55 protein-coding genes, 1 tRNA gene and 1 pseudogene (2 of these 57 cut by a window edge) are annotated in these 57,671 nt (G+C 32.3%); 16 read left to right on the top strand and 41 right to left on the bottom strand.

Features of this window, described 5'->3' with window-relative positions; genetic code table 11:
* The 4 genes from IU405_RS10790 to ade all read right to left on the bottom strand — a co-directional run.
* Window positions 1-998: the 5' portion of a M56 family metallopeptidase gene (locus IU405_RS10790; protein WP_197438618.1), read on the bottom strand. The gene continues 553 nt to the left of window position 1, outside the view; the window shows 998 of its 1,551 coding nt (coding positions 1-998); it begins with the start codon at window positions 996-998; its stop codon lies beyond the left edge, outside the window.
* The gene (locus tag IU405_RS10785) at window positions 991-1,362 is read right to left on the bottom strand and encodes a BlaI/MecI/CopY family transcriptional regulator (protein ID WP_197438617.1); all 372 of its coding nucleotides are present in this window, start codon (window positions 1,360-1,362) and stop codon (window positions 991-993) included. The genes IU405_RS10790 and IU405_RS10785 overlap by 8 nt, the downstream gene beginning before the upstream one ends.
* 150 nt (window positions 1,363-1,512) lie before the next feature.
* Window positions 1,513-2,103 (bottom strand): PhnA domain-containing protein, encoded by a 591-nt coding sequence (locus IU405_RS10780; protein WP_197438616.1) that lies wholly within the window; start codon window positions 2,101-2,103, stop codon window positions 1,513-1,515.
* 35 nt (window positions 2,104-2,138) lie between these two features.
* On the bottom strand, window positions 2,139-3,761 hold the full coding sequence (ade, locus tag IU405_RS10775; protein WP_197438615.1) for an adenine deaminase: 1,623 nt from the start codon (window positions 3,759-3,761) through the stop codon (window positions 2,139-2,141).
* Between the two features lie 80 nt (window positions 3,762-3,841).
* Between ade and IU405_RS10770 the strand changes: the two genes are divergently transcribed.
* Window positions 3,842-4,621 (top strand): peptidoglycan DD-metalloendopeptidase family protein, encoded by a 780-nt coding sequence (locus tag IU405_RS10770; RefSeq protein WP_197438614.1) that lies wholly within the window; start codon window positions 3,842-3,844, stop codon window positions 4,619-4,621.
* A 55-nt stretch (window positions 4,622-4,676) separates the two neighbouring features.
* Complete coding sequence (locus IU405_RS10765; RefSeq protein ID WP_197438613.1) at window positions 4,677-7,955, top strand: amidohydrolase family protein; 3,279 nt, start codon at window positions 4,677-4,679, stop codon at window positions 7,953-7,955.
* Window positions 7,956-8,362: 407 nt separating this feature from the next.
* On the opposite strand, the gene IU405_RS10760 is transcribed toward IU405_RS10765, so the two are convergent.
* The 6 genes from IU405_RS10760 to IU405_RS10735 all read right to left on the bottom strand — a co-directional run bounded on the left by IU405_RS10760 (window position 8,363) and on the right by IU405_RS10735 (window position 15,555).
* On the bottom strand, window positions 8,363-9,610 hold the full coding sequence (locus IU405_RS10760) for an NAD(P)/FAD-dependent oxidoreductase (RefSeq protein ID WP_197438612.1): 1,248 nt from the start codon (window positions 9,608-9,610) through the stop codon (window positions 8,363-8,365).
* Window positions 9,611-9,670: 60 nt separating this feature from the next.
* Window positions 9,671-10,681: a 4-hydroxyproline epimerase gene (locus tag IU405_RS10755; RefSeq protein WP_197438611.1), complete on the bottom strand. Its 1,011-nt coding sequence runs from the start codon at window positions 10,679-10,681 to the stop codon at window positions 9,671-9,673.
* Complete coding sequence (locus IU405_RS10750) at window positions 10,674-12,410, bottom strand: DUF885 domain-containing protein (protein WP_197438610.1); 1,737 nt, start codon at window positions 12,408-12,410, stop codon at window positions 10,674-10,676. The genes IU405_RS10755 and IU405_RS10750 overlap by 8 nt, the downstream gene beginning before the upstream one ends.
* Before the next feature lie 2 nt (window positions 12,411-12,412).
* Window positions 12,413-13,996: an aldehyde dehydrogenase (NADP(+)) gene (locus IU405_RS10745; RefSeq protein WP_197438609.1), complete on the bottom strand. Its 1,584-nt coding sequence runs from the start codon at window positions 13,994-13,996 to the stop codon at window positions 12,413-12,415.
* Between the two features lie 120 nt (window positions 13,997-14,116).
* On the bottom strand, window positions 14,117-15,073 hold the full coding sequence (locus IU405_RS10740) for a dihydrodipicolinate synthase family protein (protein ID WP_197438608.1): 957 nt from the start codon (window positions 15,071-15,073) through the stop codon (window positions 14,117-14,119).
* 113 nt (window positions 15,074-15,186) lie between these two features.
* Complete coding sequence (locus IU405_RS10735) at window positions 15,187-15,555, bottom strand: MmcQ/YjbR family DNA-binding protein (protein WP_197438607.1); 369 nt, start codon at window positions 15,553-15,555, stop codon at window positions 15,187-15,189.
* Window positions 15,556-15,634: 79 nt separating this feature from the next.
* Between IU405_RS10735 and IU405_RS10730 the strand changes: the two genes are divergently transcribed.
* Window positions 15,635-16,615, top strand: coding sequence for a magnesium and cobalt transport protein CorA (locus IU405_RS10730; RefSeq protein WP_197438606.1), 981 nt, complete (start codon window positions 15,635-15,637; stop codon window positions 16,613-16,615).
* Between the two features lie 19 nt (window positions 16,616-16,634).
* Here the strand turns inward: IU405_RS10730 and IU405_RS10725 are convergent, their stop codons facing one another.
* From IU405_RS10725 to IU405_RS10695, 8 genes are all read right to left on the bottom strand, one after another.
* A complete protein-coding gene (locus IU405_RS10725; RefSeq protein WP_197438605.1) occupies window positions 16,635-17,582 on the bottom strand; it encodes an alpha/beta fold hydrolase in 948 nt (315 codons plus the stop codon).
* 3 nt (window positions 17,583-17,585) lie between these two features.
* Window positions 17,586-18,338, bottom strand: a complete 753-nt coding sequence (locus tag IU405_RS10720) for a cyclase family protein (RefSeq protein ID WP_197438604.1) — start codon at window positions 18,336-18,338, stop codon at window positions 17,586-17,588.
* A gap of 75 nt (window positions 18,339-18,413) precedes the next feature.
* On the bottom strand, window positions 18,414-19,547 hold the full coding sequence (gene hemW / locus IU405_RS10715) for a radical SAM family heme chaperone HemW (RefSeq protein ID WP_197438603.1): 1,134 nt from the start codon (window positions 19,545-19,547) through the stop codon (window positions 18,414-18,416).
* Window positions 19,544-20,098 (bottom strand): crossover junction endodeoxyribonuclease RuvC, encoded by a 555-nt coding sequence (ruvC, locus tag IU405_RS10710; protein WP_197438602.1) that lies wholly within the window; start codon window positions 20,096-20,098, stop codon window positions 19,544-19,546. Before ruvC ends, hemW begins: the two co-directional genes overlap by 4 nt.
* 10 nt (window positions 20,099-20,108) lie before the next feature.
* Window positions 20,109-20,240, bottom strand: a complete 132-nt coding sequence (locus IU405_RS15785; RefSeq protein WP_262894641.1) for a hypothetical protein — start codon at window positions 20,238-20,240, stop codon at window positions 20,109-20,111.
* Window positions 20,241-20,329: 89 nt separating this feature from the next.
* On the bottom strand, window positions 20,330-20,989 hold the full coding sequence (gene mnmD, locus IU405_RS10705; protein ID WP_197438601.1) for a tRNA (5-methylaminomethyl-2-thiouridine)(34)-methyltransferase MnmD: 660 nt from the start codon (window positions 20,987-20,989) through the stop codon (window positions 20,330-20,332).
* Complete coding sequence (locus IU405_RS10700; RefSeq protein WP_197438600.1) at window positions 20,986-21,414, bottom strand: hypothetical protein; 429 nt, start codon at window positions 21,412-21,414, stop codon at window positions 20,986-20,988. Before IU405_RS10700 ends, mnmD begins: the two co-directional genes overlap by 4 nt.
* The gene (locus IU405_RS10695; RefSeq protein WP_197438599.1) at window positions 21,414-21,920 is read right to left on the bottom strand and encodes a DUF4920 domain-containing protein; all 507 of its coding nucleotides are present in this window, start codon (window positions 21,918-21,920) and stop codon (window positions 21,414-21,416) included. Before IU405_RS10695 ends, IU405_RS10700 begins: the two co-directional genes overlap by 1 nt.
* 125 nt (window positions 21,921-22,045) lie before the next feature.
* On the opposite strand from IU405_RS10695, the gene IU405_RS10690 reads away from it, so the two are divergent.
* From IU405_RS10690 to IU405_RS10675, 4 genes are all read left to right on the top strand, one after another.
* On the top strand, window positions 22,046-23,104 hold the full coding sequence (locus tag IU405_RS10690) for a branched-chain amino acid aminotransferase (RefSeq protein ID WP_197438598.1): 1,059 nt from the start codon (window positions 22,046-22,048) through the stop codon (window positions 23,102-23,104).
* Window positions 23,105-23,197: 93 nt separating this feature from the next.
* Window positions 23,198-23,398 (top strand): (4Fe-4S)-binding protein, encoded by a 201-nt coding sequence (locus IU405_RS10685; protein ID WP_197438597.1) that lies wholly within the window; start codon window positions 23,198-23,200, stop codon window positions 23,396-23,398.
* A gap of 117 nt (window positions 23,399-23,515) precedes the next feature.
* Window positions 23,516-25,960 carry a DUF4982 domain-containing protein gene (locus IU405_RS10680; protein ID WP_197438596.1) on the top strand — a complete coding sequence of 815 codons (2,445 nt, stop codon included), beginning with the start codon at window positions 23,516-23,518 and terminating at the stop codon, window positions 25,958-25,960.
* Window positions 25,961-25,976: 16 nt separating this feature from the next.
* Entirely contained in the window at window positions 25,977-26,429 is a 453-nt protein-coding gene (locus IU405_RS10675) for a nuclear transport factor 2 family protein (RefSeq protein ID WP_197438595.1), read from the top strand.
* A gap of 3 nt (window positions 26,430-26,432) precedes the next feature.
* Here the strand turns inward: IU405_RS10675 and IU405_RS10670 are convergent, their stop codons facing one another.
* Complete coding sequence (locus IU405_RS10670) at window positions 26,433-26,819, bottom strand: nucleoside triphosphate pyrophosphohydrolase family protein (RefSeq protein WP_197438594.1); 387 nt, start codon at window positions 26,817-26,819, stop codon at window positions 26,433-26,435.
* 143 nt (window positions 26,820-26,962) lie between these two features.
* Between IU405_RS10670 and IU405_RS10665 the strand changes: the two genes are divergently transcribed.
* A complete protein-coding gene (locus IU405_RS10665; RefSeq protein WP_197438593.1) occupies window positions 26,963-27,169 on the top strand; it encodes a hypothetical protein in 207 nt (68 codons plus the stop codon).
* Between the two features lie 30 nt (window positions 27,170-27,199).
* On the opposite strand, the gene IU405_RS10660 is transcribed toward IU405_RS10665, so the two are convergent.
* Entirely contained in the window at window positions 27,200-27,766 is a 567-nt protein-coding gene (locus tag IU405_RS10660; RefSeq protein ID WP_197438592.1) for a DNA-3-methyladenine glycosylase I, read from the bottom strand.
* Window position 27,767: 1 nt separating this feature from the next.
* Window positions 27,768-29,114 carry a M24 family metallopeptidase gene (locus tag IU405_RS10655; RefSeq protein ID WP_197438591.1) on the bottom strand — a complete coding sequence of 449 codons (1,347 nt, stop codon included), beginning with the start codon at window positions 29,112-29,114 and terminating at the stop codon, window positions 27,768-27,770.
* A gap of 102 nt (window positions 29,115-29,216) precedes the next feature.
* Here IU405_RS10655 and IU405_RS10650 point away from each other — a divergent pair, with 102 nt between their 5' ends.
* A complete protein-coding gene (locus IU405_RS10650; RefSeq protein ID WP_197438590.1) occupies window positions 29,217-29,651 on the top strand; it encodes a DUF6146 family protein in 435 nt (144 codons plus the stop codon).
* Here IU405_RS10650 and IU405_RS10645 read toward each other — a convergent pair.
* Both IU405_RS10645 and IU405_RS10640 read right to left on the bottom strand, forming a co-directional pair.
* Window positions 29,644-30,138, bottom strand: a complete 495-nt coding sequence (locus IU405_RS10645; RefSeq protein ID WP_197438589.1) for a dihydrofolate reductase — start codon at window positions 30,136-30,138, stop codon at window positions 29,644-29,646. The two genes, IU405_RS10650 and IU405_RS10645, sit on opposite strands and share 8 nt — an antisense overlap.
* Window positions 30,139-30,141: 3 nt before the next feature.
* Entirely contained in the window at window positions 30,142-30,579 is a 438-nt protein-coding gene (locus IU405_RS10640; RefSeq protein ID WP_197438588.1) for a hypothetical protein, read from the bottom strand.
* A gap of 287 nt (window positions 30,580-30,866) precedes the next feature.
* Here IU405_RS10640 and IU405_RS10635 point away from each other — a divergent pair, with 287 nt between their 5' ends.
* Window positions 30,867-31,163 (top strand): isoamylase early set domain-containing protein, encoded by a 297-nt coding sequence (locus tag IU405_RS10635; protein WP_197438587.1) that lies wholly within the window; start codon window positions 30,867-30,869, stop codon window positions 31,161-31,163.
* A gap of 52 nt (window positions 31,164-31,215) precedes the next feature.
* On the opposite strand, the gene IU405_RS10630 is transcribed toward IU405_RS10635, so the two are convergent.
* The 5 genes from IU405_RS10630 to IU405_RS10610 form a co-directional block, all read right to left on the bottom strand.
* On the bottom strand, window positions 31,216-32,040 hold the full coding sequence (locus IU405_RS10630; RefSeq protein ID WP_197438586.1) for a thymidylate synthase: 825 nt from the start codon (window positions 32,038-32,040) through the stop codon (window positions 31,216-31,218).
* A 79-nt stretch (window positions 32,041-32,119) separates the two neighbouring features.
* The gene (locus tag IU405_RS10625; protein WP_197438585.1) at window positions 32,120-33,844 is read right to left on the bottom strand and encodes a NupC/NupG family nucleoside CNT transporter; all 1,725 of its coding nucleotides are present in this window, start codon (window positions 33,842-33,844) and stop codon (window positions 32,120-32,122) included.
* Between the two features lie 11 nt (window positions 33,845-33,855).
* The gene (locus IU405_RS10620) at window positions 33,856-34,461 is read right to left on the bottom strand and encodes a bifunctional nuclease family protein (protein ID WP_197438584.1); all 606 of its coding nucleotides are present in this window, start codon (window positions 34,459-34,461) and stop codon (window positions 33,856-33,858) included.
* Window positions 34,462-34,646: 185 nt separating this feature from the next.
* A complete protein-coding gene (locus tag IU405_RS10615; RefSeq protein ID WP_197438583.1) occupies window positions 34,647-35,609 on the bottom strand; it encodes an electron transfer flavoprotein subunit alpha/FixB family protein in 963 nt (320 codons plus the stop codon).
* Window positions 35,610-35,669: 60 nt separating this feature from the next.
* Window positions 35,670-36,416 (bottom strand): electron transfer flavoprotein subunit beta/FixA family protein, encoded by a 747-nt coding sequence (locus IU405_RS10610; protein WP_197438582.1) that lies wholly within the window; start codon window positions 36,414-36,416, stop codon window positions 35,670-35,672.
* Window positions 36,417-36,636: 220 nt separating this feature from the next.
* Between IU405_RS10610 and IU405_RS10605 the strand changes: the two genes are divergently transcribed.
* The 3 genes from IU405_RS10605 to IU405_RS10595 all read left to right on the top strand — a co-directional run bounded on the left by IU405_RS10605 (window position 36,637) and on the right by IU405_RS10595 (window position 40,827).
* Window positions 36,637-37,620 carry a pyruvate dehydrogenase complex E1 component subunit beta gene (locus IU405_RS10605; RefSeq protein WP_197438581.1) on the top strand — a complete coding sequence of 328 codons (984 nt, stop codon included), beginning with the start codon at window positions 36,637-36,639 and terminating at the stop codon, window positions 37,618-37,620.
* A 142-nt stretch (window positions 37,621-37,762) separates the two neighbouring features.
* Window positions 37,763-38,278, top strand: coding sequence for an inorganic diphosphatase (locus tag IU405_RS10600; RefSeq protein WP_231749673.1), 516 nt, complete (start codon window positions 37,763-37,765; stop codon window positions 38,276-38,278).
* Between the two features lie 119 nt (window positions 38,279-38,397).
* Entirely contained in the window at window positions 38,398-40,827 is a 2,430-nt protein-coding gene (locus IU405_RS10595) for a sodium-translocating pyrophosphatase (protein WP_197438580.1), read from the top strand.
* A gap of 63 nt (window positions 40,828-40,890) precedes the next feature.
* On the opposite strand, the gene IU405_RS10590 is transcribed toward IU405_RS10595, so the two are convergent.
* The 6 genes from IU405_RS10590 to IU405_RS10565 form a co-directional block, all read right to left on the bottom strand.
* Window positions 40,891-41,742 (bottom strand): biotin-dependent carboxyltransferase family protein, encoded by an 852-nt coding sequence (locus tag IU405_RS10590; protein WP_197438579.1) that lies wholly within the window; start codon window positions 41,740-41,742, stop codon window positions 40,891-40,893.
* Window positions 41,735-42,463, bottom strand: a complete 729-nt coding sequence (gene pxpB / locus IU405_RS10585; RefSeq protein WP_197438578.1) for a 5-oxoprolinase subunit PxpB — start codon at window positions 42,461-42,463, stop codon at window positions 41,735-41,737. The genes IU405_RS10590 and pxpB overlap by 8 nt, the downstream gene beginning before the upstream one ends.
* A complete protein-coding gene (pxpA, locus tag IU405_RS10580) occupies window positions 42,463-43,185 on the bottom strand; it encodes a 5-oxoprolinase subunit PxpA (RefSeq protein WP_197438577.1) in 723 nt (240 codons plus the stop codon). Before pxpA ends, pxpB begins: the two co-directional genes overlap by 1 nt.
* A 3-nt stretch (window positions 43,186-43,188) precedes the next feature.
* Complete coding sequence (locus IU405_RS10575; protein ID WP_410896750.1) at window positions 43,189-44,412, bottom strand: Nramp family divalent metal transporter; 1,224 nt, start codon at window positions 44,410-44,412, stop codon at window positions 43,189-43,191.
* 100 nt (window positions 44,413-44,512) lie between these two features.
* Window positions 44,513-46,123, bottom strand: coding sequence for a phosphoenolpyruvate carboxykinase (ATP) (gene pckA, locus IU405_RS10570; protein ID WP_197438575.1), 1,611 nt, complete (start codon window positions 46,121-46,123; stop codon window positions 44,513-44,515).
* 82 nt (window positions 46,124-46,205) lie between these two features.
* Window positions 46,206-46,586, bottom strand: a complete 381-nt coding sequence (locus IU405_RS10565) for a DUF423 domain-containing protein (RefSeq protein WP_197438574.1) — start codon at window positions 46,584-46,586, stop codon at window positions 46,206-46,208.
* 71 nt (window positions 46,587-46,657) lie between these two features.
* Between IU405_RS10565 and IU405_RS10560 the strand changes: the two genes are divergently transcribed.
* Window positions 46,658-48,028 (top strand): saccharopine dehydrogenase family protein, encoded by a 1,371-nt coding sequence (locus IU405_RS10560; protein ID WP_197438573.1) that lies wholly within the window; start codon window positions 46,658-46,660, stop codon window positions 48,026-48,028.
* Here the strand turns inward: IU405_RS10560 and IU405_RS10555 are convergent, their stop codons facing one another.
* Entirely contained in the window at window positions 48,029-48,751 is a 723-nt protein-coding gene (locus IU405_RS10555) for a tRNA1(Val) (adenine(37)-N6)-methyltransferase (RefSeq protein ID WP_197438572.1), read from the bottom strand.
* 107 nt (window positions 48,752-48,858) lie between these two features.
* On the opposite strand from IU405_RS10555, the gene IU405_RS10550 reads away from it, so the two are divergent.
* Window positions 48,859-49,257 (top strand): hypothetical protein, encoded by a 399-nt coding sequence (locus IU405_RS10550; RefSeq protein WP_197438571.1) that lies wholly within the window; start codon window positions 48,859-48,861, stop codon window positions 49,255-49,257.
* A gap of 86 nt (window positions 49,258-49,343) precedes the next feature.
* Here IU405_RS10550 and IU405_RS10545 read toward each other — a convergent pair.
* The 3 genes from IU405_RS10545 to IU405_RS10535 form a co-directional block, all read right to left on the bottom strand.
* Window positions 49,344-49,430 (bottom strand) — tRNA-Ser (locus IU405_RS10545).
* A 20-nt stretch (window positions 49,431-49,450) separates the two neighbouring features.
* Window positions 49,451-49,978 (bottom strand): ribosome maturation factor RimM, encoded by a 528-nt coding sequence (rimM, locus tag IU405_RS10540; protein ID WP_197438570.1) that lies wholly within the window; start codon window positions 49,976-49,978, stop codon window positions 49,451-49,453.
* A 16-nt stretch (window positions 49,979-49,994) separates the two neighbouring features.
* The gene (locus tag IU405_RS10535; RefSeq protein WP_197438569.1) at window positions 49,995-50,519 is read right to left on the bottom strand and encodes a 30S ribosomal protein S16; all 525 of its coding nucleotides are present in this window, start codon (window positions 50,517-50,519) and stop codon (window positions 49,995-49,997) included.
* Window positions 50,520-50,750: 231 nt separating this feature from the next.
* On the opposite strand from IU405_RS10535, the gene dnaE reads away from it, so the two are divergent.
* A complete protein-coding gene (dnaE, locus tag IU405_RS10530; protein ID WP_197438568.1) occupies window positions 50,751-55,076 on the top strand; it encodes a DNA polymerase III subunit alpha in 4,326 nt (1,441 codons plus the stop codon).
* Window positions 55,077-55,112: 36 nt separating this feature from the next.
* Here the strand turns inward: dnaE and IU405_RS10525 are convergent.
* The 3 genes and pseudogenes from IU405_RS10525 to IU405_RS10515 all read right to left on the bottom strand — a co-directional run.
* Window positions 55,113-55,802, bottom strand: a pseudogene (locus IU405_RS10525) (ATP-binding cassette domain-containing protein); the annotation flags it as partial.
* A gap of 9 nt (window positions 55,803-55,811) precedes the next feature.
* A complete protein-coding gene (locus IU405_RS10520; RefSeq protein ID WP_197438566.1) occupies window positions 55,812-56,573 on the bottom strand; it encodes a hypothetical protein in 762 nt (253 codons plus the stop codon).
* Window positions 56,574-56,647: 74 nt separating this feature from the next.
* A protein-coding gene (locus IU405_RS10515) for a TonB-dependent receptor (RefSeq protein ID WP_197438565.1) crosses the window boundary here: on the bottom strand, window positions 56,648-57,671 show its 3' portion. The gene runs 1,727 nt beyond the window's last position; only the last 1,024 of its 2,751 coding nucleotides appear in the window; the start codon falls outside the window, past its right edge; it ends in the stop codon at window positions 56,648-56,650.

Below are 57,671 nucleotides of genomic sequence, written 5' to 3'. Positions count from 1 at the left end.
ACTTCTTTTGGAAGTGTATCTCCCATATAATCGTCTAAATAGGTTTCTTCATAACCTTCAAAACTTACTAATTTACCAAAGCTATTTCTATATTTGGTTTGTAATTGTTTTTTTGACGAAACTTCATTGTCAATTGATCTTTCATTACAAGCACTATAAAAAAGCATGCTCAATAATACAGGAACCAACACCAAATATTTCAGTTGATTTATTTTGTGGGATTGCTTTTTTGTCATCATAAGAATTCGTTTTTTTAAATAAGAAGGTTTGTGAAATTGATTGATAAATGAAATATTTTCAACCTGAAACAAGCAAGACAATAAATTATTGATATACAGTTCTTTGGTATCGGATTTTGCTACAATAGCATCAGAAATGTATTCATGAACCAATGAAATTCGTTTTTGATATACATAAATCATTGGATTAAACCACATGACAATTTTTAAAATTTCAAACAACAATAAATCCATAGAATGTTTTTGCTGGCTATGTACTTTTTCGTGTTGAATGATTTTTTCGTGTTGATCTTTTGGAATGTCTTTTCCTAAAAAAATGTAATTAAAAAACGAAAAAGCAGTTGCTTGATTTGGAATAAAAATCAGCGTAAACTCAGCATGTTGAATGGTTTCATGCTTTTTGATGAGCATAAAAATTCGAACTAATTTTATTAAAAATAATACTGAAAAAAGGACAACTCCCATCCAAAAAAACAGGCTGACATAATTTATAGAAACATCCAAGGTAGTTTCTGAAAAGTTTCGTTGAATTGTTTTTTCGGGCGATAAAACGATTTCTGGTAAAACCACCATAAATTCTTGTGAAACCGTTTTTTGAAAACTCGGAATTTTTATCAACGGAATTAAAAAAGAAAGTATGGGCGTGAATACTAAATACCACCTGTTTTTAGTGAAAAATGTCTCTTTACTTAGGTAAAAATCATAAATGGCTAAAAACAATACTTGGTATAAAACAACCTGTAAAATATAATTAATCATCGCTTTTATTTTTAGTTACTTCTTTCAAAATAGATTCTAATTCTTTCACATTCATGTTATTTTCTTTGACAAAAAAAGACACCAAACTTTTAAATGAGCCTTCAAAATAACCATTCATCAATTTGTGCAAACTTTGTTTTGTGTACGTTTCTTTATCGATAATTGGATAATATACAAAACCTCTTCCAATGGCTTTGTGGCTCAAAAATTCTTTGGTTTCTAGTATTCTAATAATTGTGGAAACAGTATTATATGCGGGTTTTGGATTTGGTAATTGTTCAATTACTTCTTTTACTGTGGCTTCCTCTAAAACCCATAAAACCTGCATAATTTGCTCTTCTGCTTTAGTCAATTGCTTGTCCATTTTTCAACTACTTATTTCATTTATAGTGACAAATATAACTAAAATATTAGTTTGAACTAATTTTTTAGTTAAAAATATCAAAAAAAAACACCAAGAGGAATTGTATAAAATTCTATTGGTGTTTTTCTAAGATTGAAAAAATGTTTTTATTTACTCCTTTTCACTCATTTTTTTCACATAATCTGTGATGATCACAATTTGAGTTCCGTTTACTTTTCCTTCAATATATTTGGCATTTTCATGGTCTAAAGAAATTCTACGAACGGCTGTTCCTTGTTTGGCAACCATACTTGAACCCTTGACTTTCAAATCTTTAATCAACACTACAGAATCTCCAGATTCTAAAATGACGCCATTGCAATCTCTATGAATGATTTTTTCTCCTTCTTCCAAATGTTCACCTGAAAGTTGTGCAAAAGCCAATTCTGATTCATCCAAGTACATCATTTCTAGCAAATCTTTAGACCAACCTTCTTTTTTCAAGCGATGCAACATTCTCCAAGCCACCACTTTTACTGGCGAAAATTCACTCCACATAGAATCGTTCAAACAACGCCAATGATTTGCGTCAGTTTCAATAACGTTATCAATTTGAGTCACACAAGTTTCACAAGCCAAAACACTTCCATCAAAACCTCCATTTGAAACGGGTTTCACTTCATAAATCTGTAAATTTTCTGTTGATGTGCAAAATTCACATTGATTGCCACTTCTTTTTTTTAGGTCTTCTAATAAACTCATTTTTGATTGATTTTTGGCAAATGTACTGCTTCTTTTTATTTAATTTCTAACGATGTAAATTGAAAAGAAGTTCCATCAAATAAGCCTTTGTCTGATAATTTTAAAGACGGAATTACCAACAACGCCATGAAAGACAAGGTCATAAAAGGCGCTCTCAAAGTGCTGCCCATTTCTTTAGCCATTTTGTCAATTTCTGCGTACGATTTTCCAGTTTCTTGAGCAGATTTTTCTGACATAATTCCTGCAATTGGTAATGGCAGTATTTTTTCTTCAGAGATATTTACCGCACAAACTCCCCCTTTTTGCTGAATAATGAGATTTACAGCCCTACAAATAGCCTCGTCTGAAACTCCAACTGCAATAATATTATGAGAATCATGCCCCACTGAACTTGCAATAGCACCTTCTTTTAATCCGAAATTTTTGATAAAAGCAATTGATGGTGTTGAATTTTGATAACGATTTACAACGGTCATTTTCAAAATATCTGCGTTAATATTTGAAACCAAATTGCCATCTACAATCAAAGAATCAGATTCAATTTCATTGGTAACCAATTCACCATCCAACGCTTCAATGACTCTGATTTTTTCAGAAGCTGAATGAAATTCAAAATCTGACACTTTTTTAAAATCAACATTGAAATTGTTTACAATCTCAATAGCAACCGATTCAATAAAAGAAGTTCCGTTTTTCGCCACCAATTTTCCGTCAATATACGTTTCTAAAACATTGAAATCAGTCAAATTATTGACCAAAATAAAATCAGCTGCAACTCCTTTTTGCAACAAACCAACGTCTAAATTATAGTGTTTTAAGGGATTTATACAAGCCGCTTGCAATACTTTATAAACGTCAATTCCTTTCTTAACAGCTCTTTGACACAACTGATTGATATGCCCTAACAACAAATCATCTGGATGTTTGTCATCGGAACAAAACATCATATTTTCGAAATGTTCAGGCAATAAATCAATCAAAGCATCAAAGTTTTTAGCAGCACTTCCCTCTCTAATCAACACTTTCATGCCTTTTTGCAATTTCTCAAAAGCTTCTTCAAACGTAAAACATTCATGATCTGTAGAAATTCCTGCTGCAATATATTTTGTGATTTTTTCACCTCTCAAACCTGGTGCGTGACCATCAATGGGTTTTTGATTCTTTTTGGCGTGATTAATTTTTGCCAAAACTTCTTCATCATCAAACAAAACTCCAGGATAATTCATCATTTCTGCCAAATATTTGATGTCCGGGTTTTCCATCATTTTTTTGATATCTTCTGAATCAATTACTGCTCCTGCACTTTCAAAAGTAGTGGCAGGCACACAACTTGGAGCGCCAAAATTGAATTTAAAAGGTACTTTTTTGCCATTTTCAATCATAAATTCTACACCTTTTACGCCCAAAACATTGGCAATTTCATGCGGGTCAGAAACTGTGGCAACTGTGCCATGTGTTACAGCGATTTTTGCAAATTCTGACGGAACCAACATCGAACTTTCTATGTGAATATGCGCATCCACAAAACCTGGTAGAATATAGTTTTCAATGGTATGATTTGATGGTCGAATGTCCCTAATTTTTCCATTTTCAACCTCAATTTCTCCTTTAAATTGTGTCCGATTTTGAATGTCAACAATAATTCCTTTGATAATCATTTGTACTGAATTTTCACAAATTTACAAATTATAAAAGAGGGTTGTTGTGCGAATTCTCAACTTTATCTTATTTTTACTTTATGGAACAACAGGAAAATTTCATCGCTATTAAAAACAACTACGGATTTTTAAAACATCCGAATGAAAATAAATTTGAAAAATGGGCAAAAACACAACATTTTTCTTTGATTGAATTATTTCCAACCATTCATAAAACAGCCATTTGCCCTTTGGATGTCAGCATCAATAGCACTTGGATTGGTGGTGAGGAAGAGTTTAACAACTTGCCTTTTTTTGAAGAAAAAATAGAAAAACTACAAGCTGAAAATCCTGATAAAATCATTGCAGGTGGTTATTTAGAAAAACGTGCATTATACACCTCTTCTTTGTTTGTCAGAAAAATAAACGATGAATTTGATAGAAGAAATACGCATTTAGGAATTGATTTTTGGCTTCCCAAAAACACGCCAATTCATGCCATTATAGAAGGCGAAGTTGTGTGTGCTTCTGTGGATTTGGAACACAAAGGGTATGGAGGTTTGGTGATTTTAAAACATACTCTCGAAAACTTTCATTTTTATTCGTTGTATGGACATCTTTCCGTAAAAAGTGCTTTGAAAAATGTCATTGGAGATGTGATTAAAAAAGGTGAAAAAATTGCGGAATTGGGAGATGCCAACGAAAATGGAGATTGGGTTCCTCATTTGCATTTTCAAATCATGTTGACTTTATTAGAGTATCAAAATGATTTTCCAGGTGTGGCTTTTGAAAGTGAAATTGAATTTTGGAAAAATGTTTGCCCAAATCCGAATTTGTTATTTAAATTGGAAGGATTGTCATCAAAAAATAGTGCTTTTTAGCACATCAGGAAAATAATTAGTACTTTTAAAACCATCAATTTCAATATCAAAACCCATGTATAAAAATCTAATCTCATTACTTTTTTTAAGTGTTACTTTTGTCATAAATGCTCAAAAAAAAGAGGAAAAATCAACTGAATGGAATGTAAATAATCCTTATAAGGATTGGAAATTCAACACTTTTAAGCTCAGTACTGATGAAGGAACTTGGATGAATTTAGATGTTTCTCCTGATGGGAAAACCATCGTTTTTGATTTGTTAGGAGACATTTATTCGATGCCAATTTCAGGAGGAAAAGCCACCGTTTTAAGAGCTGGTTTGGCGTATGAAATCCAACCAAAATTCAGTCCAGATGGAAAATACATCTCATTTACGAGTGATGCAGAAGGTGGAGATAATATTTGGGTAATGACTGCTGATGGTAAAAATGCGAAATCCATCACCAAAGAAAAATTCAGATTGCTCAACAATGCTGTTTGGACTCCAGATGGAAAATCGTTGGTTGCAAGAAAACATTTTACGTCTGAACGTTCTGTTGGTGCAGGCGAAATGTGGCAATATCCACTTTCTGGTGCAGCAGGTTTGCAATTGACAAAACGCAAAAACGACCAACAAGATGTGAATGATCCCTCCATTTCGTCAGACGGAAAATACTTGTATTTTGCAGAAGACATGTATCCAGGAGGTGCTTTTGAATATAACAAAGATCCAAACAAACAGATTTATGTCATCAAACAATTCAATTTTGAAACGGGAGAAATCACTCAAATTACAGGTGGTCCTGGAGGTGCAGCAAAACCTGTCATTTCAAAAGACGGAAAAATGTTGGCGTTTGTGAAACGTGTGAGAACAAAATCAGTATTGTATATTCATGAATTGGAAACTGGAAAAGAATTTCCGATTTATGAAAATCTGAGTAAAGATCAGCAAGAGGCTTGGGCTGTTTTTGGGGTATATCCAAACTTTGCATGGATGCCAAATAACCAAGATATTGTGATTTGGGCGCAAGGAAAAATCAATAAAATAACTATTGAAACCAAACAAATTGAAAATATTCCTTTTGAAGTGAACGCAGATTTGAAATTAGCGGAAACACATCAAGTGCAAAGAAAGGCGTTTGAAGAGGAATTTACTTCGAAAATGATCAAAGATGTGCAAACTTCTCCAGACGAAAAAACAATCGTTTTTACTGCTTTGGGGCACATTTATAAGAAAAATTTGCCTGATGGAATTCCAACAAAAATTACCAATTTGCCTGATTTTGAAGCTGAACCAAGTTTTTCTGTAGATGGAAAATCGGTATTGTTTGTGACTTGGAATGATGAAAATTTGGGAGCGATTTATACAATAAATTTAGATGGTACTGGTTTGGAGAAAATCACCCAAGAAAAAGGAATATACAGAACACCAGTTTATAACAATTCAGGAACAAAAATCGCTTATAGAAAAGAAGCTGGTAATGGTGATCAAGGTTTTGATTATACCAAAGAAACTGGCATTTACATTGCAAATTTGGATGGAACAGCCCCAAAATTAGTCTCAAAATCAGGAGAATTTCCTTCATTTTCTGCTGATGATTTTAGAATTTTCTTTCAAACAGGAGGTTCTTTTTTTGGTGGATTGACTAAAAAATTACTCAGTGTTGACTTGGAGGGAAAAGACGAAAGAAGTCATGTTTCTTCAAAATTAGCCAACAGATTAGTGCCAAGCAAAAACAATACATGGATTTCTTTTATTCACTTGCACAAATTGTATGTTGCACCTTTATTTTTAAACGGAACTGAAATCGATTTGGACGAAAATACCAAAGCTTTCAACGTAGAAAGTTTGTCTAAAAACGCTGGAATCAACTTGCATTGGAATGAAAAAAACAGCACCGTTTTTTGGACTTTAGGAGATAAATATTATTCAAAATCGATTGAAAATAACACCACAAATCCGTTTGCAAAAACAAACTTATCTGCCATTGAAAACGTTGCAATTGACATCAATTTAACCACAAAATCAGACATTCCTGAAGGAAGAATTGCTTTTAAAAATGCACGAATTATTACGATGGATGGTGATAAAATTATCGAAGATGGCACCATTATCATCCATAGAAATAAAATTGAAAAAGTGGGCAAAACCAGTGCAATTACCATTCCTTCAGATGCAAAAGTTTTTGATATGAATGGCAAAACAATCATGCCTGGAATCGTGGATGTTCATGCGCATGTAGGTGCTTTCAGAAACGGTTTGAGTACAAAAAAACATTGGCAATTTTATGCAAATTTGGCTTTTGGAGTGACCACTTCTCATGACCCTTCAGTGCACACAGCAGCTGCATTTACGCTAGAAGAATTGCAAAAAAGTGGACAAACTGTGGGTCCAAGATTGTTTTCAACAGGATTTATTTTATATGGTGCAGAAGGCGATTTCAAAGCTGTTATTAACAATCTTGAGGATGCCAGATTTGCCATTGCAAGAACGAAAGCTTTTGGCGCAAAATCGATCAAAAGTTACAATCAACCAAGAAGAGAACAACGTCAACAAATCATGCAAGCAGCCAAAGAATTGGGTGTGAATGTGGTGCCTGAAGGAGGTTCCAATTTCTTTTCAAACATGAATATGATTTTTGATGGTCACACAGGAATTGAGCATAATATTCCTGTAAATCCTGTGTATAAAGATGTTTTAACGCTTTGGAAAAACAGCAAAACTGGCTACACTCCTACTTTAATTGTCAATTATGGAGGTATGAATGGCGAATTTGAATGGTATCAAAAAATGAATGTTTGGGAAAACAGCACATTGCTAAAATACACTCCAAGATATGTGGTGGATTCGCGTTCAAGACACAGAACAATGGTGCCTGAAGAGGAATATGAAAACGGACACATTTTGACTTCCAAAACAGTGACTGATTTGGCAAAATTGGGCGTAAAAGTAAATTTAGGTGCCCATGGTCAATTGCAAGGTTTGGGTGCTCATTGGGAATTGTGGATGCTGCAACAAGGAGGTTTGTCCAATCATGAAGCCCTAAAAGCGGCCACCATCAATGGTGCAAATTATATTGGAGTTGGAAATGAATTGGGTTCTTTGGTTTCAGGAAAATTAGCAGATTTAATCATTTTGGACAAAAATCCTTTAGAAGATATCAAAAACTCCAATTCAGTGATATATACCATGATCAATGGACGTTTGTACGATGTAAATACAATGAATGAAATAGGAAATTACACCACAAAAAGGTCTCCATTTTACTTTGAAAAGGAAGGATACAACCAAGGAGTTCCATTGAATTTTGACACCAACTCATTTATTGCGCCAACGTGTAGTTGTCATGAGTAAGTTCTTGGCTGAAGGCTGAAGGCTTTAGGCAGTAGGCTTTAAGCAGTAAAATTTAAAGGAACTATAAAATATACTAATTGTGTTTTAAAATTTTATTTATGGAATTAATTGTAAGTATCTTTTTAATAATCCATGGATTATATTCTTATTATGCTGTATTTAAAAATAAGAAAACAATTCATTTTGAATTACCTGTTACTTCTTACCTTTCAGAAAAGATTTTAGGCAAATACTTTGATAAGTGGCATAATTTTTTTTGGGGTACAATTCAACTTATAATTGGAATTGTTTCATTTATCTATTTTCTTAAAAAGTATTAATTCTTCTTTTTTTATTATAAAAGTTTTAAACTTAAATAGCAAATTTAAAATCAATCCCCAAATCAACACTCAAAAATAACCTCACCTTCAAAACTTTCGATCCACATGAAAAGGACTTACATCTAAGGAAGTTTTTTTATCGGAGATAATTTCTGCCACCAATTTTCCTGTTGCAGGACCCAAACTCCAACCCATCATGGCATGACCAGTAGCAAAAGTGGCGTTTTTAAATTTGGTAGATTTTCCTACATAAGGCAATCCATCAGGAGAACAAGGTCGCAAACCACATTGTGCATTTTCAATTTCTTGCGAATTAATTTTCAAACCAGCATAGTAATTTTCAGCAGCGTTTGCAATTGCTTTGACACGCACAGGATTGATGTGGTGATTGATGCCGCCAATTTCCATAGTTCCTGCAAAACGCGTAAATCCGTTCATGGGCGTTACTGCCACTTTTGCTTCCATCAAAATTCCTGGAATGCTAATATTGGTGGGTCTTTCCACATTAATTCGATAGCCTTTTCCTGCCTGAATTGAAATATTCAAGCCTAGCTTTTTGACAAAATTCTGTGTCCAAGAACCTGTGGCAAAGACGAATTCATCCGCAGTAAAATACTCTTGATTCACACGAATTGAAGTGATTTTATCACCTGAAAAAACAACATCCTCCACTATTTTGTTGGAATGAATCACTACTCCATTTTTCTCTAAGTATTTTTTCAATTGCGGCATGAATTCATTGGGGGTCATGTGCGCATCAGAATGATAATACACAGCACCTTTGACGTTTACATCAATATTTTTCTCGATTTTCTGAACGCCTTCTTTTGATAAATTTTCTACTTTCAATCCCAATTCTATGGCTTTTTTGCCAACGTTCCATTCTTCTTCTCCTGCTTTTTCGGTTTTGTAATACATCATCAACCCTTTGTGTTCATAAAAAAAATCAAACTCTTTGGAAGCATACATTTCCTCAAACAATTGTCTGCTGAACACAGTAATATCTTTGATAATAGGCATTGATTTTTCAACTTTTGAAGCAGTTGCCGATTTTTTAAAAGCCAACGCCCAATTTAAAAAATCAGTCTCCAATCTCGGTTTCACATAAAAAGGACTTGCAGGATTGAACATCCATTTGATCCCTTTTGAAATCATTCCTGGAGCAGCCAAAGAAACAATATGACTTGGCGAAATATATCCTGCATTGACATAAGAAGCACCACTTGAAAAATCAGATTGGTCAATTACAGTAACTTGATGTCCTTCTTTTTGAAGATAATATGCTGAGGACAAACCTATGATTCCACCTCCTATAATGATGATTTCTTTACTCATCTTTAATTTTAATTAATTGATTGCTGAATTGTTACATTTTCTCATTGCTACATTAATTCATTAAATAACGCTAAATCCAAAGGCATATGGATCATCTTCTGGGTCAATTGTGATGGTATTGTGACCATAAATTTTCGCCCAACCTTGAATACTTGGAATGATTGCCAACTTTCCACCAATCATAGTTTCTTGTTCAACGCAACCTATAAAAGTGCTTCCTATAAAACTTTCATGGATGAATTTTTCGCCAATTTTCAATTTCCCTTTGGCATATAATTGCGCCAATCTTGCTGAAGTTCCTGTTCCACAAGGACTTCTATCAATGGCTTTGTCGCCATAAAAAACGGCATTTCTTCCGTGTGAATTTTCAGCAATTGGGGTTCCTGTCCACAATAAATGAGTCACATTTTTGATGCTTTCGTTTTCAGGATGCACAAACCAATTTGGATATTTTTGGTTGATGCGTTCTCTAACAATTTGCGAATATTGAACAATTTTTGAAGCCGTAAAATCTTGAATTCCTGAAAAGTTTTTCTGAGGATCTACAATTGCATAAAAATTTCCTCCATAAGAAACATCAAAGGTAATTTCGCCCAATTCAGGGCAATCTATGGTTAAATTTTCGGCAGCTAAATAACTTTTGACATTGGTTAATTTTACCCATTCCACTTTATCTTTTTTCATGGCATACTCTATTTCAACCAAACCTGCAGGTGCTTCCATTTTTATTTTGCCCGGGATTTTGGGAGTAATTAATCCTTCTTCAATAGCAATTGTTATGGTGCCAATTGTTCCATGCCCACACATAGGCAAACAGCCAGAAGTTTCAATAAATAAAATAGCAAAATCATTCTCTGGATTGTGTGGAGGATACAAAATACTGCCACTCATCATATCATGACCTCTAGGTTCGAACATCAAACCTCTACGAATCCAATCGAATTCTTTTAAAAAATGAAGCCTTTTTTCATTCATGGTTTTCCCCACCAAATCAGGTCCTCCACTTTTAATCACTCTTACAGGATTTCCGCAAGTATGGGCATCTATACAAACAAAGATATGTTTACTCATTGTTAACTTTCTGTATGTAATTATTGATTCTTTCTTCTAAAATAGCCAAAGAAACAGTGCCTTGCTCTAAAATAACTTCATGAAAATCTCTAATATTGAACTTGTTTCCTAATTCTTTTTCAGCTTTTGTGCGCAATTCTCTGATTTTAATTTCTCCCATTTTATAGGATAACGCTTGTCCTGGCCAAGAAATATACCTGTCTGTTTCTGTATTGATTTCGTGCAATGAAAGCGCCGTATTTTCGGACATGTATTTGACAACTTGTTCTCTTGTCCAATTTTTTGCATGAATTCCTGTGTCCACCACCAATCTGCAAGCACGCCACATTTCGTAGGTTAATTTTCCAAATTGCTCATAAGGTGTTGTATAAATTCCCATTTCATCTGCTAAAAATTCGGAATACAATCCCCAACCTTCACCATACGCTGAAAGGTATAAATTTCGACGAAATTGCGGAATGGAATCCCCTAATTCATTGTTCAAACTCCCCTGTAAATGATGTCCAGGAACTGCTTCATGCACCGTTAATGCTGGTAATGTGTACAAAGTTCTACTTGGCAAATCATAGGTATTTACCCAATAATATCCTGGCTCTGTACTATTTTTTGAGGTTCCAATATATCGTCCACTTGTATATTTTGGCGCAATTGCGTCAGGCACAGGTGCAACCCCATAGGGTTTTCTTGGCAAAGTTTTGAAAAAACGGGGCAACTCAGCATCTACTCTTTTGGCAATATCTCTTGCAATCATTAAAATTTCTTTTGGAGTTTTTGCAAAAAACTGTGGATCAGTTCTTAAAAATTGAAAAAAATCAGCAAAACTTCCTTTAAATTTCAATTCTTCAATGATTTTTTCCATTTCAGCCTTGATTCTTGCAACTTCTTTCAATCCAATTTGATGAATATCTTCTGCTGAATATTGAGTACTTGTGGTGTAAAAATTGATTCTGTTTTGATAATATGCAACTCCATTTGGTGTTTGTGAAACACCTAAAGAAGTTCTTGTTTTAGGCAAATATTCAGTTTCAAAAAAAGCTTTAATCCGTTTAAATTGTGGCACAACTTTTTTCTCAATCGCCTCTTTTGCGGCTAATAAAATTGAATCTTTTTGTTTTACAGAAATACTTTCAGGCAATTTTTGAAAGGGTTGATAAAAAGGACTTTTTTGATAATCATCCACAATATGATCATTATAGGTAGATTCATAACCTATAAAAATCACTTTGGGTTGCGAAACTCCTTTTCGCAATCCTTCTTTTAAATTCACAAAATGTTGATCCACAAATGTTGGCAAAGCATTCAATTTATCCAAATATGATTTTGCTTGCCATAAATTATTGATGGGTCTGATTTGATAATTTAAACTGCTGTGAAAACCAGCATCAGATAAAAGTGGATTTAAATACCTTTCAAACTTGTAAAAATCAATGTCATCTTGCAATACAAATTGCAATAATTTGGTAGAAATTTGTTCAGTTTCCGATAATTCGGCTAATTGAATGCACTCAAATTCTTTTAAAAGTGAAGCTGCAAAATCGGCTTCAGCTTTATAATATTCTTTGGTATAAAGACCTAAAGGAAATTTTTGACGATCAAACCCTTCATGTTTTTCATACGATTTGATGATTTTTTCAAGCTGTTTTTTTGATGATTCGCATTTTCCAGTTGCATTCACATTGGAAATGAAAATAATAAAAACGAATAAAAAATAAGTTGTAAGGTTTTTCATAATTATATTTTTTCAGTGGTGCTAATTCCATCAACTTTTCTATTAATTCCTAACGGATTTTCATTCTGCAACTCTTTGGGCAACAATTCATTTGGCCAATCTTGATAACAAAATGGTCTTACCCAACGTTTGATAGAATTTACGCCAACAGCTGTAAATCTTGAATCAGTAGAAGCAGGATAAGGTCCTCCATGAACCATGGATTCACATACTTCAACTCCTGTTGGAACACCATTAAAAATAATTCGTCCAACTCTATTTTGCAAGGCTAAAATGATGTTTTCATAATTCTCAATTTCTTGGTCATCCGCAAGTATTGTTCCTGTCAATTGACCTTCTAAATGAGTAATTACGGTTTCCAATTCAGCTTTATTTTCACATTGAACAACCATAGAAAAAGGACCAAAAACCTCTAAGTGCAATGTTGGATTTTCTAAAAAAGTAGTTCCATCAACAGTTACAATTGCTTGTTGTGCAAAATTGTTTGAAACTTCCAGATCAAAATTTGCAACTACTGAAACATTTTTTTGAGAGATAATTTTGGTTTTATTGATTTCATACCCATTTTTAATAGTGGGATGCAACATGCAAGAAGGATGAATTTTTAGGATTTCGTCTGATAAATTCTTGATAAAACTTGTGAAAGCATCACTTTGAATTCCCAATATCAATCCTGGATTGGTGCAAAACTGACCTGTTCCTACCGTAATGGAATTTGCATAGGTTTTTGCGATTTCTTGATGTCTATTTTTTAATGCTTTTGGCAAAATTACTACAGGATTGATACTGCCCATTTCTGCAAAAACAGGAATTGGTTCCTCTCTTTTAGCAGCCAAATCGTACAAAGCTCTACCTCCTTTGAAGCTGCCTGTAAATCCAACTGCTTTCACTTTGGGATGTTGCACCAAAAGTTGACCAACTTCAATTCCGCTCGAATTCAAATTGGAAAAAACACCATTTGGCATGCCCATTTTTTGGGCTGCTTTTACAATTGCTGATGCTACTAGTTCACCTGTTCCAGCATGCATTGGATGCGATTTTACAATGACAGGACAACCTGCAGCCAAAGCTGCTGCTGTATCTCCACCTGCAGTGGAATATGCCAAAGGAAAATTACTAGCTCCAAAAACTACTACTGGACCAATAGGAATGAGCATTTTTCTGAGGTCAGATTTTGGCAAAGGCTCTCTTTTTGGTTGCGCCAAATCTATGGTTGCTTCCACCCAAGAACCTTCTAAAACTAGGTTCGCAAAACTACGCAATTGACCTACAGTTCTTCCTCTTTCGCCAATAGCTCTTCCTTCAGGTAATCCAGTTTCAGCACAATACATGTGAATTAAATCTTGGTCTAACCCTAAAATTTCATCAGCAATGGCATTTAAAAAAGCCGCTTTTTTAGCACCAGAAATTTTACTATATTCTTTAAAAGCTATCGAAGCTAACAAAACTGCTTCTTCAATTTCTTCTGAAGTTGCTTCTGTAAAAATAATTTCATTTTCTTGGTCTAATTCTGGATTAAACGTTTTAAATGTTTTATTTCCTTTGGCTGATACTTGATTTCCTATATAGTTTTTTCCTGTAATCATCTTTACTTATTTTCTAAATGCTCTTTTGTAAATTTACTATTTTGTAAGTATTTTTATGATGAGTGTATCTGTGATAATTGTTTAAAACGAAAGTTTGTCATTTTTGATTTTTATAAAAAATCAACTTATTAAATCTAAAACTTCAAGTCTTTCTTTCGCCAGAATGTATCTTGCATGTACATCGTCAATTTGCTGTTTTGTTAATTTCTTTCCAAAGGTTCGTAAACCTCCTGCAATATCATCGTGATGAATTCCCATAGACAACTTAAGATATTCCAAAAGTAGCGGTTGAGCATCTAAATACGACAGCGAATTTAAAGCTTGTGAAATTTTGTTTGCCTCAGCCCATTCTCCATTTAAAATATACTCCTGCATAGTAACACTAGCTTTTGGAAAGATACAACCTACACCCGTAATTCCACCACATGCTCCTGCAAGTCCTGCATGTACAGTAACTGTATCTACTCCTGCTAAAATTTTTAAATCTTTGTTCTCTAACATCAACGTTTCAATAATTGAAACATCTATAGTAGATATTTTAAGCGCAGTTACTTTAGGAAGCACAGAAAGCCTTAAGAGAAGGTCTGTTGATAGCGCATGATAACCAGCTGCATCAGGATTGTTATAAGGCATAATGGTTACATCTACTTCTTTTGCAATGGCTTCAGAAAGTGCAAAATACTCATACATTTCTTTTTCAGAAGGAACCGCCTTCGTTTTTGGTGGCATAACCATGACTGTATCAACTCCGACTGTTGCAAGTCCTTCAATTATTTTGGCAAGTTCATTCTTAGTTTCTGCTGAAGCTCCGCTGATCAACGGAACATTGTATTCTTTAGCAACCTCAGAAAGGGATTTAAGCAATGAAAGTCGCTGTTTGGTACTCAAATAACTATTCTCACCCAGAGTACCAGAACCGACAAGTCCGCTCATTCTGCTTCCACCCTTTCCTTGAACTTTTAAAATACCTGCGGCCAGTTTTTGCGTTGTATCAAAGTCAATTTCAAGACCACCTGATTTTGACTCTTTTAGCCATGTAAACACTGCAGGCATTACGCCTTCCCAATTGAATGTCATTGTAAATTGTTTTTTAATGCTTTAAAGTTATTGAAAATCTGTGAAAAATGGGTAAAAGAGATTCCTTATTTTAATTCCTACAAGGTTTTGAAAACCTTGCAGGAAAATATGATTTACATTTCCGATAATTCTTTTTGCAATTTTTTAGTCAAACCTTTAACTACTTCATCATAGGAATGATTGATGAGTTTTATTGCCAATTCGTCAGAAACATCTGCCGAATTTAGTGCAACTGTGTTCCATAAATTTTTATTCATGTGCCAACCAGGATTGATACCTTCATATTCTTCTCGTAATTCTAATGCCCATTCTGGATTGCATTTTAGGTTTATTTTTTGATTCCCTTTTTCCCAATCATCCAAACCCGCCAAAGCAAACATTTTTCCCATTACTTTGAATACAAGTGTGACTTCATCAAAGGGAAAATGTTCAGTAACCCCTTTTTTAGACAAACAAAAATCTCGAAATTGTTCAATGTGCATACAAATTGATTTTAAAAAAACGATAGAAATACCAACTAAAAAAAGTATCTTTCGATTCAAAAATACAATTCTTTTGCAAATGGAATCCAATTTTCTCGCACAAACTTCATTGATTACGTATGCTCCAAAAAAGCATGAAAAGAGCACTTTTAATGATATTTCTGAAATCTTATTAACGGATAATTCTGACGAAATTAAATGGCTGAACACATATGGATTGCATTTTAAAAATGAATGTAAAATGGTGGTTCAAAACTCGAATTTGGATGATTTTTTACTGAAATTATTGAGTGACGATGAACATCCTAACAAAGTTATTATATTGGATAATTTGATTTTTCTGACCATTCGTGTTTTAAAAACTGACGAAAAAAAATTAAATTCAGAACAAATGCTTTTCATGATTTCTTCTCATTTTTTGTGGAGTATTCAAGAAAAAAAAGGCGATTACTTTGGTTGGATTCGTGAGCGAATTGAGGCGAATAAAGGAGTTGTTAGAAAGAAAAAAAGTGATTATTTGTTGTTTTTGTTATTGGAATCTATTGTAGATAATTATCTAGAAACCTATCAAAAAAATGCTGCCATTAGTTCTGATAATTTGGATATTTCTAGAGTAAAACCAACACCTGAATTTACTTCATTAGTGGAGAAAAGAAAACAGGAATTGTTCAATTTCAAAAAGGCGACCTTGAGTTTGAGAGATGTTGTTATGAAACTCGAAAATATCGAAATTAAAGGTTTTAACACTAAATATTTTAGTGAATTGAAAGAACAAATTAACAATTTAATTACCAATATCGATTTTGAATTGCAAGAATTAGAAAGTAAAATCAACTTGATTTTCAGTATTCAAGGTCATCGTTTGAATGAAGTGATGAAAACGTTGACAATTTTGTCGGTAATTTTTATTCCGTTAACATTTTTAGCAGGAATCTATGGAATGAATTTTGAAAACATGCCCGAACTGAAATTTCAATACGGATATTTCATATTGATTGGAATTATGTTTTTGATTGGTATTTTAATTGTTTGGTATTTTAAACGAAAAAAGTGGTTTTAGGATGTTTTAAACTAAAATTTCAAAAACTTTCAGCAAAAAACTCCTTTAAAATCAACAAACTTTCTTTTGGATTCTCTTCCATTGGAACATGTCCTGAATTCTCAATAATATATAAGGTTGCATTTGGCAACAAATTATTCATGCGTTTTCCGTTTTCTAAAGGAATCCACTCATCTTTTGCACCCCAAATAAGTAAAGTTGGTGTTTGAATGCTTCTCAATTTATCAGAATTTTTGAATTCATTTGGAGTGAAATCCGTTTTTGCTCTGTCAATAAAAGCTTGTCTGTTCCCTTCTCTTAATGCCATTTTATGATATCTTTCAATCAACTCTGATGAAATTTTTGAATCATCAGCATACACTTCTTTGATGTTTTTTTCGATGAAAAATTTGGGTGTAAAATACAAGAAAAGAGAATTTAAAATGGGTGTTTTTGCCATTTTAAAAACGAAAGGTTGTGCTTTGTTTGTGGGCAAACCACTTGCATCTATCAAAATAAGTTTGGCAATTTTTTCAGGATATTCTGCTGTATAATTCCAAGCAATATTTCCTCCTAAAGAATTTCCAGCTAAATAACATTTTTCAATTTGTAATTTTGACAAAAATTGATGTAAAAATTTTGTGTAGTTTTTAATAGAATAATCTGCGTTTTTATTTGGACCTGTAATGCCAAATGCTGGCAAATCCATTCTGATGACTCTATAATTTTTGATAAGTTCTTGATTCCAAGCGCCCCAAGTGTGCAAGGAAGCTGCTGTTCCATGCAGTAAAACAATAGGAAAACCAGTTCCTTCATCTCTATAATGCACTTGCATTCCATCAATTTCAATGAATTTAGAATGCTTGCTTGCATAGATTTTTTTAAGTTCTTCAGGCGAAATATCTGAATAAATTCCTTGATAAATAAGCACTGAAATCAACAAAAAAACTCCTAAAAAAAACCGCTTTAAAAGTGAACCTCTCCTCATAAATTATGATAAAATTTCATATAAAATTGGTTTACTGGGAGTCGCATCATTTTCAAATGGAGCAATCATCAAATTCAATAAATATTCGCCATCTTTCACTTTGTTAGACACATAAATAAACTCCGTAATTGTAGCATCCATTCTCAGTTCGCCTGAAGTATTCCAAAAAGCATTGTGTGCCAATAATTCGCCATCATCTTTTTCTTTATCCACTGAAGGCAAATCAACTAACAAATGTTTGATGCCTTTTTCTCTTAAATAAATGGCAGTTTCCTCTAATAAATAAGGAGGATTTGTATTGGAATAACGCATTTGTTTTTTATCAATTCTTAAATTTGGTAAGGTTCTAATCACAACAGCATCTCTTTTTTTGTTTCTCAATGCGGTTTGCAATTGTTTTTGAGAAATGACAAAATCCTCTCCTCTAAATTCTGGAGCAACTGTAATTACCTCAGCTAGAAAAAAATAATGTTTTAAATTTTGATTGACAGAATGAACTTTTTCAGTAATATGCCCAACACATTCTGTATGCGTAATGTGCGAATGTGGATTGAAATGAATGTTGTTAAAATTGACTACAGCACCCTCAGAAACTAGAATTTTTTCACCATCAAATTCTTGTGGAAAAATGGTTGGATCTTCTATATACCAAGCATTTACGTTCTGCTTTTTTGGATCAATTGCAATTGAAATATCAATGGGTTTTGAAACATCTATTTGAATTTTTCTTGAATTGTATTCAATGGTTGCTTTCATTTTGAGGATTTTATTTGATGCTTTTCAAAGATAGTATTTAAGATTTTTATTTTGAATTTTTATTTTTTAAAAAAATCAAGCCAAATTCAACATGAATAAATCTGAAGCAATTCCATCTGATAAAAACTGACCTTTGTGAGTGGTTTTTAAAATACCATTTTCAAAAATCAACAATTCATCTTCTATGTATTTTTGGGATTGAATTGCCAAATAAGAAGCGTATTTTTCGCCAAAATCTTGGGTAATTTTAGCTATAGAAACACCCCAAATAGTGCGCAAACCTGTCATGATATATTCATTATATTTATCGGTTGTTGACAAGATTTCTCTTTCAATAGGCAAGCTATTTTCTTGAATAGCTTTGATATATTTTGCATTATTTCTTACATTCCAACTGCGCTGATTTCCGTCAAAAGAATGTGCTGAAGGGCCAATTCCAAGATACGATTTACCCAACCAATATCCTGTATTATTTTTACTAAAAAATCCTTCTTTGCCAAAATTGGAAGTTTCATAATGGATAAATTGATTTTTATCTAAAATATCCTTTAAAATATAAAATTGTGCTTGTGCTTTTTCATCATCCACATTTTTGATGATTCCCTTTTTAATGAAACTTGCTAAAGCAGTTTTAGGCTCCACAGTCAATGCATAACTTGAAATATGAGGAATCCCAAAACTCAATGCAGTATTGATATTTTCAATCCATTGTTCATTGGTACAATCTGGAATTCCATATATCAAATCAATAGAAATATTTTCAAAATATTTAGTTGCAATTTCCAAACATTTTTTTGCTTCATCAGCATTGTGAGCGCGATTCATCAATTTTAAATCGTACTCAAAAAAAGACTGAATGCCAATACTTAATCTGTTGATTTTTGATTGAGAAAGTTCAATTATTTTTTTGTTTGATAAATCATCTGGATTTGCTTCCAAGGTAATTTCTGGATTTTCAACAACTTCATGATGTTCGTAAACAGCCTCCATAATTGAATTTATTTCACTGATTGACAACAAACTAGGAGTACCCCCTCCAAAATAAATGGTTTCAATAATGGTGTTTTCGAGTTCGTTTTTCCTGAGTTCAATTTCTTTAATAATAGCAGCAATCATTTCATCTTTCTTTTTTAAAGAAGTAGAAAAATGAAAATCACAATAATAACAAGCTTGCTTACAAAATGGAATGTGAATGTAGATGCCGCTCATTTTTTAACTCGTTTCTCATTTTGTTTCACAAAACTTTCCCAACCAGAATAATTGGTTGCACCTTCCACTTTTCCAGAATTGTAAAAATGACAAACTGCAGCAGCCAAACCATCAGTAGCGTCCAAATTTTTTGGTAAACTTTGAAGATTTAAAAGGGATTTTAGCATCAAAGCGACTTGCTCTTTGCTCGCATTTCCATTTCCTGTAATGGCCATTTTTATCTTTTTTGGCAGATATTCTGTTATTGGAATTTGACGAGATAATCCTGCAGCCATGGCAACACCTTGCGCTCTTCCTAATTTCAACATAGATTGCACATTTTTTCCGTAAAAAGGTGCTTCAATGGCAATTTCATCAGGATTGTGGGTGTCAATCAATTCAATAGTTCGTTCGAAAATATGTTTTAATTTTAAGTAATGATCATCGTATTTTGAGAGTTGCAATTCGTTCATTTGAATAAACTCCATCTTTTTTCCAACCACTTTAATGAGTCCAAAACCCATAATAGTTGTGCCAGGGTCAATTCCTAAAATAATTTTTTCTGTTATCAAAAAATGGGATTTAAAATAATGCTTTTAACAAAGAATCTGCATTGAACCACAAATATAAAACCACCACCAATAAAACGACTAAAAACAATCCCTTTATTGATTTTTTCTCTTTTTTCCTTCCAAATTTTCGTCTGAATTCCATCTTGTAGTTATTGAAATAAGTACAAACTTAATCAATAATTTTTTAAAAATATTTCAAAAAACCAACAACTAACAACTAAAGACTAAAAACTATTTTACTCCTCTCAACATTTCTCTCTTTCCTGGTGGTCCTTGCAATTTTTCAATGGTAAATCCTACAGATTGCATTGCTCTTCTTACACTTCCTGCTGCAGCATACGTTACTAAAATCCCATCGTTTTTCAATGCTTTGTACATTTTTGAGAAAATTATTTCCGTCCATAATTCTGGTTGAACTCTCACACCAAAAGCATCAAAAAAGATGATATCAAACGTATTTTCATCCGTAATTTCATTGAAAAATTGCTTTCTTTTCGTCAATGAAAAATTAGTTGAAATCTGAAATTTTTCTTCCCAAGAAATAGCATGCATTTCCTCAAAAATAGCTTGAAATTCTTGTGCATTTAGTTCCGAAACATAATTGAGTTGTTGAATTTCTAAATCTTCAACGGGATACGCTTCAACTCCCACATAATCAATGTTTTTTGTTGATTTTTTTGCTTCTAAAAAAGTAATAAATGCATTCAATCCCGTTCCAAAACCAATTTCTAAAATCGAAATTTTATCAGAGGAAATGGTGCTAAAACCATTCTTTATAAACACATGTTTTGCTTCTTGAATAGCACCATGTTTTGAATGATATTGTTCATTCCATTCAGGCAAATGAATCGTAGTTGAACCATCAGAAGTGATGCGTATTTCTCTTTTCAATTTGTTGAAATTAGCAACTTTTTAATTTTTGGAATCGGCCCAATACACGTTGTTTTGTGACAAGCAATACAACTATTGATCGTTTTATTGTGCATTCCTTTCATAGAATCTGTTGAAGACAACAGCATTTCCTCATACGATTTTATATAAATTTCGGAAAAACCTTCAAATGCTGCGTTTCTATCTGAAGGATCTGTAAGTGTTGCAGAATGGATTTTTAAAAATTCACTAGGGAATTCCTTAGGTTTTTTACCTTCTAAAATGAGTGCTTTGTTTTCTAAATTTAAGGCATACATTTCAAGCATTAAAGCAGCCATTTCTGACTGCTTATAGGTGCTATTTTTTGTTGAATTTGATTTTTCTTTGTCCTTATTTGAACAACTTAACCCTAAAATAATGAATAAAAAAAGAACAGCTTTTTTCATTATTTTTTCATTAAAACGCCATTGGCTTCAAAAGCAAATTCCTTTTTTGGAGTTGTAATTTTGGCAATTTCTTCAGCAGATTTCCCTGCATCTTCTGCATAATGTTTTAAATCATCTACAGAAACTTCAGTTACATAGGCTTTACCTTCTACAATTACTTCACGATCTTTTGAATCTAAAGGCATAAAAAAACCATAGTCTTTAAAACGAACCATTGTTTCTGTTTCTAAATTTAAAGGAAGTTTCATCCAACATCCCTTTTTAGAACACACTTCTTTGATAGAAGAGGCAAATTTAACATTCAAAGTGTCACCAACTTGTAATGAATTGAATTTTGATAACATTTCAGCAGATGAAAGTGCATCATTCTCAGAAATAACGGCTCCAAAAGAGTCAAAACTTGCAGTAGTTTCAGGAGTTTCTGTAGCTTTTTTTTCTGATCTTTCATTTTTACAAGCAGTAAAAACTAGCAAAGCAACTAGAATTGTTTTTACAATTAATCTCATGTTTTTTGATTTTGATTTATTTTTTACAAAGGTAGGAAATTTAAAAAACAAAGCGTTTTTTTAAGGCTTTTTCAGATAAATAATTTATGTAACTTTGCAGCAATTATAAAAATTAAAATTCTATAATGACAACTCAAATAGAAATTCAACGCATAGAAAAATCGAAGATAACCTCAGTAGATTTTAGCAATTTACCTTTTGGTAGTGTTTATTCTGACCACATGCTAGAGTGTAACTTTAAAAATGGCGCTTGGGAAACTCCCGTAATTAAGCCATTTTCACCAATTTCACTAGACCCATCTTCGAAGATTTTTCATTATGGACAATCCATTTTTGAAGGGATGAAAGCCTATAAAGATGAAGCTGGAAAAACCTTGCTTTTCAGACCTTTAGATAACTGGAAACGATTGAATAAATCAGCTGAACGTTTGATGATTCCTCAAATTCCTGAAGAGATTTTTATGGAGGGTTTAAAAGAACTTTTAAAAGTTGATAACGATTGGATTCCAACAAACGACGGAAGTTCTTTATATATAAGACCATTTATGTTTGCAACTGGAAATGGGTTTCACGCTTCACCAGCTAATGAATATAAATTCATCATTGCAACTGCACCTTCAGGAGCTTATTTTGCCGGAAAAGTAAAAGTATTAATAGAAGAAAAATATGCACGTGCTGCGAATGGTGGAGTAGGATATGCAAAAGCTGGTGGAAACTATGCTGCGCAATTTTACCCAACACAATTAGCGATGGACAAAGGCTATAATCAAGTTATTTGGACAGATGATAATACGCATCAATTTATTGAAGAAGCTGGCGCTATGAATATTTTTATTCGTATCAATGATACCTTAATAACGAGTCCTACAAGTGATCGTATTTTAGATGGAATAACCAGAAAGAGTATTTTACAAATTGCAGAAGATGCTGGAATTCAAACAGAAGTAAGAAAAATTTCAGTTGGAGAAGTTGTAGAAGCAGCAAAAAATGGTAATTTAAAAGAAATGTTTGGTGCAGGAACTGCTGCTGTAATTTCGCCAATTGCTGGTTTTGGATATCAAGAAAACGATTATGAATTGCCAGTTTTAGAAGATTCTTTTGCTTCTCAATTGAAGAAAAAAATAACTGACATTCAAACCAATAAAGCTGCAGATCCTTATGGATGGAGGGTTTTTGTTGATTAATTTTATAAAATCATAGTGAAAGCACCAATCAAAAGTTGGTGCTTTTTTTGTTTCATAAATTTTGAGTACCTTTCAAATCATAAAATCTATCTGATGAAAACATATCCAAAAGAAGACATCAAAATTGGTTGGGAACCAGAAAAATGTACACATTCTGCGAATTGTGTGAAAGGATTATCCGCAGTTTTTAAACCCACTAAAAAACCTTGGATTCAGCAAGAAAACGCTACAAAGCAAGAAATTATTGATCAAGTTGCAAAATGCCCTTCAGGAGCTTTGAGTATTGTTCGATAATTTGGGTTGAATAAAAAATTTATTGACTATTTTGTTTTTCTAACAACAAATATAAAAGTGAATCGTTTGCTACATTTTAAACCGTTTTTTCTTTAAAAAACAACATTTAATCACTCAATGATAATTTCAAATTTTAAATCAATTGCTATCCTTTTTTTAAGTGTTTTATCACTAAGTTTTCAAGCTCAAACAAGAAAAGTCATCACATTAAAAGAAAACTGGAAGTTTCAAAAAGGAATTATTGAAAATGCACAAAACATCACTTTTGATGATGCAAAATGGCAAAAAGTTTCTGTGCCTCATGATTGGGCAATTTATGGTCCTTTTGACAAAGAAATTGACAAACAAAATGTGGCAATTACTCAAAATGGAGAAAAAATTCCAACAGAAAAAACTGGCAGAACAGGCTCCTTGCCTCACATAGGAACAGCTTGGTATCGCAATGAATTTAGTCTTTCTACAATTGAAACTTCGAAAAAAATCATGTTGCTTTTTGAAGGTGCAATGAGTGAACCTGAAGTTTTTATCAACGGAAAAAAAGTAGGTGAATGGAAATATGGATACAGTTATTTTTATTTTGACATTTCAGAAAACATCATTGAAGGTAAAAATACAATCGCTGTAAAACTCACCAATAAAGAATTTGCTTCAAGATGGTATCCAGGAGCTGGTTTGTATAGAAATGTTCGTTTGATTATCAAAAATCAAGAGAGTATTGCTCAATGGGGAACTTTTATCACAACACCTTTTGTGACAGATTCTCTCGCCAAAATCAATATAAAAACAAGGATAAATTCAGATAAAGGATTTGTAAAAACAACCATTTTTGATGCTGAAGGAAAAACATTAATTTCTAAAGAATCAAGTACGATTTTTGGACATGAATTTGAACAAAATATTCCACTAGAAAATCCAACATTATGGAGTCCTGAAACTCCTTATTTATACACCGCAAAAACGGAATATTTCGTCAATAACAAACTTTCTGATGAAATAACCACGCGTTTTGGTGTTCGGAAAATTGAATTTACTCGCGAAAAAGGATTTGTTTTAAATGGAGAAATCACCAAATTTAAGGGCGTTTGTTTGCATCATGATTTAGGTCCATTAGGAACTGCTATCAATATAGCTGCTTTAAAAAGACAGATGATTATTCTAAAAGATATGGGCGTGAATGCCATCAGAAGTTCGCACAATATGCCTTCTTTTGAGCAACTAGAATTGGCAGACGATATGGGTTTTTTATTTTTAGCAGAATCATTTGACGAATGGAAAAAACCCAAAGTAGAAAATGGTTACAATCGATTTTTTGATGAATATGCTGAAAAAGACATCGTAAATTTAGTTCGTGCAACCAGAAATCATCCATCAATAGTTATGTGGAGTTCAGGAAATGAAGTGCCTGATCAATGGGGAACTGAAGGCGTAAAACGTGCCAAATGGTTGCAAGATATTTTCCATACAGAAGACCCAACAAGACCAGTAACTGTTGGAATGGATCAAGTAAAAGCAGTGATGGAATCTGGTTTTGGTGCCATAATGGACATTCCAGGATTGAATTATCGTGTTCATTTGTATGAAGAAGCGTATGAAAAATTTCCTCAAGGATTTATTTTGGGTTCTGAAACTGCATCCACTGTGAGTTCAAGGGGTATTTATAAATTTCCTGTAGAAAAAGGGTCTATGAAACAATATGACGATTTTCAAAGTTCGTCTTATGATTTGGAATATTGCAGTTGGTCTAATTTGCCTGAAGACGATTTTATTTTGCAAGATGATAAACCTTGGGTTATTGGCGAATTTGTTTGGACAGGTTTTGATTATTTGGGCGAACCAACTCCTTATGACGAAAAATGGCCTTCAAGAAGTTCGTATTTTGGCATGATTGATTTGGCAGGAATTCCAAAAGACCGCTATTATTTATACAGAAGTAGATGGAATACCAAAGCCGAAACTTTACACATTTTACCACATTGGAATTGGGAAGGACGTGAAGGAGAAAAAACGCCTGTTTTTGTGTATACCAATTATGAAAGTGCTGAACTTTTTGTGAACGGAAAAAGCCAAGGAATTCAGAAAAAAATCAAAAATGGAAATCCACAAGAGCGATATCGTTTACTATGGAATGATGTCATTTACGAACCAGGAATTTTAAAAGTAGTTGCTTTCGACAAAAACGGAAAAGCTATTGCTGAAAAAGAAATGAAAACTGCTGGAAAACCACATAAAATAGTCTTAGAAACTGATAGAAAAACCATCAAATCTAATGGAGAAGATTTGAGTTTTGTGACGGTTTCTGTAGTGGATAAAAACGGAATTCCTTGCCCAACAGCCACCAACCAATTGCAATTTGAAGTAACTGGAAAAGGTACTTTTAGAGCTGCTTGTAATGGTGATGCAACTTCATTAGAATTGTTTCATTTGCCAACGATGAAATTATTTAGTGGAAAATTGGTTGTTTTGGTAAAATCCACAAAAGAAGCTGGAAAAATTGAATTGAAAGTTTCAGGAAAAGGCTTGAAAAAGGGAATTATTGAATTGGAAGCTGTTTTAAATGATTGATTTTAAAATTAAAGTAATGATTAAAAAATCTCTCATCATTTTTCTACTCCTTTTATCATTCTCGACTTTTAGTCAAGATAAAAAAAACGAGGTAGATTTGATAAAAACCACCATTGAAAATTATTACAATGGATACATTAATAGAGATTTTATGCTTTTAGAAAAAGCATTTGATCATCAAAATGGAACAATGAAGGTTCCCATTTTAAAAGATGAAAAAATCATAGGTTTCCAAAATCATTTCTTTAAAGATTTAATTCAAAAATGGAGTTCTAGAGAGAAATTATCAGATGATGTTTTAAAAAAATGTGCTTTGACTATTTTGAATATAGATATTGTTGATCAAAAAATAGCAAGTGCAAAAATCAGTATGAAAGTGGATACAATTACTTATATCGATATTTTATCACTCCAAAAAATAAATCAAAATTGGAAAATCACTAATAAGATTTTTGTGATTGAGCAATGATTTTTATTTATTCAAAATTTCTTCAATATTTGGTTTAAAATAATTAGGTCCTTTTAACACTTTTCCATCTTCTCTGTAAATGGGTTTGCCATCTTCACCCAATTTACTCATATTACTGCGTTGAATTTCATTGAAAACTTCCTCAATTTTGTCTTGCATTCCATGCTCGATAATAGTGCCACAAAGAATGTATAACATGTCTCCTAAAGCATCTGCAACTTCCACCAAATCGTTATTATTTGCAGCTTCTAAATATTCTTCGTTTTCTTCGCGCATCAATTTATAGCGCAATAATTTTCGGTCTTCGCCAATATCAACTGTTGGTTTTTGTTGAATATTCAGTTTAAAAGCTTCATGAAAATCGGTTACTGCTTGTATTTTATCTTTCATTTTTTAGATGGATTTTAGACTATTTTTAACAATTGAAAAATAGCATTCTTTCTTGATTTAATTCGTAATTTTGCATTCGAAAAATACAGAAACTTTTTTAAAAGAAGTCTGATTTTTTTTAAAATCAATTAAGAATTATAGCTATGTTTTTAAGTGCCTTTTTTTCTACTGGAAGAATCATTTTTATCCTCTTTTTTGTGATTGCTTTTACTTCAGTTTTAGTTTGGAGTTATAAAAAAGACATCAAAAATCACGAGCGTTATTATAAAAATGCAGGTAAAAAAGTAGCTATTTATGGTGGAATTATCATCGCTATTTTTGTGGCTCTGAGAATTATTTTCGGAAACTAATTTTCAATAATTAGGGTTTTTATCAACATTTTACTTGCATGAGTCATGAAATTTAAAGCAATTTCTTGTATGATCATTGACCATTCCAACTGCCTGCATAAAAGCATACATGACTGTTGAGCCCACAAATTTGAATCCGCGTTTTTTCAAATCTTTAGAAATTTTATCAGAAATTATAGTTTTTGCAGGAACTTCTTCTCTTTGATGACAACAATTTACTATTGGTTTTCCATCAACATAACTCCAAATAAAGCTAGAAAAAGAACCAAATTCTGCTTGAATTTCCATAAATAATTGTGCATTTGTGATGGCACTTTGAATCTTCAAACGATTTCTGATAATTCCCTCATTTTGCAATAATTCTTGGTACTTAGATTCAGAATATGTGGCGATTTTTTGGTAATCAAAATCATCAAAAGCTTTTCTGAAATTTTCTCTTTTATTTAAAATTGTCAACCAATTCAATCCTGCTTGAAAGGTTTCAAGCAACAAAAATTCGAATAAAATGGCATCATCAAAAACAGGAACTCCCCATTCATGATCATGATATTCTTGATAGATTTTACTATCTGTGACCCAAAAACAACGATTTTTCATATTATTTTGCTTTGATTGGTTTGATTGCTGTTTGACGTTCATTTACATATTCAAAAAAATCATCTCCAAAAAATCCAGCTTCCTCCAACATAATTCTGATGTCTTTGTTCCATTCTTTGATGAAAACTGTGGTATTTAACTCAATAGCATACACTGTATTTTTTCGCAAAGCGTAATCACCTGTAAAAGGCACACCATTTTGTGAATCCCACATGCCAATTGTGGTTCCTGCACTGTGCCCAAAAGTACCTAAAGGATGTGTGTAAATTGAGGGCCTTAATCCTTCATTTTTTCCATCAGCTAAAGATTTTGACAAAATTTCATTTCCAGTTTTTCCAGATTTCATGTTGGATGTAAGCAAGTCTTGTACACGATTTCCTTTTTGAAAAGCTTCTTTCAAAAAAGAGGGAACTTCATTTTCATTTGATTTTAAAACATATGCATGTTGCTGACAATCAGTATTTAAACCTATATAAGTAATTCCAAAATCACAATGTAATAAATCGCCTTCTACAATAATTTCTTCTTCTTTTTGTTTCGAAAAAGATTCGATATGCGATTTTAATGGGTCATTTTTTCTTTGGACATCAATAGTGGGATGAAACCAAGTTTCTAAACCCAAATCAGTCACTTTTTGACGTAAAAACCAAACCACATCTTCAGTAGTTGTGATTCCGGGTTTGATCATTTTATCAGAAAAAGCTTCATCAATAATGTCATGCGTAATTTTTACTAAATCTTTGAAAAGCAGCATTTCTTTTGCTGTTCTGGTTTCTATCCAAGCAATAGCCAAATTTTCTGCAGACACAATTTTTGAATGAAATGCTGTTGGTAAATTCTCTAAAAATTCTTCATAATCTGTTTTTACCAAACCATCAGCCAAAGCAAAGTGTTTTGAGAAATTCATTCCTATTTTGTTTGGATTTTTCTCTTCGATAATCGCCGTTAACGCTTTCCATTGATCAGGTTGTTGTTCTTTATTCCAAGCTGATTTGATACTTTTTCCAATATCATATCTTGCAACTGCCAAACGTTCTAATGTATTTTTTTCTTTGTTTCTATAAAAAACAATGATGGTTCTTCTACGAGCATTTAACCAAGTTGCAGGCAACATGGTTTTCAAAACAGGATCTTCATTATACTCTCTTGAAATCAACAACCACATATCAATACCTGAATCGTCCATTAATTTTGGTAAAAGATTTGAAAAACGATCTTCCAAAAGTTCGTCTTTCAAAATAGCACGTTCTTTTTCCGATAAAATAGTAAATTTTGGAATTTCATTGTTGTTTTTTTGACAAGAGAAAGAGCCTAAAATTATACAGATATAAAGAATTTTTTTGAGCATAACATTGATTTTAAAGATTTTAAAAATACTGTTAAAAGAGATGAAAACCAATCGAATTTGAAATATTTTTTGCAAATTTACAGTACTTAATTCATTTGTAAGATGAAAATCCTAAAACCACTTGTCCTATTTTCTTTAATTTCTCTTATTTTATGGAATTGTAGTTCTGTGCCAATTTCAAAAAAAACGATTGAAAAAGAGGAACCTGTTGTAATTGCAAATGATAGTTTAGAGTATGAAATTATCATTATTGATCCTGGATTCAACTATTTTTTGAACGCTGTTGCTCAACCTGTTGGTTACTACACTCAAAATTATATGGAAGTTCGAAACATTGCTTGGGTGACAACTTGGAACATGAGAGCACAAAATCCATTACAATACAATCCAAATATCTACGAAAATATCATTGATTATCAACCAAATATTGATTATGGCTATGAAGTGAATTATAAATTATTCAATTATTTTTTGTTTGCTCAACAAAAATATAGAATGAATTTAGGAGGTGGATTTACGAATATTAGAATTAATTAGATTTTTTCTGATATTTAAAAAAACTATAATCGTATTTGTTTTTTTCATCTGCCTTAAAATCCTCTCTTGAAATTTCTTCCCAAATAGTTATATCAATTTTTGGAAAAAAAGCATCAGCATCAAATTCGTGATGTACCAAAGTGATTTCTAAAAAATCAACAACATTATTCTCAAGGGCTTGCCTGTAAATTTGTTCTCCACCAACAATACAAACAGTTTTTTCGTTTTTACAGATTTCAATTGCCTCTTCCAAACTTGAGGCTGTCAAACATCCTTCTTGAAAATACTCTTTATTTCTAGTAACTATAATTGTAGTTCTATTAGGCAAAGGTTTGCCAATAGATTCATATGTTTTTCTGCCCATAATGATATGATGACCTGTAGTCAATTGCCTAAAATGCTTTAAATCGGCAGGTAAATGCCAAATCAAATCATTGTTTTTTCCTAAAGCATTGTTTTGAGCAATGGCAGCAATAAGTGTAATCATAAATTATTTGACGGTTTTAATCTCTGTAAATTTTAATTGTAAAGGAATTGAAAATGTTACAGACACTTCTTTTCCTGCTTTCATAGCTGCTTTTTTGATGCTGAGTTTTTCAAGAATTTTGTTTAATTCTACTAATTGTAAATTGTTGAAATCTGAGGTATTTTCAATAAGTAATTTACCATCAAAAGTTGCCAATAATTTTAAACTAAGTGGCGAACTTGATTCAAAATGAATTAGCTTTTTTGCATCCATATTTGTAATAAAATACTGCTGCAATTTTGCTTGAAAAACTACTAATTTATTTTTTTGCGAATGCTGAAATTCAATTTGATAAAAAACAGGAAATTCCTCAACATCATTCAAAGAGTAAATTTTAGTATTCTCTTGAGAAACTATTGAATTAAAAAATAACGTGTAAAAAAATAGGAAAGTTATTCTCATGCTTCAAAAATAATGCAAAAGTGTTCAGATTTGATGTTTTTTATCATTTTTGATAAAAAAAATACTGTTTACGAAACCGTTTTAGGAGCAAAAGTGCTGAAAATCAATGAAAAAAAAATTCATAAGATTTTAAAAATCCTACAATTTAACAATTGTTTTATTCTGAATTGTGAGGTTTTTGAGTGAAGATTTTACCAAACTCGCAAATCGAATCAATTCAACATCAATAAAATTTGCCATCACAAAGTTCTTATCTAATTTTACCTCGATAATTTAAACATAAAATTATGGCTATCAAAAAACAATTTTTAAAAAGCAAACCAGTTTGTAAAGTAACTTTTTCTATACAACCTGAAAACGCAGAAAATGTTGCAGTTGTAGGAAGTTTTAATGGTTGGGATGAAAAAGCAACTCCACTTAGCAAATTGAAAAATGGTACATTTAAAGGTACAGTCGATTTAGAATCTGGAATTTCTTATGAATTCAAATACTTAGTTGATGGTGACTATGTGAATGATGAAGAAGCTGACAGCTATGCTTGGAGCGATTTTGCTGGAGCAGAAAATAGCGTGTTGAGTTTGTAAAAAAATTAAAAAGAGCTTTCTAAATTTAGAAAGCTCTTTTTTTTATTTGTTTTTAAACCGCAACAATTCCTTTGATGTGAGGATGTGGATCGTAATTGAGTAATTCAAAATCTTCGAATGTAAAATCTTCGATATTTTTTATTGCTGGATTGATTTTCATAGTTGGCAAAGGCCTGATGTCTCTTGACAGTTGCAATTCCAATTGTTCAATATGATTGTTATAGATATGAGCATCACCAAAAGTGTGAATAAATTCACCTGCCTCGAAACCACAAACTTGTGCTATCATCATCGTAAACAATGCGTAAGAAGCAATATTAAAAGGGACTCCTAAAAAGATATCAGCACTTCTTTGGTATAATTGGCAAGATAATTTACCATCAGCCACATAAAACTGAAAAAATGCATGACAAGGAGGCAATGCTGCTTTTCCATTAGCTACATTTTCAGCAAAAGATTTGGAGGTATCTGGCAACACTGATGGATTCCAAGCAGAAACCAACATTCTTCTTGAATTTGGATTCTTTTGTAAAGTTTCAATGACTTCTTTCAGCTGATCAATTTCATCACTATTCCAATTGCGCCATTGATGACCATAAACTGGACCTAAATCACCATTTTCATCTGCCCATTCATTCCAAATTCGGACACCATTTTCTTGTAAATAATTGATATTCGTATCACCTTTTATGAACCATAATAACTCATAAATTATTGATTTTAAATGCAATTTTTTTGTGGTTACCATTGGAAAACCTTCACTCAAATCAAAACGCATTTGATAGCCAAAAACACTTTTTGTTCCAGTTCCAGTTCTGTCTCCTTTTTCATTTCCGTTTTCTAAAACGTGTTTTACTAAATCATGGTATTGTTTCATAATCCTTCATTATTTGTGTAAAAATAAAAAAGCATCAATAAAAATTCTTGATGCTTTAAAAAAAATTCTTAATAAGTTATTAACCAATAATCATTCCTGCAATGGCAGCAGACATCAAAGAGGCTATTGTACCACCAATCAATGCTTTCATTCCAAATTCAGATAAGGTTTTTCGTTGTTTTGGTGCTAAAGATCCAATTCCTCCTATTTGAATTCCAATGGAAGCAAAATTGGCAAAACCACACAACATATAAGTTGCCATGATAATCGATTTATCATAATTTAAATGAACAGCACTTGCGATATTTTTCAAATCAGCCAACTGAATATAAGCAATAAACTCACTTGCAGCCAATTTAATACCTAATAATTGCCCCATCAAAGCCATGTCTTCTTTAGCTACACCAATCAACCACATTAAAGGTGCAAATAAATATCCCAAAATAGCTTCAATAGAAAAAGTTGTGTACGCAGTATTTTTTGCCATCCAAGAATTCAACGTTGTAAGTTCTCCTACCCAACCCAAAATTCCGTTTAACATGGCTATAATTGCTACAAAAACCAATAACATTGCTCCAACATTTACTGCCAATCGCAAGCCTTCAGTAGTTCCATTTGCAATAGCATCCAAAATATTGGAACCAATTTTTTCTTGAGATACACTAACATCAGTATTTACTTTTTCAGTTTGTGGATATAAAATTTTTGAAATTACAATCGCTCCAGGAGCTGCCATTACTGAAGCTGCCAATAAATGTTTCGCAAAAATCAACTCTAAAGCTTTATCACCTCCACCTAAAAATCCGATATAAGCTGCCAAAACAGCACCTGCAACAGTAGCCATTCCACCAATCATGACCAAAAGCATTTCAGATCTGTTCATTTTTTCCAAATATGCTTTGATTAAAAGTGGCGCTTCAGTTTGACCAAGAAAAATATTTCCTGCAACTGATAAACTCTCCATTCCCGAAATTCCAAGGAATTTGGACAATGCTATTGCCAACCATTTTACTACTTTTTGAATGATTCCAAGATAAAAAAGTAAGGAGGTTAATGCTGAGAAAAAGATAATTGTAGGCAAAACTTGGAAGGCAAAAATGTATCCAAAAGTATTCATATCTGCTACTAAACCTTCAAACAAAAACTTACTTCCAGCTTTGGTATATTCTAAAATAGAAATGAAAATTCCTCCAACAAATTCGAAAATACTTTGAATAAATGGCACTTTCAAAACTCCAATTGCAATGATCAATTGTAATGATAAACCAATTCCAACTTTTTTCCAATCAATCGCTTTTCGATTACTACTGAATAAAAATGTGATGATTATCAACACAAACATTCCTAAAACGCCTCTCCAAAGACTTTCAATTGAAAATCCTTGACTAGGTTTTATTTCATTTGAAATAGTATTTTTAGAAATTTCTGATTCGTTTGGAACATTTTTTTGTGCAGCAATGGAAGAACTCAACTTGTAATTCGTATCATTTTCAGTTAAAACAAGTTGTAAAGAATCCAGAGAAACAATATTGAAATAACGAACTGTATCTTTAGGTTTATTGAAATTAAGAATCAATAAATTATGCTGTCTGATGTAATTTCCTGAGGAGATTGAGTCTGAATTTTGCTTTAATTTAAACGTAAATTTTCCGTCAAATAGTGAAAGAATGTCTGTAGAATCAATTGTTACAATTTCATCACTTGATTGTTTTTTTATGGATGAAAATTTCCAATTATTTTCTAATTGTTGACCAAAAGAGTTTAAAGAAATTAGGAAAAAAAACGCTATTAAAATATGTTTCATAAAGTGGTAAATTAAGAACGTTTGCTTATTTCGTCTCTTATTTTTGCTGCTAATTCATAATTTTCATTGATGACAGCTTGTTGCAATTGGTCTTGTAATTGAGTCAATGTCAGTTTCGAGAAAGTAGATTTTTCTTTTGAATCGCTCAAATCAGCAGGAATTTTTTCGATTTCTTTCTTGCCTTCAAGAGCCATTTCCTCTTCTAATTTTAAAATCACTCCAGCTTTGTCTAGTATATTTTCATAGGTATAAATTGGCGCATCAAAACGAACAGCGATTGCAATTGCATCCGAAGTTCGTGCATCAATCATCACTTCTTTGCCATTTTTCTCACATACCATACTTGAAAAAAAGACACCATCTACCAATTTATGAATAATCACTTCTTTGATTACGATACCAAATGTGTCAGAAAATGTCTTAAATAAATCGTGTGTAAGTGGTCTTGGAGGTCTGATTTCAGTTTCCAAAGCTATTGCAATAGATTGCGCTTCAAAAGCACCAATAATTATAGGCAAGGTTCTTGTTCCTTCTATTTCGCTCAAAACCAAAGCATAAGCTCCAGTTTGAGTTTGACTGTATGAAATTCCTTTGATGGTTAATTGTATTAAACTCATATATCTCTCTGCAAAAAAACTAAAAAACGATTGAAAATTAGTTGAAAATTTTCACGCTAGAATTGAGGCACAATTTAATAAAAATAGTTAGTGTAAATTGATATTTTGATAGTTTTTATAAAAGTAAAACCCAAAAGTGTTGAAACTAATGGGTTTTAAAAGGTAAAGTATTCAAAAAGAAATGTCTACGCTTCTTTGAATGCTTTTAATTTTGTAATTAATTCTGGCACAACTTGAAATGCATCTCCTACAATTCCATAGTCAGCTGCTTTGAAAAAAGGCGCTTCAGGATCAGAATTGATGACTACTTTTACTTTTGATGCGTTTACACCAGCTAAATGCTGAATCGCTCCAGAAATTCCGATAGCTATATATAAATTGGAAGCCACAGGTTTTCCTGTTTGTCCAACATGTTCTCCATGAGGACGCCATCCTAAATCAGAAACTGGTTTTGAACAAGCAGTTGCTGCTCCTAAAACAGTGGCTAATTCTTCAATCATTCCCCAGTTTTCTGGACCTTTTAAACCTCTTCCTGCAGAAACTACTACATCAGCATCTGCTATGGTCACTTTTCCAGAAGCTTTTTCCACTTTTTCTGATTTTACCCCAAAATCTGTATCTGATAAAGAAATCGTTTTGTTTTCAACAATTCCTGAAACTGGATTTTCGTGAATCCCAAAAGAATTTTTTGCAACTCCAACAATTTTTTTCTCTGTTGAAATTACAGTATTTGCAAAACCTTTATTCGAAAAAACCTTTCTTTTAATCGTAAAAGGATTTGTTGACGATGGCAATTCTACCACATTTGAGGCATACCCAGCATCCAAAGATACTGCCACTAAAGGCGCAACATGCATAGTATCTATACTTGAATCCAACACAATTACTGTTGCATTTTCAGCATCAGCAATTTGTTTTATGATGGATGAATACCCTTTTGCGTTGAATGAAGTTAACTTACTTTCAGAAACTGAAACTACTTTCTCTGCCCCATAAGTAAATAATTCTTGATTTTCAGTAACATTAATAGTTACTGCAACAAGATTTGTATTCAACTGTTCTGCTACTTTTTTTCCATAAGAAACTACTTCAAAAGCACTTTTTTTAAACTTGCCATTTGAGGCATCTGCAAAAACTAAAACTGACATATTTTATATTTTTTTAAATTCTGAAAAGAATGTGTTCAGATTCTTGTTATTTTTTTTGATTTAAATCACTTTCGCTTCATTGTGCAATAAATTGATTAATTCATCAATATTATCTGCAGCAACTAATTTCACAGCGCCTTTTGGTGCTGGTTTTTGATACGATTGCACTTCAGTAGCTTTTTCAGAAGCCACAGAATCAACAACTTGCAATGGTTTTTGACGCGCCATCATAATACCACGCATGTTTGGAATTCTTAAATCTTTTTCTTCTACAATTCCTTTTTGACCAGCAATTACCATTGGTAAAGTTGAGCTTAACGTTTCATTTCCACCATCAATTTCTCTTATCAAAGTAGCTGAATTTCCATCAATTTCAACTCCTACACAACCGTTTACAAAATGATAATCAACCAAAGAAGCCACCATTCCTGGAACCATTCCTCCATTATAATCAATGGATTCTCTTCCTGCTAAAACCAAATCATACCCTCCATTTTTCACAACAGCTGCAATTTCTTTTGCTACAGACAATCCATCTGTAGGTTCTGCATTTACACGAATTGCATCATCAGCACCAATTGCCAAAGCTTTTCTCAAAGTAGGTTCAGTAGAGGCATTTCCAACATTTAAAACAGTAATGGACGCTCCTTGTTTTTCTTTAAACCACATAGCTCTTGTCAAACAAAACTCATCATAAGGATTGATCACAAATTGAACTCCATTGGTATCAAATTTTGTATCATTATCTGTAAAATTAATCTTTGAAGTGGTGTCTGGTACGTGACTTATACAAACCAAAATTTTCATAATCGGGCTATTTTATCATTTTTATACGGAACGAAATTACAGCTTTTTTTTAAAAAATACTATGCATGCATAATAAATTTTCAAGATTTTAACATTTATCGAAAACGATTGCGCTTTTTAGAAGAATTATTTAAGAGTAGTTTCTGAAATTGATTCAAAAAAAATGATAATTAATTCATTACTTTTGCAAGATTGAAAATAATACAAGATTTAATTTTACATGAAAACAGTTCAATTTAGAGAAGCTATTTGTGAAGCAATGAGCGAGGAAATGCGCAGAGATGAAAGCGTTTATTTGATGGGTGAAGAAGTTGCAGAGTATAATGGTGCTTACAAAGCGAGTAAAGGAATGTTGGATGAATTTGGTCCAAAAAGGGTAATTGACACGCCTATTGCAGAACTTGGTTTTGCCGGAATTGCCATTGGATCAGCTATGAATGGAAATAGACCGATTGTAGAATACATGACGTTTAATTTTTCGTTAGTTGGAATTGATCAAATCATTAACAATGCTGCAAAAATCAGACAAATGTCTGGAGGTCAATTAAATTGCCCTATTGTTTTTAGAGGTCCAACAGCTTCTGCTGGTCAATTAGGAGCAACACACTCGCAAGCTTTTGAAAATTGGTTTTCAAATACACCAGGATTAAAAGTAATTGTACCTTCAAATCCTTATGATGCAAAAGGCTTATTGAAAGCTGCAATTCGTGATGATGATCCAGTTATTTTCATGGAATCTGAGCAAATGTATGGTGATAAAATGGAAATTCCTGAAGGAGAATATTTGATTCCAATTGGAGTTGCTGATATCAAAAGAGAAGGAACTGATGTTACTGTAGTTTCTTTTGGAAAAATTATTAAAGAAGCCTACAAAGCTGCAGATGAATTAGCAAAAGAAAATATTTCCATAGAAATTATCGATTTAAGAACTGTGCGTCCTATGGATCATGCAGCCATCGTTAAATCTGTTAAGAAAACAAATAGATTGGTTATTCTAGAAGAAGCTTGGCCTTTTGCAAGTGTTTCTTCAGAAATAACCTACAGAATTCAAAGTGAAGCATTTGACTTTTTAGATGCACCCATCAAAAGAATCACAACTGCTGATACTCCTGCTCCTTATTCATCTGCATTGTTTGAAAAATGGATTCCAAATTCGGATGACGTTGTAAAAGCAGTAAAAGAAGTATTGTATCTGAAAAAATAAATTTTACTATAAAAAAAGCCTTTCAAAAAATGAAAGGCTTTTTTTATTCTATCCGAAAACCTTTGCGTAAATCCGATTAAAATTTCATAATTATAGACACACAAATCCCTATTTTTGTGAACAGAAAATAAAAAGAAAAAAAATGAATATAACTTTTGATGTGCTTATTGAAATTCCAAAAGGAAGTAGAAACAAATACGAATACGATTTTAAATTGAATAAAATCCGATTTGACAGAATGCTATTTTCTTCTATGATGTATCCAGCTGATTATGGATTTGTTCCTGAAACATTGGCCTTGGATGGTGATCCACTAGATGTTTTAGTTTTGGGTCATGAGCCAAGCTTTCCAATGTGTGTGATGGAAGTAAAACCAATTGGTGTTTTTCACATGACAGATGAAAAAGGGCCTGATGAAAAAATAATTTGTGTCCCTGTTTCTGACCCAATTTGGAATAATAGAAAAGATATTTTTGATTTAAATCCACATAGATTGAAAGAAATTGAGCATTTTTTTCAAGTTTACAAGGATTTAGAAAAGAAAAAAGTTGCTGTCGGTGGCTGGGGAGATGCAGCTGAATCTGAAAGAATATACAAAGATTGTGTTGAGAGATATAATAATAGTGACTATAAAAAGACAAATTATTTCTCGATTTAATAAAATAGTACCTAAAAAAATAAGAACCTCAAAAAATTAAACCTTTTTGAGGTTTTTTATTTCATTTTGATTTTATTACTTTTACCCCCATTTTAAACTAATCAAATTAACTATACTTTATGGAATTAATGATTTATGTGCCAATTGTAATGGCAATTATTGGCTTACTTTTTATGTATGCTAAAAGAGCTTGGGTATTAAAACAAGATGCTGGAGATGGTAAAATGAAAGAAATTTCAGATTATATCTATGAAGGAGCCCTTGCATTTTTAAAAGCAGAATATAGATTGTTAACTTTTTTTGTGATTGGCGCTAGTATTGTATTAGCAGGGATTTCATTTATTGTACCAACAACACACATATTAATAGTAGTAGCATTTGTTTTCGGAGCTATTTTTTCAGCTTTGGCTGGAAATATGGGAATGAAAATTGCTACAAAAACAAACGTTAGAACAACTCAAGCAGCGCGTACAAGTTTACCTCAAGCATTGAAAGTTTCTTTTGGTGGTGGAACAGTAATGGGATTAGGAGTTGCAGGTTTGGCAGTTTTGGGTTTGACAGCTTTCTTTATTTTCTTTTACCATTTCTTTATGGGTGGTGTTTGGACAACTACAGAGCAAATGACCATCGTTTTAGAAACTTTGGCTGGATTCTCTTTAGGAGCTGAATCAATTGCTTTATTTGCAAGAGTTGGAGGAGGAATTTATACAAAAGCAGCAGATGTTGGAGCAGATTTAGTTGGAAAAGTAGAAGCTGGAATTCCAGAAGATGATCCAAGAAATCCTGCTACAATTGCAGATAATGTGGGAGATAATGTAGGAGATGTTGCTGGTATGGGAGCAGATTTATTTGGTTCTTATGTAGCTACAGTATTGGCTGCCATGGTTTTAGGAAACTATGTGATTAAAGATATGGGAGGAAGTATCAATGACGCTTTTGGCGGAATTGGTCCAATTTTACTACCAATGGCAATTGCTGGTTTTGGGATTTTATTCTCTATCATTGGAACAATGTTAGTGAAAATTTCAAGTGATGATGCCAAAGAAAAACAAGTTCAAGGAGCATTAAATATTGGGAATTGGGTTTCTATTATTTTAACATTGATTTCATGTTTTTTCCTAGTAGATTTTATGTTACCAGAAGTAATGACTATGGAATTCTATGGAGAAGGAGCTAAAGAAATATCATCAATAAGAGTGTTTTATGCAACAATTGTTGGTTTAGTTGTTGGTGGAGTAATTTCTTCGGTAACGGAATATTATACAGGTTTAGGTACAAAACCAGTGTTGGCAATTGTTCAAAAATCTTCAACAGGAGCAGGAACAAACGTGATTGCTGGTTTGGCAACTGGAATGATTTCAACATTTCCAACAGTATTGTTATTTGCTGCTGCAATTTGGGCTTCGTATGCTTTTGCAGGTTTTTATGGTGTGGCATTAGCAGCATCTGCAATGATGGCAACAACAGCTATGCAATTAGCGATTGACGCTTTCGGACCAATTTCTGATAATGCAGGTGGAATCGCTGAAATGAGTGAATTACCAAAAGAAGTTCGTACAAGAACTGATATTTTAGATTCTGTAGGTAACACAACTGCAGCAACTGGAAAAGGTTTTGCGATTGCTTCAGCAGCATTAACTTCTTTGGCTTTGTTTGCTGCATATGTAACCTTTACAGGAATTGACGGAATCAATATTTTCAAAGCGCCAGTTTTAGCAATGCTATTTGTAGGAGGTATGATTCCTGTGGTTTTCTCTGCATTAGCTATGAATTCTGTTGGAAAAGCTGCAATGGATATGGTGTATGAAGTGCGTCGTCAGTTCAAAGAAATTCCAGGAATTATGGAAGGAACTGGAAAACCTGAATATGGTAAATGTGTTGAAATTTCTACAAAAGCTGCCTTACGTGAAATGATGTTGCCTGGTATTTTAACTATTGGTTTTCCAATTGCAATTGTACTTTTGGGCAAATTAGTGTATGGTGACAATAACCAATTAATTGCTGAAATGTTAGGTGGTTATATGGCTGGAGTTACTGTTTCTGGTGTACTTTGGGCAGTTTTCCAAAACAATGCTGGTGGTGCTTGGGACAATGCTAAAAAATCTTTTGAAGCTGGAGTGATGATCAATGGTGAAATGACATATAAAGGTTCTGATGCTCATAAAGCAGCTGTAACTGGTGATACTGTGGGAGATCCTTTCAAAGACACTTCTGGTCCTTCAATGAATATTTTAATCAAATTAACTTGTTTGATTGGACTAGTAATTGCGCCAATTTTAGGTGGTCATACAGCTGAAATTTCTGAATTTAATGAATACATTAATAAAGAAATAAAAGTAACTGTTAATCCACAAAACAAACAATTAGCTTCTGCAATCATCGTTACAACGAAAACCGTAAACGGAAAAACGTTTACAGAAACTGAAACAATTTCAGGAACGTTGGAAGAAATTGAAAAAAGAGCTAAAGAAATTGGTGATATTGAATCAGTTGATATAAAAGAAAATAAAGTAACTAAGAATAGTGATATTACTATTAAATTAAAATAGTTGCTGAAAAATATTTACATTAAAAATCGCTTAGATTCATTTCTAAGCGATTTTTTTATGTGATTAATTTTCTAAAAGTGAAAAACGAAAAGTATCATTGGTGGTTTTTTGAGCAAATTGATTGATGCTATTTTCGCTCAATTGTAATATCCTTGGATACCCTCCTGTGACTTGACAATCCCTCATTAAAACAATCAATTTTCCTGAAGGGGCAAGTTGAACAGTTCCTGGCAAAACTGCGGAAGTCAAAATTTGTGGTAAATTATTTTCAATGAATTCATTCAATTTATAGCCAATTCTGTTGATTTCTTTTGAGATTGTAAAGGATTTCTCGAAAAGTGCTTTTTGCTGAAAATCAGTCAAAATTTCAAATTCTGGCCCTTTATAGCAATATATTTCTTTTGATTCAAAATGATGTTTCGAGAATTTTATACTTGCATTTGAAATTGAATATTCTTTATTTATGGACGAAATCGGAAGTAAATCTCCTTTTTTCAAAAGATGTTCATTGGTGATATTCTGAAAAAAACTCCGACTTTTCAGCTTTATTTCCGATTGAAAACCTCCTGTTACAGCCAAATACGCATAAGAACCAAAAATTCTTTTTCCGAAAGTCAACACATCATTTTTCCGAATTTCAACTTGGGTATTCAAACTAACTTTAGTATCATTCAACATGGCTAAAAAATCAGCTCCTGAAATACAAATTATCGTATTTTCGAGAAATTGTAATGAACATCCTCCAAAAGTAATTTCTAACAATGCATTTTCTAGTGAATTATTCAAAATATGATTTGCCAAATCTGCTGAAAAAGAATCCATTGCTCCAGAAATAGGAACTCCAAATTCAGCAAAACCTACCCTACCTTTATCTTGAATAGTATTGAAAAACCCTGGATGTAAAATCTTAATCATGGATACTTTTTTTTGAAATTTGATAAGATTTGTTATGTACTTTTCTTTGAATTTCATAAAACTCTTCTTTCGAAATTGGAATGAATTTTATAAAATCTTTAGAGGTTGCAAAACAAGGTTTTTCACTTTCCGCATCAAAAAAAAGTAAGGGTGTTTTTCCAATGATATTCCATCCTCCAGGAGAATTCAAAGGGTAAATTCCGGTTTGTTTCCCGCCAATTCCTACTGAACCTTGGTCAATTTGCAAACGTGGATTGGATTTTCTATCCATAAATAATTGAGAATCCAAACCTCCCAAATATAAAAATCCAGGTAAAAAACCAATAAAAAAAATAGTGTAAATTGGTTGAGAATGGAGTTGTATTATTGCTTCTTTTGAAAGATTCTTTTTCTTTGAAATTTCTTCCAAATCCAATCCAAATTCGTCATCATAACAAACTGGAATTTCCCATAAATGATGGAATTTTTTAGCACTTTTTATATCAGAATTGTAAATTGATTTTAAAATAGAAATCTCATCTGTATAGTTGATAAAATGTGAATTAAATACTATTGTTAATGAATGGTATCCAACAATGATATCAGCAATACAACTCTTTTTCTGTGCAATAATTTTTGATTTGAAAATCAAAATATCATCTAAAATCAATTCAGAAATTGTAACTGGCCATTCTATTAAAATGGCTTTTTCTCCAAAAGGTTTGTATTGAAGTTGATACATTAAATTGAAACTTGATTTTTAAATTTTTCTGATACATATTTCACAATTTCAACGGCATTTTCGGTATCTGAATGTACACAAAAAGTTGCTGCTTTAATGTCTTTTTCTTTTCCTGAAATTGTTTTTACTTTTCTCTCAAAAACCATTTTTGAAACATGCTGAAAAACGGCTTCTTTATCTTTTATGATTGCATTTTCATGAGTTCTATTGACCAAGGTCAAATCGTCATTATAATTTCTATCGGCAAAAGCTTCATATATAATTTTAATGTTATTTTCAATCGCAACTTTCTCTATTTCAGATTGATATGGCACATATAAAAAAATATTTTTACAATATTTTAAAATCGATTTTACAAATATTTTTGCCAAATTTTCATCAATTGCTATGGCATTATACAACGCTCCATGAGGCTTTATATGATGTAATCTTGCGTTGTGGAAAGACATTCTTTTTAAAAATAAATCCATCTGATCTTGAATACTTTTAGAAAGATTTTCATCTGAAATGTGCATCCATTTTCTTCCAAAGTTTTCTTTATCAGGAAAAGAAGGATGTGCACCAATCAAAACATTGTTTTTGAGAGCTAAAAGTATGGTTTTATCGATGGAATTTTCATCTCCAAAATGACCTCCACAAGCAATATTGCAAGAAGTAATATGTGGCATTAATAAATGCTCGTTTGCAATTCCTTCGCCAACATCACAATTGAAATCTATCATTTTTTAAAATAAATTAAACACTTTCAAAATCATTTTTAAACCTAAAAAAATAGTAATGAGAAAAATAAAAAATCCGAAAATATTTTGAATTTTTGTGTTTGTAAAATTGCCTAAAACCGACTTTTTATTCATTATCCACAATAAAATTGCAGTGATTATTGGCAATAAAAATCCATTTGCTATTTGAGCAAATTTGATAATTTCTAACGGTTTTATTCCTACAGAAGCAAAAATAACGCCCAAAAACAGAATCGTCATCCAAACAGCTCTAAAAGATTTTGATGTCAAATTCGATTGCCAACCAAAACATTCTTTGGCTACAAAAGCAGCAGCTAAAGGCGCAGTAATTGCAGAAGTAATTCCGGCTGAAAACAATCCAATTGCTAAAAAATATTTGGCAAAATCACCATACAAAGGCGCTAAACCTAATGCCAAATCTGTTGCGTTTAAAACCTCATTTGTTGAAATTGCAGCTGCAGAAATTATGATAGAAATAGAAACTAAACCTCCCAAACCCACAGCTATTATGGTATCTCTTTTAGCATGCAAAATATCTTCTTTTGTCTTCCATTTTTCCTTTACTAAAGATGCATGAAGAAACAAATTATAGGGTACAACTGTGGTGCCAATCAAACCAATAACGGTCAATAAACTTTGTTCAGGAAGTGATGGAATAAGCAATCCTTGAAAGACTTCAAGCAAATTTGGTTTGGTAATTATTGCAGTAATTAAAAAGGAAAAACTCATTAATAAAACGAATGAAATTAACGCTTTTTCAAGAAATTTATAATTGCCAATATACAGTAAAATAAAAGCAATTATTCCTACTAAAATGCTCATTAAATTCACTGAAAAAAGATCTGTTGTAAAAATCCATTGTCCAAAAATAGTTTCCAAACCTAAAATTCCACCACTGATATTTCCAGCTTCATAAGAAGCATTACCAATCACAATTGCCGTTAAAATGAGACCTATGATTATCTTTTTAAAAATTGGATTTTTGATTTCTTGTTTCACAACTTCTGACAAGCCTTTTTGAGAAATAATCCCAACTCTTGCTGCCATTTCTTGTAAAATAATGGTTGCGAAAATGGAAAGCAACATTGCCCACAACAAATGAAATCCAAAATTTACTCCAGCAATTGTGCAAATTGTTACCGTTCCTGGACCAATAAATGCAGCTGCAATTAACGTTGCAGGACCACTATTTTGAAACCATTTTTTCATCAAACTGATTTGAATTAAAACCTTAAAGATAGTTTTTTTTAAACAAAAAAAGCACCTCAAAATGAGGTGCTTTGCCTAAACAAAAACAACTTACCAATAATTAAAAAGCATAGCGCTGAGGACCTCCTCTTCGGATTTCTTCATTCGCATACTCTTCGTATTGTTTGAAATTTTTTCTAAAAGCATTGGACAACGTAAATGCTGTTTCATAGTATGCCTGATCATTATTCCAAGTAGTTCTAGGACTCAATAATTCTGTTGGAACTCCAGGACAAGTTCTTGGCTGAGCAACTCCAAAAACGGAGTGAATATGATAATTTTCATACGTATAATCCCCTAAACTTCCATTTAAAACAGCCGTAATCATTGCTCTTGTATATTTTAACGGCATTCGTTTTCCAACACCATATTTTCCTCCAGACCAACCTGTATTCACCAACCAAACATTGACACCTGCTTCCTTCATTTTTTGGCTCAACATTTCAGCATATCTTGTTGGATGTAAGGGCATAAAAGGCGCTCCAAAACACGCTGAAAAACTTGGAACAGGTTCTGTAACACCTGCTTCAGTACCTGCTACTTTTGCTGTATACCCAGAAATAAAATGATACGCAGCTTGTGCAGGAGTCAACTTAGAGATTGGAGGCAACACTCCAAAAGCATCAGCTGTTAAGAAAAATATGTTCTTTGGATTTTTTCCAATAGAAGGGTTTTGAATATTTTCAATATGATATAAAGGATAACTTACTCTCGTGTTTTCGGTGATGGATATATCAGAAAAATCAACATCTCCATTTGGTTTCAAAACAACATTTTCTAGCAATGCTCCTTTTTTGATGGCTGCATAAATTTCAGGTTCATTTTCCTGTGACAAATTAATCACCTTTGCATAGCATCCTCCTTCAAAATTGAAAATCGTATTTTCTGAAGTCCAACCATGTTCATCATCTCCAATCAAACTTCGGTTAGGATCTGTTGACAAAGTTGTTTTTCCTGTTCCAGATAATCCAAAGAAAATGGCTGTATCTCCCTCTTTTCCAACATTTGCAGAACAATGCATTGGCAGCGTATTCTTGTAAACTGGAAGTATGAAATTCAAAGCTGAAAAAATTCCTTTTTTGATTTCGCCTGTATATCCAGTTCCACCAATTAAAGCAATTTTTCTTGAAAAATTTAAAATGGCAAAATTGTGCTGTCTTGTTCCGTCTTCAGTAGCATTTGCTAAAAATCCTGGAGCATTTATCACAGTCCAATCTGGGGAAAAATTTTCTAATTCATTTTCTGATGGACGTAAAAACATGTTATAAGCAAACATATTACTCCAAGGATACTCATTTACAACACGAATAGAAAGTTTGTAGTTTTCGTCTGCGCAAGCAAAACAATCCCTTACAAAGAGCTCTTTTTCAGATAAATAAGAGACTACTTTATCGTATAATTTATCAAAATTCTCTGGAGAAAAAGGAATATTGATATTACTCCACCAAACTTCATTTTCAGTGATTGCATCTTTTACAATAAAACGGTCCAAAGGAGACCTTCCTGTAAATTCGCCTGTGTTGACTGCAATCGCTCCTAAAGAAGATATTTCTCCTTGACCTTTTTGAATCGTTTCATCATGCAACTCATTGGAAGTCAATTGATAGCGAATTGTAGCATTATTGATTCCAAGATTTTTTAACGAAATCGATTTCGTATTGATATCTACCATTTCAATTTTATATTATTTTATTGGTGCAAAATTATGAAAAAATTACAAAAACTTAACTTTTCAGTTCAAAATTATTGATTTATTATTTTGAGATTGCTTTCTTTACGAAAAGCACAATCATTGTCAACCATCCAAAAATCAAAAATAAACCTCCTAAAGGAGTGATAAACCAAATAGATTTGGCAGATATTGATGTCAATTGAATCAGATAAATTGATCCTGAAAAAAACAAAATTCCTGCATAAAAAAAGCCATTGACAAATCGTTTTTGTTGTACTGATAAACCATCAAAAATTGCTACAAAAAGCAACACAATTGCATGATACATTTGATAACGCACGCCTGTTTCAAAACTCAATAATTGTTCTGAAGTTAAAATTTCTTTCAATGCATGAGACCCAAAAGCACCTAAAATGATGGCTGTTACACCAAAAAAACAGGCAATAATTAAATTTTTAAACATAATAAGTTCTTTTTGTTAAATTTTAAACAATTATAGTATCTTAGTAGCATCACAAAAATACAGCTTTCTTTATGAAAAATATACTGATTATTGGTGCAGGAAAATCAAGCTCTTCTTTGATTACATACTTATTGGAAAACACATATAAAGAAGATTTCCAATTAGTAATTGGTGACATTTCACTCGAAAATCCTCTGAAACTTATCAATAATCATCATAGAGCAAAAGCAATTTTATTGGATATTTTCAATGAATATGAACGAAAAAATGAAATCAAAAAGTCTGATTTGGTGATTTCAATGTTACCTGCACATTTGCATTTTGAAGTGGCAAAAGACTGTTTGCAATTCAAAAAACATCTAGTAACAGCTTCATATATTTCTGAGCAAATGAAAACGTTACATGAAGATGTGAAAAAAAGTGGCCTGATTTTTATGAATGAAATAGGACTTGACCCTGGAATAGATCATATGAGTTCAATGAAAATAATCAATAAAATAAGAGAAAGTGGCGGAAAAATGTTGCTTTTTGAATCGTTTTGTGGTGGTTTGGTTGCGCCTGAAAGTGACACGAATTTGTGGAATTATAAATTTACTTGGAATCCAAGAAACGTGGTTTTGGCTGGTCAAGGTGGTGCTGCCATGTTTATACAAGAAGGAACTTATAAATATATTCCGTATCATAAATTATTCAGAAGAACCGAATTTTTAAACATCAAAGATTATGGAAAATTTGAAGCCTATGCCAACAGAGACTCCTTAAAATATAGAAGTATTTATGGTTTGGACGACATTCCTACCATGTATAGAGGAACTATTAGAAAAATTGGTTTTTCAAGAGCTTGGAATATTTTTGTACAATTGGGAATGACTGATGATTCATATAAAATCGAAAATTCTGAACACATGAGTTACAGAGATTTTGTAAATCTTTTTTTAGCCTATTCACCCTCGGATTCTGTTGAATTAAAATTGCGTTCCTATTTAAAAATAGATCAGGATGATTTGATATGGGAAAAATTAGTGGAATTAGACCTATTTAATCATTTCAAAAAAATTGGTTTAAAAAACGCAACTCCAGCTCAAATGTTGCAAAAAATTCTAGAAAATTCATGGACTTTGCAAGAAAATGACAAAGATATGATTGTGATGCAACATCTTTTTGGTTATGAATTGAATGGAAAAAAACATCAAATTGAAAGCAGTTTAGTTGTATTAGGAGAAAATCAAACCTATACAGCTATGGCAAAAACAGTGGGTTTGCCAGTTGCAATTGCTGCTATTAAAATCCTGAAAAATGACATAAAAAATCCCGGAGTTCAATTGCCAATTTCGAAAGAAGTATATGAACCTATTTTAACGGAATTGGAAAATTGTGGCATTCAATTTATGGAGAGAGAAGTTCCTTATTTAGGATATAATCCAAATAATGTGATAGGATAATTACATTTTCAGATAAAAATCTTTCGTCATATTGATATACTCTTTTGTGTATTGATGACGCTTAGTTTCGATAATTAAATGTGATTTTTGAATCGCTGATTTTTGGAAAGAAAAAGTCAATAAACTTCGCTTTATTTCTGAAGTAGGATTTCCTTGAACTCTACAAACTTCATTCAAAAACAATTGATTTTCATTTGCAATTTTCATAAAGTTTTCTTCTTCTTTAAAGGGAATTATTACCGAAAAAAATCCGCTTTGAGATAAAATTTTTGAAACACCTAGCAACAAATCTTCAAATGATAATGAACTTGTAAATCGTGCTTTGTTTCTACTTTCATTTTCTGATTCAGAATCCTCTGTATAAAATGGTGGATTTGATACTATCAAATCATACGTTTCTTCCTCATCAGATATCTCATCAACAAAATCTTGAAATGAACAGTGATAGCAATACAAACGATTTCCCCAATCAGAAATTTCAAAATTTTCAACAGATTGTTCATACGCATTTTCATCAATCTCAATGGCATCAATAGTTTCAGCATCAGAACGTTGTGCCAACATCAAAGAAATGATTCCAGTTCCTGAACCAATATCTAAAATTTTATCAGGATAGTATTTCAAGGAAATCCAAGCACCTAACAATACAGCATCAGTCCCCACTTTCATAGCTGTTTTGTCCTGATGAATGATAAATTCTTTGAATTGAAAAGGTTTATTCATTTGGTAAAATTAATAATTTAAAATACTAAAAGTAAATTCCTTTTAAATAATTATATTTGTAAGTACCCAGAAATCATCAAAAAATCATGAAAAAAATATTAATTCTATTGATACTTATTATCTCATGCACCACAGCTGAAACTGTAATTGAAGAAGAGACTTTGACTGATAATACCATAAAAATAGAAGTAACTTCATCGGAAATAGCAAATGATGAGATATTTATCACCTACTACGAATATCAAACAGATACATACAACTGGAAACCTTATCCAATTTCATACGATTCATCAGGAAATCCAGAACCTGTGATAATTATTTTGGAAAATTATAATTATAGATATATAGCTGGAGAAGTTTACAGAAATAATAATATACCATCAAAAATTACTTTGAAAATTTCAGTAAATGACGAAGTTATCATAGATGAGTCTAAAACTGGAAATGGCAACGAATATGTAACAATTCGATTTAATTATGACATTAAATCGAAGAAAAACATTTAAATTTTAGTGTCATATTGATACAATTTAAAAACCCACTAAACTGAATAACTTAGTGGGTTTTTGTTATTTTATTTTGTGATTTCTTGCAGAGAGGAAGGGATTCGAACCCTCGATACCGTTACCAGTATACTACCTTTCCAGGGTAGCCAATTCAACCACTCTTGCACCTCTCTAGTGGTCCTAAATTTAATGTTTAGGATAAGTAAAGTTCTATTAAACCTTCAGGTGTTTGAACTTCGATTGTTTTATTAGCTCTATCAACTTTTTTGATAAATTCATCAACCATTGGAATAAAAATTTCTTTTCCTTCCCTGTCAATCTCAAAAAGTGGTTGAGCAGCAGTTTCATTAATTTTTACAATGATACCAACTTCACCAAAAATCCTATCCACTACTTTGAAGCCAATAATTTCATGAAAATAAAATTGATCTCCCGTTAGTTTTGGCAGTAATGTTAATGGCAAATAAATATCCGATTTTAAAATAGCATCAGCATCAGCCTCAGAATTCACATCTTCAAATCGAACACGCAATTGATTTCCTTTGTGTAATGAACTTTTCTCAATAAAAAATGGAACCAAGTTATTGCCAAAATCGACATAAACTGATTCCATTTCTATGTACAACTCAGGCTCATCAGTATCTAATTTGATAACAACTTCACCCTTAAAACTGTGTTTTCTGACGATTTTGCCTAAATAAAAACAATCTTCTTTACGCATTATCGTATAAAAAGTTTTATTCTGCTGTAGTTTCTTCAGTAGTTTCTTCAACAGCTGCTTCTACTTCAGCAACTTCCTCAGCAACTTCTTCTACTTTAGCAGCTGCAGCAATTCTTGCTTCATTTACAGCTTTTTCAGCAGCCAATGCTTTTGCTTTTGCATCAGCTTGAGCTTTTGTCAATCCTTCTGATTTTGAAGTAACTTTTGCTCCTTTTTCTTCTAACCAAGCATTGAATTTTTCAGCTGCTTGCTCTTGAGTTAAAGCGCCTTTACGAACTCCACCAGCCAAATGATTTTTCAATAATGCTCCTTTATACGACAAAATTGCTTTTGCAGTATCAGTAGGTTGTGCACCATTTTGCAACCATTTTACAGCTCCATCAACATCTAAATCAATAGTTGCAGGATTTGTGTTTGGATTATAAGTCCCTAATTTTTCTAAGTAACGACCATCTCTTGTTGAACGTGCGTCAGCAGCAACAATCCAAAAGAAAGGTTTGTTCTTTTTTCCGTGTCTTTGTAATCTAATTTTTACAGACATAATGTATTGATTTTGTAAGGTTCTCGACCTCGGTTCATACTAATTTTACCAACTCGTGATAAGTGGGCGCAAATATACAACTATTTTTGATTCTATCAACTTAAAATCAACCAATTAAAAAGGGAATTAAAAATCTGAAAAAATGTTAATAAATCACCCCAAAAAGCAACCTGATTTTCTAGTATGATTTTGTATTTTTAAAGTTCTTAATTTTCAAAGCAAAAGCCAAATATGTATTTAATTTTTGACACAGAAACTACTGGATTACCTAAAAGTTGGAATGCACCAATTACTGATACTGACAACTGGCCTAGATGTGTTCAAATTGCATGGCAACTGCATGATGAATTTGGAAATTTAATTTCCAGAAATGATTTTTTACTGAAACCTGAAGGATTTAATATTCCTTTTGATGCAGAAAGAGTTCATGGTATTTCAACAGAATTGGCTGAGGAACAAGGAATTTCACTGCAAAAAGGACTAGAATTATTCAACGAAGCTTTACAAAAAACCACTTTTATTGTCGGGCAAAATGTAGGTTTTGATATCAATATTATGGGCTGTGAGTTTCATAGATTGGGAATTCAAAACAATTTAACAAAACTACCCATTTTAGATACTTGTACCGAAAAAACAGCTTCGCTTTGCAAACTTCCTGGTGGTCGTGGAGGAAAATTTAAATTACCCACCTTAACTGAATTGCACAAACATCTTTTCAATGTTGATTTTGAAGAAGCGCACAATGCAACTGCGGATGTTGAAGCGACAACTCGTTGTTTTTTCGAGTTAATTCGTTTGGGTGAATTCAGCAAAAATGAATTACATGTTGATGATTCCTATTTTACAATTTTTAGAGAAAAAAATCCCTTAACAATTCAAGTAATTGGAATTGAACATGTTAATTTAAAAAAAGAAAGTACTAAGATTCGAAAACGTCTTGAAAAAGTAAAAGAGGATATTTCATCCAAAACAACTTCAGAAGGTTTATCAGAATTAAAAAATAGTTCCTTTTCACATTTACACAATCATACACAATTTTCGGTGTTGCAATCAACTATTCAAATTGATGCACTTGTAAAAGCTGCTGTTGCAGATAAAATGCCTGCAGTTGCCATGACCGATACTGGAAATATGATGGCTGCTTTTCATTTTGTAAGCACTGTTTTGAATCATAATAAAATTTCTGAACATCAAATCAAACCCATTGTTGGTTGTGAATTTAATATCTGTGATGATCATAAAAACAAATCCATCAAAGACAATGGTTTTCAGGTTGTATTATTAGCAAAAAACAAAAATGGCTATCATAATTTGGCAAAAATGTCATCCATCGCATTTATTGATGGATTTTATTATGTGCCAAGAATAGACAAAGAAATCATCAAAAAATATAAGGAGGATATTATTGTATTGTCTGGAAATTTATATGGCGAAATTCCAAATAAAATTTTAAATCTAGGTGAATTACAAGCAGAAGAAGCCCTACTTTGGTGGAAACAAGAATTTAAAGATGATTTTTATTTAGAGTTGATGCGCCACAATCAGCAAGATGAAAATATTGTAAATGAAACCTTGCTGAAATTTTCAAAAAAGCACGACATCAAAATTGTTGCTACAAACAATACGTATTATTTAGATAAAAAAGATGCCAATGCACACGATATTTTATTGTGTGTAAAAGATGGCGAAAAACAAGCAACACCTATAGGAAAAGGTCGTGGTTATAGATATGGATTGCCAAACGAAGAATATTATTTCAAATCTACTGAAGAAATGAAAAAACTTTTTGCTGATATTCCTGAGGCAATTAGTAACGTGCAAGAAATTGTTGATAAAATTGAAATTTTTTCATTGGCAAGAGAGGTTTTATTACCTGCTTTTGATATCCCCAAAGAATTTCACTCTCAAGAAGATTTGATTGATGGAGGCAAGAGAGGAGAAAATAGTTATTTGAGACATCTAACGTATCAAGGTGCGAAAAAAAGATATGGAGAATTGACTGATTCCTTAAAAGAACGCCTTGATTTTGAACTAGAAGTTATTGAAAAAACAGGATATCCTGGTTACTTTTTAATTGTAGAAGATTTTATCAGAGAAGCACGAAATATGGGAGTTGCAGTGGGTCCAGGACGTGGTTCAGCAGCAGGATCTGTGGTTGCTTATTGTTTGTGGATTACCAATATTGATCCCATCAAATACGATTTACTTTTTGAGCGTTTCTTGAATCCAGAACGTGTTTCCATGCCCGATATTGATATCGATTTTGATGATGAAGGACGAAGTAAAGTCATGGATTATGTGATTCAAAAATACGGTTCCAATCAAGTTGCACAGATAATTACCTATGGAACTATGGCAGCAAAATCATCTATCAGAGATACTGCAAGAGTATTGGATTTGCCATTATTTGAGGCAGATAGAATTGCAAAATTGATTCCAAATGTCATCAAACTTCAGAATATTTTTAGTAATGACGAACGAAATAAATCAAAAATTGATGGACTTCGTGCAGAAGACAAACTCTTGATTGAGGAATTAAGACAGCTTTCTGAAGGTTCAAATCTAGCTTCAGAAACAGTAAACAAAGCCACTATTTTAGAGGGTTCTGTAAGAAATACAGGAACGCATGCTTGTGGAGTGATCATTACTCCTGGAGACATTACGAATTATGTTCCTGTAGCTTTGGCAAAAGATTCTGACATGTATGTAACACAATTTGACAATGCTGTTGTAGAATCTGCAGGATTGTTGAAAATGGATTTTTTAGGATTAAAAACCCTAACATTAATCAAAGATACTGTCAAAATTGTCAAAGCAAGACATGGCAAAGAATTAGATCCTGATTCTTTTCCTTTGGATGATGAAAAAACCTACGAATTATTTCAAAAAGGCGAAACTGTGGGTATTTTTCAATACGAATCTCCAGGAATGCAAAAGCACATGCGCTCTTTAAAACCGACTGTTTTTGGAGATTTAATTGCCATGAATGCCTTATACAGACCAGGACCTATGGAATATATTCCATCTTTCATCAACCGAAAACATGGCACTGAAGAAATTGAATATGATTTGCCTGACATGGAAGAATTTTTGGCTGAAACGTATGGAATTACAGTGTATCAAGAGCAGGTGATGTTACTATCACAAAAATTGGCAAATTTCTCAAAAGGGGAAGCTGACGTTTTGCGAAAAGCGATGGGTAAAAAACAAGCGGCTGTTTTGGATAAAATGAAACCAAAATTCATTGAACAAGCTGCTGCAAATGGTCATGATGCGCAAAAATTAGAGAAAATCTGGAAAGATTGGGAGGCTTTTGCAAGTTATGCGTTCAACAAAAGTCATTCTACCTGTTACGCTTTTATTGCTTATCAAACAGCTTATTTAAAAGCGCATTATCCTGCTGAATACATGGCTTCTGTCTTGTCAAATAATATGAATGACATCAAGCAAGTTTCTTTTTTTATGGAAGAATGCAAACGAATGGGATTGCAAGTTTTAGGACCTGATATCAATGAATCGTATTTGAAATTTTCTGTAAACAAGCAAGGAGCTGTTCGTTTTGGAATGGCAGCCATTAAAGGTGTTGGAGCACATGCCGTAAAATCAATTATTGATGAACGCAAAGAAAATGGTTCGTATGCTTCGATTTTTGATTTGGCGAAACGTGCAGATTTGCGTGTTGCCAACAAAAAAGCCTTTGATAGTTTGGTAAAAGCAGGCGCTTTTGATTCATTTACAAATACGCACAGAGCACAATATTTTGCTTTGGATGAAAAAGGAGTCACCTTTTTAGAACGTGCCATGAAATATGGAAGTAAATTTCAAGAAAATAAAAATGCAACTCAAGTTTCACTTTTCGGAGAAGCTTCAACAATTCAATTTCCTGAACCTGAAATTCCGAATTGCGAAACTTGGGGAACAATGGAGTTGTTGAGTCAGGAAAAAGAAGTGATTGGTATGTATATTTCTGCACATCCTTTAGACGATTTTAGAAATGAAATGGCTTTTTGCAATACCAATTTGTCGATTTTTAAAGAAGATTTGAAAGAATTTGCAGGCAAAAATATTTCGTTTGCAGGCATCATTACTGATGTTCAACATCGAGTTTCTAAAACTGGAAATCCTTGGGCTTCCTTTGTTTTAGAGGATTATAATGACAATTACGAATTCCGAATTTTTAAAGAAGATTATCTAAAATTCAAACATTTTTTATCTTTAAATAATTTTGTGTACGTCAAAGCAACTTTTAAAAAGAATTATTACAATGATGAAGTGAGTATTTCTTTCAATGATTTTAAATTGCTAACCGAAGTTTTAGATACATATTGCGAAAAACTCACGATCAATATTCCAATAGAAAATTTGAAAGAAGATACAATTTTAAACTTAGAAACCATCCTAAAAAATAATCCTGGAAAAAAATCTTTAAAGTTTACTATTTGGGATGAAATGGAAAATATTGAGGTAAATCTACCCAGTAGAAATACAAAAATAGGCGTTTCAAGTTCGTTGTTGGATATCTTGCAAAAACAGCAAATCAATTATAAATTGAATTGATTTTGATAAAAATTAAGAGTTCGTTATTTCTCTAAAAACGGACTCTAAACTTTTTCCTTTTAGGTTTTTTATAGATTCATTTAACAGCAATGTTCCTTTATTGATAATCAACACACGATCACAAACTGCCTCTACTTCTTGCATAATATGTGTAGAAAATAATACTGTTTTTTCTTTTCCCAATTCTTTAATCAAAGTTCTAATATCTACTAATTGATTGGGGTCTAACCCTGTAGTTGGTTCATCTAAAATCAGTATTGATGGATTGTGTAAAATGGCAGCTGCAATGCCCACTCTTTGTTGATATCCTTTAGAAAGTTGATGAATTTTTTTATGAGCTTCTGTTGTCAAACCTACTTTTCCGATACAATTTTCAATTTGTTCTTTTACAGTAATGTTCTCCAAATTTTCCATTTTATGAATCGAACTGCAAAAATTTAGATATTCACGCACATACATATCCGTGTACAAAGCATTGTGTTCGGGTAAATACCCAATTATTTTTTGAGCTTCTAAAGGGTTTTTCAACACATCAATCTCATCAATAAAAACTTCTCCTTCATCAGGTTTTAAATATCCTGTCAAAATTTTCATCATGGTGGATTTTCCTGCACCATTAGGACCTAAAAAACCAATAATTTGAGCATTTTTCGCCTCAAATGAAATGTCATTCAACACATTTTGAGTGCCATAATTTTTTGAAAGGGATGTAACTTTGATTGACATTTTTTTCTTTTAAGTTGAAGTTTGTAGTTTGATTTTACGAATATTTTTCATGCGTTTCCAAGCCAATTTGTGACGTTGTTTATAAAACCAAAGTGTGCCCAAATCTAATAAAAAATAAAAGAAACTAATGCCACTTGGAGGATTATGACTGGGTAAAAAATCAAAAATTCCCCAAGCTGTAGTTGGCCAATACCAACATTTGTAATACGTTCCTATCAATTCTAAAACCACTACAGTAAGATACATTGTCAAATAGAAAAGTCGTTCTCTGGGTTTTTTTCTTAAAATGAATAATGTAGCAATTGTCATCACAAATCCAAAAACATCATTTTTAAAAATCAGAAAAACAGTGGCATATATAAAAATAAAAATAGTAAAAAATCGCTCTAAAAATTGATGGTGGATTTTTATAGAGGTTGCTTTTGAAAAACACAAAACAGCTACATATACAAGTGCATGACCAAAAGGAACGTAATGTGGTACATTTTCCAATCTATAAGTGTACATTCCCATCAATATTGAAAATAAATATTCTCCAAAATAAGCAATGATAACTGCTGCAATCATGTTTTCTTTGAGTCGATGATGAACTCTAAAAAAAATGATACCAAACACGATAATCATCAAAGTATTGGCATAAAACTGTGCATTTTCAGTAATTTTCACCATGTAAAAACTATCTAAAAATAGTCCAACAATAAAAAACAAATACAAAAATCCAAGGGTTTTGTAAGTTGTGAATAAAGAAGATTTTGATGCAACTACACTCATGCTGCGAAAATAAGGAAACTAAACAAAAATGGCTCAAAAAATTTGAGCCATTTGTTTGTAATTTTGATTTGATATTATAATTGATAACGAACTCTTAAACTTACAAACCTTGGTAAGATGAAACGTTCGTTAATGCTAAATGAAATAATATTCTGATTTACATTTAAATTTGATCCAGTTGCCAATAAGTTACTCCCAACCAATTCGTATTCCCATTTTGCATCTTTGTCTTTTCTGTAAGCAAAAGACGCATTCCATATTTTGAATGAATTTATAACATTTCCTTCTTGTCTTGTTTCGTTGTAAGAAAAATCCGTTTTTACAGTTAAAGAATTCCAAATATATGCATCAAAATCAATAGATGGTATATGTCTGACAGTTTTAATATCAGCATTTCTTGCACTGTTTTTCTGATCTATGAATGAAACATTATAACTCAAATTAACATTTGGTGCTTTTGTGAAATTTGTTCCAATTCTAGTATTAATTCCTCTTGAAATATTTTCATTCGTGTTTTCTAAAGAGTTGATAAATTGGTAGCTTTTATTATAATTAAAATTACCTCCCAATCTTCCTGTAATTTTTTTGATGGTTTTACTTACATTTCCAAAAGCCGTAAAAGATTCATTATCTAATGGAGAATTAATAGATGTACTACTAGAAACTACAGAACCTGGCTGAAAAATAGTATTACTATTTACTTGGTTTATGGTTTTAGTATAATTTAAACCTGCAAAAACATTGCTATTATTGAATAAATTAAAACTTCTATAATTCAACCTTATATTATGAAAACTAGCATTTATTAATTCATCATTTCCTGAAAAGAATGAATTATACCTGCTTGCAACAATCCCTCTCGCAATTTGATTTACATCTGTAAAATTAACTTGCTGTCTGTATGTAAAATTCAAACTTTCACTTCTTTTAAATTGAGCTATCACATTAAACTCAGGCAATACTTGGAAAAATTTATCTTGGAAAAATTCAGTGCCATATTGTGTGTTTTGTGAATTGTAAGAGTGTACTGTAAATCCAGGAGTAATCGTAAAAATTCCTGCTTTTAAACGATATCTTACTCCTGCATAAATATCAGCA

The sequence above is a fragment of the Polaribacter sp. BAL334 genome (genome assembly GCF_015767435.1).
Classification (GTDB): domain Bacteria; phylum Bacteroidota; class Bacteroidia; order Flavobacteriales; family Flavobacteriaceae; genus Polaribacter.
Note: the sequence above shows the minus strand (reverse complement) of the source record. Positions and strands in the feature narration are given on the sequence as shown.

Coding starts and splice junctions, on each gene's coding strand:
- IU405_RS10785 (WP_197438617.1), bottom strand. CDS start 1,362: ATGGACAAGCAATTGACTAAAGCAGAAGAGCAAATTATGCAGGTTTTA.
- IU405_RS10780 (WP_197438616.1), bottom strand. CDS start 2,103: ATGAGTTTATTAGAAGACCTAAAAAAAAGAAGTGGCAATCAATGTGAA.
- ade (WP_197438615.1), bottom strand. CDS start 3,761: ATGATTATCAAAGGAATTATTGTTGACATTCAAAATCGGACACAATTT.
- IU405_RS10770 (WP_197438614.1), top strand. CDS start 3,842: ATGGAACAACAGGAAAATTTCATCGCTATTAAAAACAACTACGGATTT.
- IU405_RS10765 (WP_197438613.1), top strand. CDS start 4,677: ATGTATAAAAATCTAATCTCATTACTTTTTTTAAGTGTTACTTTTGTC.
- IU405_RS10760 (WP_197438612.1), bottom strand. CDS start 9,610: ATGAGTAAAGAAATCATCATTATAGGAGGTGGAATCATAGGTTTGTCC.
- IU405_RS10755 (WP_197438611.1), bottom strand. CDS start 10,681: ATGAGTAAACATATCTTTGTTTGTATAGATGCCCATACTTGCGGAAAT.
- IU405_RS10750 (WP_197438610.1), bottom strand. CDS start 12,410: ATGAAAAACCTTACAACTTATTTTTTATTCGTTTTTATTATTTTCATT.
- IU405_RS10745 (WP_197438609.1), bottom strand. CDS start 13,996: ATGATTACAGGAAAAAACTATATAGGAAATCAAGTATCAGCCAAAGGA.
- IU405_RS10740 (WP_197438608.1), bottom strand. CDS start 15,073: ATGACATTCAATTGGGAAGGCGTAATGCCTGCAGTGTTTACATGGCTA.
- IU405_RS10735 (WP_197438607.1), bottom strand. CDS start 15,555: ATGCACATTGAACAATTTCGAGATTTTTGTTTGTCTAAAAAAGGGGTT.
- IU405_RS10730 (WP_197438606.1), top strand. CDS start 15,635: ATGGAATCCAATTTTCTCGCACAAACTTCATTGATTACGTATGCTCCA.
- IU405_RS10725 (WP_197438605.1), bottom strand. CDS start 17,582: ATGAGGAGAGGTTCACTTTTAAAGCGGTTTTTTTTAGGAGTTTTTTTG.
- IU405_RS10720 (WP_197438604.1), bottom strand. CDS start 18,338: ATGAAAGCAACCATTGAATACAATTCAAGAAAAATTCAAATAGATGTT.
- hemW (WP_197438603.1), bottom strand. CDS start 19,547: ATGAGCGGCATCTACATTCACATTCCATTTTGTAAGCAAGCTTGTTAT.
- IU405_RS15785 (WP_262894641.1), bottom strand. CDS start 20,240: ATGGAATTCAGACGAAAATTTGGAAGGAAAAAAGAGAAAAAATCAATA.
- IU405_RS10700 (WP_197438600.1), bottom strand. CDS start 21,414: ATGAAAAAAGCTGTTCTTTTTTTATTCATTATTTTAGGGTTAAGTTGT.
- IU405_RS10695 (WP_197438599.1), bottom strand. CDS start 21,920: ATGAGATTAATTGTAAAAACAATTCTAGTTGCTTTGCTAGTTTTTACT.
- IU405_RS10690 (WP_197438598.1), top strand. CDS start 22,046: ATGACAACTCAAATAGAAATTCAACGCATAGAAAAATCGAAGATAACC.
- IU405_RS10685 (WP_197438597.1), top strand. CDS start 23,198: ATGAAAACATATCCAAAAGAAGACATCAAAATTGGTTGGGAACCAGAA.
- IU405_RS10680 (WP_197438596.1), top strand. CDS start 23,516: ATGATAATTTCAAATTTTAAATCAATTGCTATCCTTTTTTTAAGTGTT.
- IU405_RS10675 (WP_197438595.1), top strand. CDS start 25,977: ATGATTAAAAAATCTCTCATCATTTTTCTACTCCTTTTATCATTCTCG.
- IU405_RS10670 (WP_197438594.1), bottom strand. CDS start 26,819: ATGAAAGATAAAATACAAGCAGTAACCGATTTTCATGAAGCTTTTAAA.
- IU405_RS10665 (WP_197438593.1), top strand. CDS start 26,963: ATGTTTTTAAGTGCCTTTTTTTCTACTGGAAGAATCATTTTTATCCTC.
- IU405_RS10660 (WP_197438592.1), bottom strand. CDS start 27,766: ATGAAAAATCGTTGTTTTTGGGTCACAGATAGTAAAATCTATCAAGAA.
- IU405_RS10655 (WP_197438591.1), bottom strand. CDS start 29,114: ATGCTCAAAAAAATTCTTTATATCTGTATAATTTTAGGCTCTTTCTCT.
- IU405_RS10650 (WP_197438590.1), top strand. CDS start 29,217: ATGAAAATCCTAAAACCACTTGTCCTATTTTCTTTAATTTCTCTTATT.
- IU405_RS10645 (WP_197438589.1), bottom strand. CDS start 30,138: ATGATTACACTTATTGCTGCCATTGCTCAAAACAATGCTTTAGGAAAA.
- IU405_RS10640 (WP_197438588.1), bottom strand. CDS start 30,579: ATGAGAATAACTTTCCTATTTTTTTACACGTTATTTTTTAATTCAATA.
- IU405_RS10635 (WP_197438587.1), top strand. CDS start 30,867: ATGGCTATCAAAAAACAATTTTTAAAAAGCAAACCAGTTTGTAAAGTA.
- IU405_RS10630 (WP_197438586.1), bottom strand. CDS start 32,040: ATGAAACAATACCATGATTTAGTAAAACACGTTTTAGAAAACGGAAAT.
- IU405_RS10625 (WP_197438585.1), bottom strand. CDS start 33,844: ATGAAACATATTTTAATAGCGTTTTTTTTCCTAATTTCTTTAAACTCT.
- IU405_RS10620 (WP_197438584.1), bottom strand. CDS start 34,461: ATGAGTTTAATACAATTAACCATCAAAGGAATTTCATACAGTCAAACT.
- IU405_RS10615 (WP_197438583.1), bottom strand. CDS start 35,609: ATGTCAGTTTTAGTTTTTGCAGATGCCTCAAATGGCAAGTTTAAAAAA.
- IU405_RS10610 (WP_197438582.1), bottom strand. CDS start 36,416: ATGAAAATTTTGGTTTGTATAAGTCACGTACCAGACACCACTTCAAAG.
- IU405_RS10605 (WP_197438581.1), top strand. CDS start 36,637: ATGAAAACAGTTCAATTTAGAGAAGCTATTTGTGAAGCAATGAGCGAG.
- IU405_RS10600 (WP_231749673.1), top strand. CDS start 37,763: ATGAATATAACTTTTGATGTGCTTATTGAAATTCCAAAAGGAAGTAGA.
- IU405_RS10595 (WP_197438580.1), top strand. CDS start 38,398: ATGGAATTAATGATTTATGTGCCAATTGTAATGGCAATTATTGGCTTA.
- IU405_RS10590 (WP_197438579.1), bottom strand. CDS start 41,742: ATGATTAAGATTTTACATCCAGGGTTTTTCAATACTATTCAAGATAAA.
- pxpB (WP_197438578.1), bottom strand. CDS start 42,463: ATGTATCAACTTCAATACAAACCTTTTGGAGAAAAAGCCATTTTAATA.
- pxpA (WP_197438577.1), bottom strand. CDS start 43,185: ATGATAGATTTCAATTGTGATGTTGGCGAAGGAATTGCAAACGAGCAT.
- IU405_RS10575 (WP_410896750.1), bottom strand. CDS start 44,412: ATGAAAAAATGGTTTCAAAATAGTGGTCCTGCAACGTTAATTGCAGCT.
- pckA (WP_197438575.1), bottom strand. CDS start 46,123: ATGGTAGATATCAATACGAAATCGATTTCGTTAAAAAATCTTGGAATC.
- IU405_RS10565 (WP_197438574.1), bottom strand. CDS start 46,586: ATGTTTAAAAATTTAATTATTGCCTGTTTTTTTGGTGTAACAGCCATC.
- IU405_RS10560 (WP_197438573.1), top strand. CDS start 46,658: ATGAAAAATATACTGATTATTGGTGCAGGAAAATCAAGCTCTTCTTTG.
- IU405_RS10555 (WP_197438572.1), bottom strand. CDS start 48,751: ATGAATAAACCTTTTCAATTCAAAGAATTTATCATTCATCAGGACAAA.
- rimM (WP_197438570.1), bottom strand. CDS start 49,978: ATGCGTAAAGAAGATTGTTTTTATTTAGGCAAAATCGTCAGAAAACAC.
- IU405_RS10535 (WP_197438569.1), bottom strand. CDS start 50,519: ATGTCTGTAAAAATTAGATTACAAAGACACGGAAAAAAGAACAAACCT.
- dnaE (WP_197438568.1), top strand. CDS start 50,751: ATGTATTTAATTTTTGACACAGAAACTACTGGATTACCTAAAAGTTGG.
- IU405_RS10520 (WP_197438566.1), bottom strand. CDS start 56,573: ATGAGTGTAGTTGCATCAAAATCTTCTTTATTCACAACTTACAAAACC.